Source organism: Chondromyces apiculatus DSM 436 (genome assembly GCF_000601485.1).
Classification (GTDB): Bacteria; Myxococcota_A; Polyangia; order Polyangiales; family Polyangiaceae; genus Chondromyces; species Chondromyces apiculatus.
On sequence record NZ_ASRX01000034.1, the window covers coordinates 1 to 57,671 of the forward strand.

A 57,671-nucleotide genomic window follows, 5' to 3' on the forward strand; every position below is an offset into this window, starting at 1 on the left:
GCCCAGCGCTTCTCCGCCGCCCCCCGCCATGCAGCCCGTCACCCGCCCCCTCCGCAACGATTACGCCTTCGAATGGTCCCTCTCCGACGACGGCACCCACCTGGCCTACATCCGCAATGCCGACAACGGCATCCACGAACTCCACCTCGTCACCGTCGCCTCCGCCTCCGCCTCCGCCTCCGCCACGGACGACGTCCTCCACCGCGGTATCATGCTCTCCCACCCTGCCTTCTCTCGCGACGGCAAGACCCTCTTCCTCACCGAGGGCTACCTCGTCTCTCCCACCGAGCCTGCTGCCACCGACCCCCAGCGCATCACCGCCATCGATCTCGCCACCCGCACCTCTCGCAGGCTTCCCAACCCTGGCGTCACCGAGATCACCTCCCCCCTCGACCTCGGCGACGGCCGCCTCCTCTTCGCTGCCAGCGCCGACTTCTCCATGGCTGGCCGCGACCCTCGCCTGCACACCATGCCCTTCGCTGGCGGCCCCTGGTCCACCCTCGGCCCCTTCACCGTCCCTGCTGGCTACCTCAGCGCCACCCCATCCCCCGACCGCGTTGCCCCCAGGAAGCTCGCCCTCGCCTGGAGCAAGCGCCAGGGCGGCTTCGGCGCCGACTGGTACACCGAGATCAGCATCGCCCCCCTCGACGGCGCCTCTCCGAAACCCCTCACCCCCGACTTCCCCCGCCCCTTCTACACCGCCGCCGCCCCCACCTGGGCCCCTGACGGCCGCCATCTCGCCTTCGTGCTCAACCTCTGCCCTTACGTCGGCTGCGACCTCAACATCCGCAGCGTCGTCCTCGTCGACACCGACGCCCCCCGCCCCAAGCTCGCCTTCCTCGGCCACGGCGGCTCTCCTGTCTTCGCGCCGCCGCCTCCCTGACGCGCGCCCCACCCCTCTGCACGTGACGTGTCCTCGCCAGTTGCCCCGGTCTTGATGCTTGAGGCCGTGCCGCTCGCAACGGGTGGGTTCGGCGCCACGCCTCTCCTGGTCAATGCCTCTTTGATTGCCGTGACGACGTCGAGGAATGCCAGATCTGCATTCGGCCAGAGTGTTATCGCCTTGCCATCCATCGGTACAGCTCGGAGCGCGCCAAACGGAGCCGAATGCCAGTCGCAGGGCCGCAGGATCACAGGAATCACAATGGCTTCTCCTGCTTCGTGACGTTGCATGGCCTGTTTCATCTCAACGTCGTAGCAGTAGTCCGACGCCAGGAAGTCGGGGCTCACCAGCAAGAGAATTACATCGGCACGTTTGAGGTGGGTACTGATCTCGCCATGAAGATCACCTCCAGCGGCGATTCGGCGATCATGCCAGGCTTCGATGAACCCTTGGCGCTTGAGCAGCGCCAGATGCGTCTCAAGCTGGTCGCGCAATGCTTCATCTCGGTGTGAATAGGAAAAGAGCAAGCTCGCCACTCCGGTCCTCCTTCGATAATGAAGTACTGTACAGCGCGCCCTGGACCTGGGCGAGCCAATCCCGAGAAGCTTGTTCTGGTCTATTCGGTCGAGGATGTGGAGCGCTGCTCGGAGCGACGAGCGTCAGTCCCGGAGCGGCTGAAGGACCATGGACCCCTGGAACAAATCCGCCCATCAAGCGTGTTCCGTTCATTCGGTTGTAGCCGTCGCGTGGCCCGCTCTACATCGTGAGTCCCACGCGCCGCCTCCAGTGACAGCTCCAAGTGGCGCGTCGCCCTTGCTGGTCCTCAACGACATCCTGGTTTGCACGATCTGTCCTGGAGTCTTCCCTCCAGATGCTCCGGGGTAATTCTTCGTACATCAAGCTTCGTGCACAGTGCCTCTTCACGTTCGCGTGAGCTGCCTCCCCCCAGCAGCTACGAGCCTTCCCCCAGCAGCTACGAGCCTTCCCCCAGCAGCTACGAGCCTCCCCTCAGCAGCTACGGACCTCCCCTCAGCAGCTACGAGCCTTCCCTCAGCAGCTACGGACCTCCCCTCAGCAGCTACGAGCCTCCCCCCAGCAGCTACGAGCCTCCCCTCAACAGCTACGAGCCTTCCCTCAGCAGCTACGGACCTCCCCTCAGCAGCTACGAGCCTTCCCTCAGCAGCTACGGACCTCCCCTCAGCAGCTACGAGCCTCCCGCCGGAGGCACCGAACTTCCCGCCGGAGGCACCGAGCTTCCCCGCGTAGCTACGAGCTTGCCCCACGTAGCTACGAGCTTCCCCCGCACTCCCCGGCGTGGAGCATCGCCCTCCCGCCCATCTCTCCTCTCCCCCTCATCCCGCCCCTCTGCCGCCTTCTCTCTCCGCCTCCCCGCCTTCCTCACCCCTCTCCCTCCTCTCCCTCTTCCCTCCCGCCCTCTCCTCCTCTCCTTCCCTCCGTCCCCCACCTCCTCGGATGTCCCCTCACACCGCCGCCCCTCCCTCTCCGACGCCGCCCCACCTCGTCCCTCCTTGTCCCCTCTCACCCGCAACCTCGCCAGTAGAGGCGGCATCTTCTATGCAAGGGGTCGCGCCGGTGTGTCCCTTGTGGCACCCACCTTCCTGGTGCCCGGACGTTCCCGCGCCGGTTCTCCCAGGTGCTCCTGCTCAGCCGCCTCGCTGAACCCTCGTGCGTCTTCCTCTCAGCGCCCTCCCCAGCCGCCTCACTGCGCCCGGAACCATCCGCGGTGATACACCGTCGTTCCTCCCGACGACGGTCCTCCTCGGCCGTCCCTCCCGGTCTGCGCTGCGGCAAATTGCCACTGTAAACCGTGTGTCACAGATCAGGATTCGTCTGAGCAGCAACGTAAGTGAAATTCACGACCACTCAATCATGCCATTGGACGGTGTTCCACCGACCATTGCATGCTTGTGCGCGGAACGATTCGGTGTATCATTCGCATCGTGGACATTGTCCACACGGACCGCGACCTACAACCAACGGCAAATAGCAACCGGACTGCGGGTAGCACCCAGCGTCTCATAACCAGTGCGGGGCAAGGACAGAAGCCAGGTTCGGCTTCTCGCGGCTCATACCGTGAATGGCGCACGGCGCGCCAGCCTGCCCCAGCTCCTCGAAGGGATCGAACGACATGAAGCCCCTGTTCTCGTGGAACGTGTCTGCATGGATGGGTCTCGTCTTCCTCGGCGGCGTCGGCTGCGCCAGCATCGATGACGCGGCCATCCGCGTCGAGGCCGGCGCCGACGTCGATCGCCTCGCCGAGGTGGAGCAGAAGAACACCCCCACCCCTTCCACTTCTTCCGCTTACCGCCTCCCCGGCGAGTGGGAGTCGCAGAAGTCCCTCTGGATCGCCTGGCCCACCTACGACAGCACCCAGGACCTCCCCCGCGAGCCTGTTTACCTCGATCTCGTCGAGGCTACCCACGGCCACATCGAGCTCGACGTCGTCGTCGCCACCCACGCCGAGGTCAACTACGTCAAGGATCGCCTCGACGACGAGGGCATCCCCCGCTCTCACCTGCGCTTCCGGGTGATCCCCTCGGTGATGGACATCTGGCTGCGCGACACCGGCCCCATGTTCCTCAAGCGCAAGATCGGCAACACCAACACTTACGCGACCGCCGCCAGCGACTTCGGCTTCAATAGCTGGGGCTACCAGAACCGCACCAGCATCTCCCCCTGGGACTCCAGCGTCCTCGATCGCGACATCGCCACCACCCTCGGCCTCAGCGGCAACGACCTCCGCTCGTCCTCCATGATCAGCGAAGGCGGCGCCATCGAGTCGAACGGCAACGGCACCATGTTCATCACCGAGGCCGTCGCCCTGCAGCGGAACCCCGGCATGACCAAGACCCAGATCGAGAACGTCTACAAGGACCGCCTCGGCATGAAGAAGATCATCTGGCTCAAGCAAGGCGTGCCCGAGGACGACCTCACCTTCTGGCGCAACAAAGGCCTGCCCAGCAACGTTTACACGACCCTCACCGTCGGCGGCCACACCGACGAATTCGTGCGCTTCGTCGACCAGGACACCGTCCTGCTCGCCGAGGTCACCTCTGCCGAGGCCGCGGCCGATCCCATCGCCGCCCTGGCCCGCACCCGCCTCGAAGCCGTGCGCGCCGTCATCGACTCGGCGACCACCTACGAGGGCCAGGACATCGAGATCATCCGCGTCCCCGCCGCCACTCTCCTCTACAAGCAGATGGGCCCTGGCGACTCCACGTACGACTACATCACCAGCCTCACCTTCGACGACGGCAGCACCATCCCCACGGGCGCGCCGGTCAACACGGTCCTCGCCACCAGCTACATGAACTACGTCATCGCCAACGACGTCATCCTCATGCCCGCCTACTGGAAGAGCGGCCGCCCCGCCTCCATCAAGACCAAGGACGACCAGATGGCGGCCAAGCTCAAAGCCGTCTTCCCGACCCGCACCGTGGTCCGCATCAACCCCGAGGCCCTCAACGCCGGCGGCGGTGGCCTGCACTGCATCACCCAGCAGCAGCCCAACTGATCCCACGCGCCTCTCGCCGCCCACCCCTGCGCGCCGTTCTCCTCGCCCCGCCCCCCCCGACGCGTTCTTTCCCGCTGACGCTCCTACCTCTCCCTCCTTCGACTGCAACCGCGCCAGTGCGGGCGCCATCTTCTGCGCCTGCGGCTGCGCCCCTGGCCCCCTCAGGCCTCCCCCTGGTAGTCATCCGAGCCGCGACGTAAGCGACATCATGTCCCTCGGACAGGCCATTCTCGCTTCGTCCATCGACCATAGCGTGCTTGTGCGTGCCACGATTCGGTGTATCATTCGCAAGGTGGACCCCATCCACGTAACCCTCGGCAAAGAAGGCCGCGCGTCGTACCCGGCATCTCTTCACCCGACCCGCGCGTGGCAAGGGTAGAGACCCGGTTCAGCTCCTCGCGCGCAACACCGCGGGTGGCGCACGGCGCGATGGCCATCCCCGGCTTCTCGAAGGGATCGACGCCCCATGAACGCTCTCCTCTCGCTGAACGTGTCGGCGTGGCTCAGCCTCGTCCTCCTGGGCGGCACCGGCCAGGCCCACGTCAACGTCAACGTCACCGTCCCCGGCTCTCCCCCTCCCCCCTCCCTTGAGCAACCCCCCGAACCGGAGGAGCCCACCGCGCCGGAGGAGCCCACCGAGCCCCCCACCGAGCCTGAGGAGTCCACCGCCACCTACCGCTTCCCGGCGGAGTGGGAGCCCCAGAAGTCCCTCTGGATCGCCTGGCCCACCTACGACAGCACCCAGGACCTCTCCCGCGAAGAGGTCTACCTCGAGATCGTCGCCGCCACCGCCGGCCACATCGAGCTCGACGTCGTCGTCGCCACCGAGGACGAGGTCGACTACGTCGAGGACCTCCTCGACACCGAGAGCATCCCCCGCACCCACGTGCGCCTCCGGGTGATCCCCTCGGTGATGGACGTCTGGCTCCGCGACACCGGCCCGATGTTCCTCCAGCGCACCCTCGACGGCGTCACCTCCGCCGCCACCAGCGACTTCGGCTTCAATAGCTGGGGCTACGAGGGCTACACCAGCATCTATCCCTGGGACTCCGACGTCCTCGACAACGACATCGCCACCACCCTCGGCGTCACCGACATCCGCTCCTCCCCCATGATCAGCGAGGGCGGCGCCATCGAGTCGAACGGCAAGGGCACCATGTTCATCACCGAGGCCGTCGCCCTCCAGCGCAACCCCGGCATGACCAAGGCCCAGATCGAGGCCGTCTACGAGGAGCGCCTGGGCATGAAGAAGATCATCTGGCTCGCCGAGGGCGTCCCCGAGGACGACCTCACCTTCTGGCGCAGCAACGGCCTCCCCAGCGACGTCTACACCACGCTCACCGTCGGCGGTCACACCGACGAATTCGTGCGCTTCATCGACGAAGACACCGTCCTCCTCGCCGAGGTCACCCCTGACGAGGCCGAGGATGACCCCATCGCCGCCGAGGCCCGCAGCCGCCTCGAAGCCGTGCGCGCCGTCATCGACGCGGCCACCACCTACGAAGGCCACGACATCGACATCATCCGCGTCCCCGCCGCCACCCTCCTCTACAAGACCATGGGCCCTGGCGACTCCACGTACGACTACATCACCAGCCTCGCCTTCGACGACAGCAGCACCATCGCCACGGACGCCTCGATCACCACCGTCCTCGCGACGAGCTACATGAACTACGTCATCGCCAACGACGTCATCCTCATGCCCGCCTACTGGAAGACGGGCCGCCCCACCTCCATCCTCGACAAGGACGACGAGATGGAGGCCGCGCTCGAAGCCGCCTTCCCGACCCGCACCGTGGTCCGCATCAACCCCGAAGCCCTCAACGCCGGCGGCGGCGGCCTGCACTGCGTCACCCAGCAGCAGCCTTACTGATCCCGCCCCCACGGCGCACCCCTCCTCGGGTCACGCCTCTGTCAGCACCCCCTCATCCCGCGGTCACCCCGCGTCTCCCCCGCGCGCCTTTGCTTCCTGCGCGCCGCCCCCTGACCTATCGTCGCCCTTCCATGACCACCGAACGGGGAAGCTCCGTCACCTACTGGATCGGCAAAACCTGGCTCAAGGCCTTCGGCTGGCGCCTCGAAACCGAGTACCCCGTCACCGACAAGTTCGTCCTCATCGCGGCGCCCCACACCACCGGCTGGGACCTGCCCTTCATGCTCGCCACCTCCTACGCCATGCGCCTCCCCCTCTCGTGGATGGGCAAGCAGGAGCTCTTCCGCCCCCCCTTCGGCTGGGCCCTCCGCGTCCTCGGCGGCATCCCCATCGCCCGCGGCGCCCGCAAGAACCGCGTCGGCTGGGCCGTCGAGCAGTTCGCCCAGAGCCCCCACCTCATCCTCGCCATCCCTGCCGAGGGCACCCGCGGCGCTGTCACCCACTGGAAGAGCGGCTTCTACCGCATCGCCCTCGGCGCCGGCGTCCCCATCGGCCTCGGCTACCTCGACTTCGAGAAGAAGACCTGCGGCATCGGCGGCTTCATCACCCCCACCGGCGACGTCCGCGCCGACATGGACCTCATCCGCGCCTTCTACCGCGACATCCGCGGCAAATACCCCTCCAAGGAGAGCATCCCCCGCCTCCGTGAGGAAGAAGACCCGAGCGCCCTCCCCCTCATCGCCCTCGACCCGGCCTGAGCGTCACCCTCGACCCGGCCCGAGCAGCGCCCTCGACCCGGCCCGATCATCGCTCTCGACCCCGCCTGACCTCTCGCGGCATCCTCTCTGGCCGCATGACCAAGATTACCCTCGAAGAGTCTCAGGCCGAACGTGGCGCCCACCACCGCCTCGCCCTCATGGTGGGCGACTGGGAGGGCACCACCAAGGTCTGGTTCAGGCCCGACGAACTCGCCGACGAGTCGCCGTGCCACGGCACCATCCGCCTTGCCCTCGGCGGGCGCTTCGTGATCCACGAGTACGAAGGCACGCTCCAGGGCAAGCCCATCTCCGGGCTGTACATCCTCGGCGCCCACCTCGACGAGGCCCGCTACCAGCAGGCCTGGATCGACACCTTCCACATGGGCACGGGCATCCTGTTCTCGCTGGGGGACGAGGGGAGCACCTCCGGGGACTTCCGGGTGCTCGGGAGCTACGGTGACGGCGAAGGACACCGCTGGGGCTGGCGCACCGTGGTCACCATCCCCGGTTCCGACCAGTTGATCATCACCCACTACAACATTCCGCCGGAGATCGGGGAAATCAAGGCGGTGGAGACGGTCTACCATCGACGCCCGCGCCCGCAGGGCTGACAATCGCACCCGCGGCTCCGATGTGGGCCGACAGAATCCCCGGCGGGCCCACCGAGGCCTGCCCGGGCCTGGAGAGGGAACGCGATGCCCCAGCTCGACCTGAAGGTTGCCTCCGGAAAGACGCTGCACGTCCGCCGCTTCACGGTCGAGGAGGCCGTCTCCAGCCTCTTCACCGTCGCCGTCTGGGCGCGCTGCGACGAGCCCGACCTCGACCTCGAAGGCATCATCGGACAGGACGCCTCCCTCTCCATCGTGCACGGCGTCGTCCACATCGCCGGCCTCGGCGCCCGCACCTGGACCGGCATCTGCAACCACGTCGAGCAGGCCCACGGCGTCGCCCCGCTCCCCGGCCAGAAGGCCGAGTCGAGCTACTTCCTCCGCATCGCCCCCCGCGCCTGGGTCCTCACCCAGCGCCGCAACCACCGCATCTTCCAGCACCTCTCCATCCCCGACATCCTCGACAAGATCCTCGACGACTGGCAGCTCAAGCGCACCTGGAACGTCGACCGCGGCAGCTACCCCAAGCTCGACTACCGCGTGCAGTACGGCGAGAGCGACTACGCCTTCCTCAGCCGCCTCGCCGAGGAGGCCGGCATCGCCTTCACCTTCCCCGACGACGGCGGCTCCCTCATCACCTTCGGCGACAAGCTCCACCAGGGCCCCAAGCGCGGCGGCCAGCCCCTCATCTACGCCGAGGAGCCCAACCAGGCGGCGGAGAAAGAGTTCGTCACCCACGTCCGCATCTCCCACGAGGTCCGCCCCGGCCTCCACACCATCCGCGACCACGACTTCCGCCGCCCCTCCTACGAGCTCTTCGGACAGTCCGCCGCCGCGCCCTCCCCCGAGGACCGCTACGAGCAGTACCACTACCAGCCCGGTGGCTTCCTCATCGAGACCGCCAAGGCCGACGGCAACACCCCCGTCGCCGACGACAAGAGCATCGCCCGCCACGAAGAGCCCTTCGGCAAGGCCCGCGCCGACCGCGCCATCCTCGGCCGCCGCGCCGGCAAGAAGCAGGTCGCCTTCGACACCAACGTCTCCGACCTCGCCCCCGGCGCCATCTTCAACGTCTCCCAGCACCCGCACCCCGACCTCGGCGAGGCCGCCGACCTCCTCGTGCTCCAGTGCTCCATCTCCGGCACCCCTGGCGACGAGTGGCAGATCTCCGGCCGCGCCGTCTTCGCCGACACCGAGTACCGCCCCCCGCTCACCACCCCCAAGCCCCGCATCAACAACGTCCAGAGCGCGGTCGTCGTCGGCCCTGCCGGCCAGGAGATCCACGTCGACGAGTTCGGGCGCGTCCGCGTCCAGTTCCCCTGGGACCGCGAGCACCTCTTCAACGCGAGCGTCGGCTACGACCGCACCTGCTGGATGCGCGTCAGCCAGGGCTGGGCCGGCACCGGCTACGGCATGATCGTCATCCCCCGCGTCGGCCAGGAGGTCCTCGTCGGCTTCATCGAGGGCGACCCCGACCACCCCATCATCGTCGGCCGCGTCTTCAACGCGACGCAGGGCGTCCCGTACAAGCTCCCCGACCACAAGACCAGGAGCACCTGGAAGAGCGACTCCTCCCTCGGCGGCGGCGGCTTCAACGAGATCATGTTCGAGGACCTCAAGCAGAAGGAGCTCGTCTGGATGCAGGCCCAGAAGAACCTCCGCAAGCTCGTCAAGAACGACGAGGTCATCACCATCGGCCACGACCGCCGCACCTACGTCGTCCGCGACCAGACCGAGACCACCGGCGTCAACCGCCTGGAAGTCACCGGCGTCAACCGCACCGAGATCACCGACAAGGACCGCACCACCTTCGTCGGTACCAACAGCCTGAAGATGGTCCGCGGCGACGAGCACGAGAAGACCGACGGCAACATGATGATCCTGATCGACAAGGACCAGGACATCGTCGTCCGCCAGATGAAGCGCGAGCGCGTCGAGAAGGACGACAACCTCTACGTCGTCGGCGACCGCAACGAGCGCGTCGACGGCAACTTCTCCGTCACCGTCGACAAGAACCACTACGAGAAGATCAGCAAGAACGCCGCCATCGAGGCCGGCCAGCAGATCCACTTCAAGGCCGGCTCCGCCATGGTCATCGAGGCCGCCCAGGACCTCACCCTGAAGGGCCCCGGCGGCTTCGTCCGCATCGACGCGAGCGGCGTCACCATCCGCGGCACCCTGGTCCGCATCAACAGCGGCGGCAGCGCTGGCGACGGCGAGGGCGCGAACCCCATCCTCCCCGAGGAGGCCAAGCTCGCCGTCATCGAGGAGCCCGAGCGCCCCAAGCCCATCGACCTCCGCGTCGACGGCATCGGCCAGTAACCCCGGCGCCGCCCGCGACCCCGCAAGCCACGGAAGACGCACGCAAGACGCCACGGAAGACGCACGCAAGACGCACCGCCGAACCCCGAGGACTGGACCATGCCCCCCGCAGCGCGCATCACGGACATGCACACCTGCCCCAAGGTCGACCCTGGCCCCAAGCCCCACGTCGGCGGCCCGACCATCACGGGCGACCTCACCGTCCTCATCGGCTACAGCCCTGCCGCCCGCGTCGGCGACTCCCTCATCTGCATCGGCCCCCCCGACTCCATCTCGGCCGGCGAGCCCACCGTCAAGATCGGCAACAAGGACGCCGCCCGCCGCGGCGACCCCACGGACCACGGCGGCCGCATCGTCATGGGCTGCATGTCCGTCAACATCGGCTCCTCCCCCCAGGCCGAGACCCTCCGCACCGACGAGCCCTTCTGCGAGGAGTGCGAGCGCCGCAAGCAGGAGCGCGAGGCCGCCCGCAAGAACAGGAGCGCCTGACCCATGCCGCGCGCCTTGAGCACAGCCCACAGGAGCGCCTGACCCATGCGGCGCGCCATCCTCGCCGTCCGCTACGGCCCCCTCGACGGCACCAAGGTCATCCTCGCCCCAGGCGAGAGCGTCCGCGTCGGCAGGAAGCGCGGTGACCTCCTCATCTCCAGCGACATCAAGCTCTCCGGCGCCCACTTCGAGCTGTCGTGGGACGGCAGCCGCTGCCTCCTGCGCGACACCATGAGCACCTCCGGAACCTACCTCGGCGGCCTCCGCGTCAAGGGCGAGAGCGACGTCGAGAACGGCGCCTGGATCCGCGCTGGCGACACCGAGTTCATGGTCCACTTCGAGGCCGCGACGCCGCCCCCCACCGACGACGACGCCTACCTCGACGACGCCGAGCCCGACGAGGTCGAGCCCCTCGCCGCCCTCTGGCTCGAGCAGAACCGCGAGCCCCGCCAGCGCGCCACCGAGGCCCGCTCGGCCTCCATCGCCGCCGCCAGGCGCACCCTCGCCGCGGTCCAGGGCAACCTCTACGCCGTCCTCGACGCCTCCCGCACCGACCGCATCCTCGTCCTCCTCCGCGAGGCCGTCGAGACCTACCGCAGCCTCTACGAAGGCATCCAGGGCGAGTCCATGGAGCACGTCGCCCCCCACCTCGTCGAGCTCCCCCGCGGCTCCCAGCTCCTCGACCGCCTCCTCGACGAAGGCTACGGCCGCCGCTGGGGCATCTTCATCGAGACCCCCCGCCCCTTCAAAGACCTGCGCCGCCACCTGCGCCGCTTCCTCATGACGGCCGACGCCGACACCCGCAAGAAGTACTACTTCCGCTTCTACGACCCCGGCGTCCTCCGCTCCTTCCTCCCCACCGCCACCCCCAAGCAGCGCTCCGAGCTGTTCGCCGACATCACCGCCTTCTTCATGGAAGCCGAGGAGGGCGACCTCCTCCGCGCCTCCGGGGAGCCTGCCTGATGTTCCTCGTCACCCGCGAGCAGCGCCAGAAGACCGGCGACCCCGCCTTCGTCGACCGCGTCATGACCCACTTCCGGCGCTACCACGCCGAGGCCGTCGCCATCCTCCCCGACGACGTCCTCCGCCGCCGCGTCACCCACGGCATCGAGCGAGGCCGCACCTACGGCCTCACCTGGGAATACAGCCTGACCGTCTTCCTCGCCCACATGATGCGCATCCACCCCGAGTTCGACCGTCACCCCGCCATCCAGCGCGAGCTGCACGACCCCGCGCGCGGCGAGCCTGACGAGCGCATCGACGCCCTCGCCACCCACGTCTCCGAACAGGCCTGGGACGAGGCCGCGCAGCAGGGCGACCCCGAGGCTTACTGGAGCGCCATCGGCGCACCCACCCCCCGACAAGGAGCCCCACGATGAGCGCGGCCGAACGGGCGATCGACAACATGACCAAGGCCCAGGCGATGCCCCGCATCGCCCCGAGCGGCACCGCCCAGTGCCCCGTCGGCCGCGTCCGCATCGGCGTCTTCTTCGACGGCACCAACAACAGCATGCAGCGCGACGGCGCCGTCGACCCCCGCAACCCCGGAGACGCCGGCAACGCCGCCACCAACGTGGTCAAGCTCTTCCGCGTCTACAAGACCGAGGGCACCCTCCTCAAGCCCATCTACCACCACGGCGTCGGCACCGACTCCCACGCCCAGGAGGGCCAGGGCTCCAACGACCGCGCCTACGACTGGCGCGGCAACGCCTTCGGCGGCGGCGGCAAGGCCCGCGTCGACTGGGGCATCCAGCAGCTCTCCGACTTCTACAGCAACAACAACAACCACCTCGCGCAAGAGAAGCAGTTCGACACCTACGGCTTCAGCCGCGGCGCCGCCATCGCCCGCGACTTCGTGAACAACGTCCGGAACCGCGGCATCGACAACCTCCAGAAGCGCAACGGCTGGAAGTACCGCTCCGTCGGCGAGGTCGTCATCCGCGAACCCGCCTACGAGCGCCACCAGGGCATCGTCCCCACCTTCGTCGGCGTCTTCGACACCGTCGCCTCCTTCGGCCTCGGCGGCCTCGACATCGGCAACGACCTCGCCGGCTACGACTTCTTCATCGACCACACCTACGTCCAGCGCACCGTCCACATGATCGCCGAGGACGAGATCCGCGGCAATTTCCCCGTCTCCTCGCTCTTCATGGACCCTGGCGACAAGGAGAGCTGGCTCCCCTGGCGCCGCCGGGCCTACCAGGAGCCCCAGACCTACAAGGCGACGATGGTCGAGCTCTTCTACCCCGGCGCCCACAGCGACGTCGGCGGCGGCTACATCATCACCCCCGCCGTCGAGCACGAGCCCGAGCGCGTCGTCTACCGCCCTGGCCCCCGCGGCGTCCGCATGCGCGTCGTCATCCCCGAGGTCCCCTACGAGCCCCCGAAGCAGCCCGAACTCGCCCTCATCCCCCTGCGCGACATGCACAAGGCCAGCGTCCGCGCCGAGGTCCCCCTCTCCGGCCTCACCGTCAACGTCCCCGGCGACCTCGCCGGCTGGTACGGCGAATACGACGGCTACCGCAACGGCCAGCCCTACGCCATTGGCAAGCAGTTCATCCAGTCCTTCGACGGCGACGAGTACCGCCCCATGTATTACGAGCAGCGCGGCAGCTTGCCGGCCATCGTCAACCTCAAGCTCCATTACATCCACGACTCACGCTGGCCGCACGACAAGCTCCTCCGACGAAAGCAGCGCACGGTCCTCTACATGGGCCCTCAGCCGAAAGCGGGGAGCTGACCCATGTCGTTCTTCGACCTCGAATTCAAGGAGCTCGCCAAGAAGGGCATCGAGATCCCCCTCACCGTGTACCGCTTCGCGGTGCACGAGGCGGTCTCCACCCCCTTCTCCCTCTCGCTCTGGGCCCGCTCCGACAGCGCCGCCATCGCCATCGACACCATCGTCGGCCAGCCCGCGAGCTTCCGCCTCACCGCCGGCTACCTCAACGTCAGCGGCAGCGGCAGCCGCGCCTGGAACGGCGTCTGCAGCTACATGGAGCAGACCCGCGCCGAGCGGCAGGACAAGAACATCCTCTCCAGCTACTACCTCCGCATCGTCCCCGCGATGTGGGTGATGGAGCACCAGCGCGATCACCGCATCTACCAGCACCTCTCCATCCCCGACATCGTCGACATCTTCTTCGACGAGTGGAACATCAAGCGCGAGTGGCGCATCGACCGCGGCAGCTACCCCAAGCTCGAATTCAAGGTCCTCTACGGCGAGAGCCACTTCGCCTTCGTCACCCGCCTCCTCGAAGAAGCCGGCATCGCCTACACCTTCCCCGACGAGGCCGGTGGCAACGGCACCGTCCTCCTCAGCGAGGCCCTCCACCGCGGCAGAAAGCGCCCCGGCGCCCCGGTCCCCTACGAAGAGAACCCCACCGAGGCCGCCGAGCGCGAGTTCGTCTCCGAGGTGAGCCTCGTCCGCGACGTCCGCCCCGGCGCCTACACCATCCGCGACTACGACTTCCGCAACCCGAGCTTCGAGCTCCTCGGCGAGTCCGCCAAGGCCAGGGCCCCCGAGGACCGCTACGAGCAGTTCCATTACCTCCCTGGCGGCTTCCTCGTCGAAGGCTCCGCCGGCGGCGGCACCCCCGTCGCCGACGACCGCGGCGTCGCCCGCCACCTCCAGCCCTACGGCCTCGCCCGCGAGACCCGCGCCCTCGAAAGCCTCCGCGCCGACCGCGCCGGCGTCGCCTTCACCAGCAACCTCCACGACCTCCACCCCGGCCTCATCTTTCGCGTCGAGCAGCACCCCCACCCCGACCTCGCCCGCGAGCTGCTCGTCACCGACATCCTCCTCGAAGGCACCGCCGAGGGAGAGTGGGAGTCCCGCGGCCACGCCGTCTTCGCCGACACCCCCTTCCGCCCGCCCCTCATCACCCCGCGCCCCGAGGCGCTCGGCGTCCAGACCGTCACCGTCGTCGGCCCCAAGGGCGTCGGCAAGCTCGACGAGGAGATCCACGTCGACGAGTTCGGCCGCGTTCGCGTCCGGTTCCCCTGGGACCGCTCCGGCAACGACGACGACCTCTGCTCCTGCTGGATGCGCGTCGCCGAGGGCTGGGGCGGCAAGGGCTACGGCTGGCTCAACCTCCCCCGCGTCGGCCAGGAGGTCATCGTCACCTTCCTCGAAGGCGACCCCGACCGCCCCGTGATCATGGGCCGCCTCTACAACGCCACCCACCCCGTCCCTTACAAGCTCCCCGACCACAAGACCGTCAGCACCTGGAAGAGCGACTCCGCCCCCGGCTCCGGCGGCTTCAACGAGATCAAGTTCGACGACGAGAAGAGCGACGAGCTGTTCTACATGCAGGCGGAGAAGAACCTCCGCAAGCTCGTGAAGAACGACGAGATCCTCACCGTCGGCCACGACCGCGACAAGCTCGTCATCGCCGAGGAGCACGAGACCATCGACGGGACCCGCACCCAGGTCACCCTCGCCGAGCGCCACTCCATGATCGGCTCGGTGCACCACCGCCTCATCAAGGGCAACAAGCGCCAGCTCATCCGCCTCGACGAGCACGAGCTGAACGAGAAGAACCGCTGGCTCCTCGTCGAGAAGGACCAGGACCAGGTGATCCGCGGCAACCGCCGCGAGCGCGACGAGTGGGACCTCAACGCCCGCGTCAACGGCGACCGCCGCGAGCGCGTCGGCCGCACCCGCTCCGTGATGATCTACCAGAAGCTCCACGTGAAGGTCGGCAAGACCTTCGCCCGCGCCGCCGGCAAGGAGCTGCACGCCGCGAGCAAGAAGATCACCAGCGAGGCCCCCGACATCACCGCCCGCGGCCCCGGCGGCTTCATCCGCATCGACGCCGCGGGCGTCACCATCTCCGGCCGCAAGGTCGACATCAACGTCAGCGGCTCCCCCGGCCACGGCCACGGCGCCCACCCCAGGGAGCCCGCCGAGGCGATCGAGGCCAAGTCGAAGACCGGCGTCTTCCGCGACACCGACAAGCTCAAGGGCCACGGCGTCGTCGACGCCATCGCCAAGCAGTTCGAGATCAAGGACAAGACCGCCGCCCCCGACAACCTCCGCATGCTCGAGCTGTTCAAGCTCGCCATGGAGAGCGACGTGGGCACCCCCGCCGGCGGCACGCTCCTCTGGTCCGGCGGCGGCGACTACGCCGGCCACGTCGCCGGCGACTACGCCCAGAAGAACTCCACCGCCGCCCAGGCCTTCAGCCGCCTGGAGATGACCCCTGGCGGCGGCGCCCTCGCCAAGACCACCACCGACAACGCCGACGGCTGGGGCGTCGCCAACCCCGCCTGGAGGACCATCTCCCGCCGCCTCGCCCAGCAAGCCAAGGGCGACGTCAACGTCGTCCTCTCCCGCGTCCCCGCCGGCGAGACCGCCATCTTCCGCGAAGAGGTCAAGGTCCTCGCCGCCAACCCCGACGTCACCGCCGTCAACGTCTGGCTCATGCAACCGAGCCCCACCGGCAAGTACACCGACAAGGCAGGCACCACCTACGACCTCGTCCCCGTGAAGATGGAAGACGCCCTGGCCATGCCGCCCCCGCCCGCGCCGCCCGCGCCGTCGCCGCCTCCCCTTCCGCCTCCGCCTCCGCCTTCTTCCCCCTCCGCCACCTCCCCGAAGGTCTCATGAGCATCGAGGACATCCAGAACCCCTCGCAAGACTTCCTGCGCTTCCTCGAAAGCGTGGCGGGCATCGGCCGCGAGTGGCAGGAAGCCGTCGACATCGAGACCCTCCTCCGCCTGGAGAAAGAGGAGCGCCGCGAGGCCGAGAAGCTCCTTATCGAGCGCCTCCAGAAGGACGACTTCCGCGCCCCTCCCGCGCTCGCCGCCGCCGAGACCCGCGGCGCCGTGATGCCCATGAAGCGCCGCCTCCCCGAGGCCAGCGGCCGCATGAAGGTGGCCATGGCCGTCGCGCTCGCGAAGCTCGAAGCCATCCCCAAGGCAGACCCCATCGTGGCCTCCGTCCTCCGAGAGGGCGGCGACATCGACAGCGGCCTGCCCGCCTTGGTCGCCGCCGAACACATGCGCTCCCCCGAGATCCGCGACGCCCTCGCCTGGTCCTGCGTCCACCACCCCGTCTCCGAGGTGCGCTGCAACGCCGGCGCCACGCTGATCTACATGGCGGGCCTCTCCACGAACCCACTCTCCTGGGACTACCGCCCCCTCTACCTGCAGCTCGGCGCCGACGACGAAGCCGATCGACGCCGCGCCTTCGAAGAACTCTGCGCGATCGTCGGGATGTCCCCGGAGGTCGCCGACTGACGCACCCCCGGGCGCCCCTCCGGGGAGCGCCCACACCGCAGCGCACGCGGCGCACGCACGGCACACGCGCACGATGTAGAGGAGAACAGGCGATGTATCGTCTCGGTGGCTCGGTCGGGCAAGGCGGACAGAACGCACACGACGACGTGCTGCTCGTCCAGAAGCAGCTCAACAAGAACGCGCACATCGTCGCGGAGATCGGCCTCGTCCCCGAGACCGGCACCCTCGACCCGCTCACCCAGAGCGCGATCGTCGCCTTCCAGCGCTCCATCGTGCGCCTCTCTTCCCCCGACGGCCGCATCGACCCCCGCGGCCGCACCTGGCGCACCCTCCTCGGCGAGGTCCCCCACGCCGCCACCGTGGCCTTCACCCAGCTCTCCGCCGAGAACGCGAACCTCTACCTCTACGTGAACACCGATCGCGTCTGGGGCTCGCCGAACACCATCACCTCCATCCGCACCCTCGCCGAGGCCCTCAAGGACCCCGCCATCGAGATCGGCGTCGGCGACATCAGCTTCGAGCAAGGCGGCCGCATGGCCCCCCACGGCTCCCACCGCCGCGGCCTCGACGTAGACATCCGCCCCCAGCGCGCCGACGCCACCCGCGGCCCCATCACCATCACCGACCCCAACTACAGCCGCGAGCGGACCCGCCGCGTCGTCGAGGAGCTCCAGAAGGACCCCAACCTGGAGCTCATCCTCTTCAACGACCGTGAGATCTCGGGTGTCCGCTTCTACGAGGGCCACCACAACCACCTGCACATCCGCTTCAAGTCTTAACGCACCCCGCGTGGCTCCGCGGCGAGCGTCACCCGCCCGAGCGCCAGCGCCTTCAACGCCGCCGGGTGCTGCTCGTACTGGTCCTCCTGCTGGTACAGCTCCACCAGCAGGCGCGTGCGGAAGCGCTGGAACAGCGGCAGCTTCCGCGCCAGATCCTCCGGCAGGTACACCGGCGCTGGCCTCGCGCCGCCCGACGACGCGCTGAGCAGGTAGCCGCGGATCGCCACCATCCCCAGCACCTGCCGCCGCTGGTAGTGCCGCCCTTCGAGCAGCGCCCGCTCCACCTGCACGTCCAGGTAGTCCGCGCTGAGCCCCCGCCGCGTCCGCTGGAAAGCCTCCCGGATCCTCCCCGTGTGCCCCTCGAAGAGCTGCGGTGGGCAGAGCAGATCCGGCGACGCCAGGAACTCCCGCGCCTCGCGCACCGTCCCCTTGAACCCCTCGTCGGCGCCCGCCAGCGTCGACCCCACCGCGATCGCCGCCTTCAGCATCTCCCGCTCGTCGAACGGGAACGAGAGATCCCCCGCCACGAGCAGCAGCGACGGCACGAACTTCCCGCCCGACCTCACCGCCGCCTGCAGCTCGTCGCCGAGCTGGTCGACGTCCTGCGACGCCCCGTGCGCCAGGATCTCGAAGATGTCGCGCCGGTCCTCCACCTCGACCGGATCCTTCGTCGGCGCCGGATCGTCGAGCGCCTTGTCCGACGCCTCCTGCTCCATCTCGTCGAGGATCGCCCGCCACACCGGCACCCGGCAGATGCGCGCCACGCTCTCCGGCGCGTACCAGATGAGGTGCAGGATCTCGCGCGCGTCCATCCTCGCCGCGGGCCGCACCGCCGCGGCGCCCTGCATGGCCCCCAGCGTCTGCCGTTCCTCGCGCGGCTTGCCCGCCGCGAGCCCCACCGCGCCCGCCGCCGCCGCCGTGCTCGACGCCGCGTACGTCCACCCGTTCGCCTCTGGCCGCACCGCAGGCTGCGGCGTCGCCGCGGCCACCGCAGCTTCTCCGATGGACCGCCCTGGCGGCTGATCTCCCCGCCCGATGCCCGACGCCCACATGCTGTCGGCAGGGGAGGGGACCGGCGCCGGGACCGGGGGCGGCGGCATCGGCGTCCCTGGAGACGAAGGCATCGGCGCCTGCGACGGCGCCTGCACCGAAGGTGGCCTGCTGGGCATCATCGCCGGCATCGAGCCCGGCATCGAGCCCGGCATCGCGCCTGACATCGCGCCTGACATCGAGCTGGGCATGCCCGCTCCCGACCCTGGCATCGCGCTGGGGATCCCCGGCCCCGAGCCTGGCAGCCCCGACGTCGGTGGAGGCTGCGGCGCCGGCTGCAGCGGCATCGTGGGCTGCTGCAGGGGAGACAGCGCCTGCTGCACCGGCGTCAAGGGCAGCGTGGCCTGCTTCAGCGGAGACACGGCCTGCTTCGGCGGCTCTGGCGGCCTGTTCGAGGGCGCCTTCCAGCCGGGGCTCGACGGTGACGAAGGCCGCGGTGGCGGTACTGCGGGCGTCACCGGCGCCTGCCAGATGCCCGACGCACCGGCAGCCGGCGTCGACGCCGGCAAGAAGGGCAGGGCGGCATCCGAGGCGACGCGGCGCTCCTCGTCGCGCCCCGGCGCGTTGCTGGCAGCCGCGAAGGGCAGCGCCGACTTCAGCTCGCGCGAGCGATCGCCCCCCCCGAAAGGCAGCCCCATCGGCTGACGCGCTCCATCCAGCGTCTCCGGGGCCTCATCGTCGTCGTCGACATCGAGATCTGGCACCAGCGTGTGCGCTACCGGCCTCGGCGGCGGCGGCGGCGGCGGCGTCTTCACGCCCACCCCATTCACGCCCATCCCACCCGCACCTCCGCCCCCTGCGCTTCCCGCGCCTCCCGCGCCTCCCGCGTTTCCCCCACCCCCTGCGCTCCCTCCGCCCCCTGCGCCTCCACTCCCTCCCGCGCTCCCCCCCGCGAGCAGCGTGCCCCGCAGGTCCCCGGGCGGCGCGGCCACGCCGTCCAGCAGGAAGGAAACCCGCCCTGGCTCATCGGGGCGCTCCAGCGCGAGCTGCCCGCCCCAGGTCAGCGTGCAGATCTGCCGATCCGTGTCGATCCACAGCGTGTCGAGGTGCAGCGCGAGCGCGTGGTGCCCCCCGCGCCCCTCCAGCACCGCGCGCGGCCGCAGGCCAGGCAGGCTGGTGACCAGGCGCGGCACGTGCGGGTGCAGGTTCTCCAGCACCAGCCGCGCGTCCTCGGTCAGCCCCGTGACCTGCTGATCGCGCGGCGCCACGTTGAAGAACGTGCGGTCCACGTCCTCGGGCAGCGGCCCCACCGCGATTGCGCGCGCCGGCCAGCTCCCCAGGTGCCGCCCGAGCTTCTCGCGGCGCCCTGGCCACCCGGGCGAGATGGGCCCGAACCCCACGGGCGCGATCTCGCTCGCCGCCCCCATGTACCCCGGCGGCTGCAGGTTGGGGAGCTTGATGCGCCCGTACGCATCGCGCCCCTCCGGCCACACCCCCACCGGGTTCGGGCTGTCGGGCCCCCCTGCGGCGCGCTCGTACGCGAGCGACATCCGCGCGAACCGCTGCCCTTCCAGCAACGTCCCGTCCGCCGCGATGGCCCGGTCGAGGAGCACCTCCATCGCCTTGTCGACCTCGCCCACGATGAGCCGCACCATGAGCGACCGCACCGGCTGCCCCTGGGGCGCGAACGCCGACCCCACGAGCACCACGTCCGTGCGCAGCTTGTGCGGCACCAGATCGCTCGGCGTGTAGAGGCTGCGCGTCGGATCGTCGTCCCAGTAGCTGTCGTCCGCGTGGAGGGGCTCCTGGTCTTGCGCGAGCTGCGCCTCACCCGCCTGGAGGACGAACGTCGCTTTGCAGAGGAACGTGAGCGCCCAGGCCGAGGGCCGGGGCTGCCACACGAGCGACGCGGCAGGCAGCGGACACGAGGAGACGACCTCCATGCCGCGAGGGTAGACCGGCCACCCCCGTCACCGCTAGGCCGCTGCCCGGATCGCGGACCTTCAGTGATCCACGACCCTCGCCGTCCCGCGCGCCCCGACCTCCTCCCGCCAGCACGCGACCAGCGTCCTGACCTGCGCCTGCCGCTCCGCCTCCCGCGCCGCCGCCGGATCACCTCCCCGGTGCTCGGCCACCCCCGCGTGGATCTCGATCGCCTTGCGGCACAGGGAGGGCGGCTCCGCGTCGCAGCGCCGGTCACGCACGTAACGCTTCGTCGCCCACGACAGCGCCTCCACCGCCCACCCGTACACGTCTCCCATCTCCGCCGGGTTCCCCGCGCGCAGCCGCGACGCCACGTTCAGCGACCCGAGCAGCATCAGCGCCGAGTCGCGGATCCCCTCGGCGTCCTCACCCGGCGGCGCGGCGCTGACCTTGATGAACGCGAGGCCGTGGCTCAGCCAGTCGCTCTCGTGGGGCTGGAGCTGCCCGTACCCCACGTACGCCTGGAGCAGCCGCTCCGCGCACTGGAACACCCAGTCATGGAACACCAGCCGGGGCACCATCGGCGACCCGTCGACGTTCACCATGACCGCGCTCAGGAGGCGCAGGCCCGGCCGCGCGATCTCCAGCACCCCCGCGCCAGACGCCTGCTCGTCCCCGCACGACCACGCGAGCCCCTCGGGATCCTGGCTCAGCGCCAGCAACAGCGGCACGCTCATTCGCTCTCCACCCCTTCCTCGTCGCCAGCCCCGTCGCTCGCCCCGTCGCTCGCCTCATCGCCTGCCTCGTCGCTCGCCCCGTCGCTCGCCCCGTCGCTCGCCCCGTCGTCCCTTCCGTCGTCCTGCTCGTCGTCGTCCAGCCGCCGCCCGCGCCCGTCGCGGCTCACCGCGGCCTCTTCCTTCCAGTGAGGCCCTGGCCAGTCGCGCATCTCCGTCGCCGTCCGCACCCAGCCACCCCCGTCGGTGGTGCTGCAGAAGCTCGCGCGCCACGCCCCCGTCGCCCCGTCCCAGACCCGGATCTCCCCGGCCCGATCGGCGCTCACCGCCACCCGTCCATCCGCGGACACCGCGAGCGCCGACACCCACGCCATCTCGTGCGCCGGCAGCGTGGCCACGACCCGCGCCGACGCGAGGTCCACGAGCGTCAGCGTCTCTCCGCACGAGAAGAACGCCCGCCCATCCCCCACGTGCGCGGTCGACGCCTCCGCCACCCCCATCACCCCGGGCAGCCAGCGCTCCACCACCCCATGCGTGACGTCCCACCGGCACAGGAGCCCCTCGGTGGTGCTCTCCTCGCCGTGCACCTCCGACCCTGTGAACCACATCCCCACCGACCCATCGGGCAGGAACAGCACCTGATGGATCTGCCGGTCCACGTGCATCGTGGCCAGCCGCCGCGGCCCCTCCACGGCCCAGAGCGCCATCTCCGTCCCCTGACCCGGGCAGCTCGCCACGAGCACCCGATCCCCCGTGGGCGACAGGCACACCCGCCGGTCCGACCCCGGGGCCCCTGGCACCTTCGCCAGCGTCTCCCCGGTGTCCACGTCGAGCACCTCCACCTCGACGCTCATGAACCCGCCCGAGTTCCATGCCCTCCGCCCGTCGGCGCTCAGGCCCTCCGCGTGCATCTCCCGCCGCGCGCACACGTCGTGGTCCACCGTCGACGTCGCCGGCGCAGCCCACCGCAGCACGTGGTGACCGCACACCGCCACGAGCGACCCCGGGAACGCCAGCGCCTGCACCTGCCCCAGCTCCCCCGGCTCGAACAGCGTCCTCTCCGGTTGCAGCGACGTCCCGTCCAGCATCGACAACCGCTCCGGCACCGCCCCCAGCCGCCAGAGGTGGATCCTCCCCTCGTGGTCCCCCACTGCCAGCAGCTCCCCCGTGGGATCCAGCGCGAGTGCCGCCACCATGAACCCCGACCCCGAGGGCAGCGCGCGCCGCAGCCGCCCGTCCTCCAGGTCCCGCTCCGCCACCCACCGCGCCGCCCCGCTCGTGTAGATCACCGGCGCGCCCGGGGCTGCCACCAGCGCCTGGATCGGATCGTGGAACCGGCGGGTCCACCCCTCCGCCCGCGCCTCGAGCGGCAGGAGCCCCAGCTCGTTCCGGCTCGCCCACAGCATGCCCCCCTCGACCGACACGGCTCGCTCGAACTCCTCCCGCGTCGCCGTCGGCTCGTTGCGCAGCGGAAAGCTGCGCAGCGTCGAGCCCCGCCCATCGCCCGTCAGCAGCGCCTGACCACCCTCGTGGAAGACCACCTGCCGCAGCGCGGGCAGGCGCCCTTGCACCTGGCCATCGATCCCCATCACCAGCGCCTCCATCTCCCGCGGCGCCACCACCGCCACCTCCCCGCCCGGGTGGAGATCCGCGTCGGCGAGGTCCGCCGGCCATGACCGCCCCTCCACCGTCCACGGACCGAACGACGCGAGGACGCGCCCCTCCCCATCGAACACCACCGCGCGCTCGTGCCCCCGCGCCAGCACCCGCTTCCCGCGCAGCGAGAGCCCGTGCACGTCCCTCAGCTCCGGCGCGGACCACACGGTGCGCCGGCGCATCAGCACCGGATCCCACCCGTCCACCCCGTCCGACGTCCCCACGAGCAGCCGCCCCTCCGGCGTGAAGGCCAGCCCCGAGATCATCCTGCCCGTGTCCACCTGCGCCCGCAGCGTCCCTTCCCGCGCGTCCCAGAGCAGCAGCTCCCCGCTCCGCGTTCCCCCCGCGAGACACCGCCCTCCATCCCCCAGCGCGAGCGCGATCACGTCGCTCGACGCCCCCCGCTTCGGCACTGGCGCGCTGTGCGCCTCCACATCGACCAGGAACAGCGCCTGGTTCCCCCGCATCAGCACCTTTCGCCCGTCGGGCGACACCACCCCTGTCCCTTGCAGCGAGCGGCCCTCCACGCGCAGCGCCCGCCGTGGCGTCCCTTCCTCGTCAAGGAGCACCGGCCCCACGAGGAGCCCCGTCGCCACGAACGACGCCACCCCGCGCTCAGGCAGCCTCCGCGCCCGCTCCCCGAACATCCCCAGCCAGGCCTGGTGCTGATCGCTCACCAGGTAGCGCCGCCCATCCCGCGACAGCGCGGCAGAGGTCACGAACGCCGCCTCCGCGGACCCGGCAGGCCACGCCTCCCGCTGGAGCTCTTCCCCCCGTTCCCAGTCCACCAGCACGAGCCCCGCGGGCGACACCACGAGCGCCAGCGACCCTTGCACGTGGAGCGCGTCCCCCTCCAGCGCCATCGTGCGGATCGGCGCCAGGGTCTTCCCGTCCAGCACCTCCAGCCCCCGCGTCCCTTCCGCCTGCGCCCCTGCCGCGGCGAGCGCCCGCGGAGCCGCGGCAAGCGCCCGTGAAAGCCGCAGGAGCACCCCTCCACCGGCTGCTGCGAGGATCCCCCGCCCGGCCCTCTCCGCGATCTCCCGCCCCCGCGCGTCGACGACCACCGTGCGCCCGCGCGCGTCCTCCGTGAACGCGAGCCCCCCCTCGGTCCACGCCATGGACGTGGGGCGCTGAGGCTGCACCTCCAGCACCCGATGATGCCCATCCTTGGGCGTGACCACCCCCGCGCCTTCCTCCGAGAGCGCCGCGAAAGCCTCACCATCCGGCCGGAAGGCCAGCAACCTCTGGTGCCCGCCCGGCGGGAGCGCAAACGTCCGGTAACCCAGGCTCATGTCCCCTCTCCGTTGCCGTGCGCGGCGTCACCCCCGGCGTCGCGCGCGGCGTCCCATGGCTCTGCGTGATGCACATCGAGCCGCAGCGCCTCCGCGCGCCCACACTCCGCCTGCACCGCCACGAGCGCTGCCATCTCTGCGCCCGTCGTTTCCGCGAGCGCTTCCAGGGATGCCTTCGCCACCCCCTCCACGCTGCCGAAGCGGTGGAGCAGCTTCGCGCGCTGGAGCGGACTCAGACGCTCCTCGGGATCCACCCGGAACAGCTTGGCGAGCGGCCCGAGAACGAACGACCGCTCGTGCCGCGGCCGATCGCTCCACGACAGGCAGTGCAGGTGATCCGGACCCACCGCCCACAGCGTCCCGCCATCTCGCGAGAACGCCGCGTGGTGGCAGGGCACCCCGAGCCGCGCCACCCGCCGCCCATCCTCCCGCAGCGACCGCTCCACGAACCCCCGGAACCCCCGCCCATCCAGCACGAACGCGAGCGGCCGCCCATCCCGCACCGTGTGCTCTCCCCCCGCCCTCAGCGTGAACGTCACCCCATCCAGCACGAACGTCGAGACCCCCAGCGAAGGCAGGCTCTTGCCATCGATCAGCAGCGGCAACCTCGCCCCGTCCTCGTCCTGCTCCTCCCGCTCCTCCCGCCCCTCGCGGCCGTCACCCTTGCTGCTGCCGTCGTCGTCGTCGTCGTCGCCGTCGTCCTCACCGATGACGTCGTCGTTCGAGCTGTCGTCGTCGTCCTCGTCGTCGTCGTTCGAGCTGTCGTCGTCGTCGTCGTTCGAGCTGTCGTCGTCGTCCTCGTCGTCGCCGCTGCCGTCGTCGTCGCCGCTGCCGTCGTCGTCCTCGCCGCCCTCCTCCGCCTCTTCACCGAAGACCTCCCCGGTGGTGACGCGGATCCCGTCTTCCAGACGCACGATCCCGCTGCCATCGTCGGGGCGCCAGCCGTACCGACCGTCGGGCGACAGCACGATGTACGGAAAGCCCTCGTCCTCGCTGCCGACGGGCAGGGTATCGGCTGCCTGCCGCAGCGGACCTCCGAACCACACCTCCGGATCCAGCGACCCCGACAGCCACGTCCCGGTGGTCACCTCCAGCGCGCAGAACCCGTCCACGCACTGCACGAGCGCGCACTTCCCGGCCGCATGCTCCACCGACCCGCTGTACCGCCAGTGCCCTCGCACCTGCCCCGCCGCGTCGACCCACACCAGCAGCGCCGGGTATCCCAGCAGCACCCCGTCATCGAGCGCCCACAGCCGCTCCAGCGTGGTGAATGCCTCGGGCGATGGCGGGATCTCCTCCCACTCCCGCGGCGGTGGCGGCGCTCCGATCAGCGCGAACGAGGGACGCGGCAGCTCCGGTGCACTCACCATCCCGCCCCCCGCGACGACGAGCAGGTGCAGCGCCCGCTGGAGCCGCTCTCGCGCGAGCGCATCGTGGGAGGCGTCCCCCACCTCCAGGAGGTTCTTGCTCTCCGCGGCCACCTCCAGCATCCACGCGAGCCGCTGGGTGAGGGGAGCGTCCACCTCGTGGTTCCCCTCCAGCACGCACCGCGGCCGCTCGACGAGCGGCGGCACGGGCACCACCTCCACCAGCGCCTCTGCAGGGTCGCCGATCCCCCGCTCCCGCACGGCCTGCATCAGCGCCTTGGCCCCGGTGTGGCGCAGGTAGTGCGCCGCCTCCCAGGGCTCGTCGAGGAAGCTCTCCGGCATCTGCACCCCCAGCGCCTCCGCGCGCTCCGTCGCCCGGGCTCTCTCCTCTGCGTCCTCTTCCCGGTACCAGGGCCACAGCCGGAGCATCCCCGCCGCGTCCACGAAGAGCTCTCCTTCGAGCAGCGCCGTCGTCGCCGCCGCGCCCCACCCGAGCGCCGTCCCCCAGGCCAGCGTCGCCGTGGGATGCAGCACGGGCTCCGGCAGGCGGAGGTGCTGCCACGCCTCGGGCGACACCGGAGGCCACCTGCCGTGCAGCTCCTCCATGTCCGTCGTGGAGACGGGGGTCTCGCCGTCCTCGCCGAGCAACGCCCGCCGGGCGCGCTGCAGCTCTTCCCGGAAGCAGTCGGGCCTGGGGCGGTAAAATGCGCGGCACAGCGCAGCGCGCGCCGATTCCGGGCGTAGATCCGGCGACTCCATACCATGCGCCTACCCGTGGCCCGGGAGGGCGGCAAGGCGAAGCGCATCGCCTCCCGTGGGATCTGGCGCAACATATCTTTCGCGCCCCAACGACCGCGAAGTAACCGGACCTCGTCGACGAGCCTCCCTCATCCGAGGAGGACCACGACGACTGTTACGCTTCCGCCACAGATCCGTCAGAAGAGCCTAAAGTCAGAGAACCCGAATGAAGAACGACGATGGCGCAACTCCGACACGAACGTCGCGGCTTCGCGCGGCAGCGAGTGCCTTCGTGTGGATCGCGGCGTTGCTTTGGGGCGTCGCCGCCGCGTGCTTTCGCCCGCCTCCTCTGGTGGTCCTCCTGGCCATCCCGACGATCGGCGCTGCGCTTTGGTGGAGTTCTCGGCGTCGAGCGGCAGGAGCCCCGATAGCGGTCATGATCACGCTCGGTGCGCTCGCCATCCTTCGCCCGCATCGCACAGGCGAGGGCTTCGGGCGTCTGTTCGTGGACCAGACCTACCATCATCAGGCGCTTCGCGCGCTGAATCACATCGCGGCCCAGGGGGCGGACGTCTCCGAAGTGCTGGAGACGACGGCGCTGGTTCGAGCGGGTGATGCGCAGGGTTGGTACACCGCGTGGACGGCCCTCGGCGATCGCAACCTCGCCCGCGCGCAGGCCACGAAGGATCCGCAGAGTCGTGGTCAGGCGCTCTTGCGCGCGCATACGTATTACTTGAGGGCTGAGTTCTTCTTGCCTCCTCAGGATCCCAGGCGACCCGACTCGTTCGCGCGGAACACGAAGGCGTTTTACGAAGGCCTCGACACGCTCGGGATCCCGTACGAGAAATTCCCGATCCCCTTCGGCGCGCACCATCTGAACGCCGTTTATTACCCGGCCGTCGCGTCTGCCCATCGTCCGCTCGTCGTGTTCTGCGGCGGTTACGACTCGACGATGGAGGAACTCTATTTTTTCCTCGCCGCGGCGGCGCGCGCGCGTGGATACGCAGTGCTCACGTTCGAAGGTCCGGGGCAGGGCTCCGTGCTGCGGGAGCAAGGGCTCCCCTTCACCCATGAGTGGGAGAAGCCGACGTCGGCGGTGCTGGACACCTTCCTCGACACGCACGCGCGGCCCGACAAGATCGTCCTCGTAGGGCTCAGCCTGGGTGGCTACCTCGCTCCGCGGGCCGCCGCGTTCGACGATCGTTTCGATGGGGTTGTCTCGTACGATGCCTTCTTCGACGTAGGCGCGGTTGCGAGAAAAGATGCCGCGATCGCCTACACTCTCCGCAGTGTCGGACTCGAGAGCTGGGTCGAAGGGCTGGCGGCTCTCAAGTCGGCTGTCGATCCGGGGTTCGGGTGGTCGCTCGCGAATGGGCGCTGGACGCTCGGCAAGTCGAAACCCTTGGACGTCGCCGATACGCTCGCCCAGTACACCCTTGAGAACGTAGCCGTGCGCATCCGGCAGGACGTCCTCATGTTCGCCGGCGTCGACGATCAGTTCATCCCTCTCGAGCAACTCGAGCAATACAAGGGAGCGCTCGTGAACGCGCGGAGCGTTACGGCGAAGGTGTACGACCGCACTTCAGGCGGCGCCGAGCATTCGCAGCTCGGTGCATCCACCCTGTGGCAGGCGGACTTCTTCGACTGGATGGAAGAGAAGTTCGGTCGCTGAACCGACGAGGAGCATCACGCTCGCCCAGCCGTCCTCCGCCCAGCCGTCCTCCGCCCAGCCGTCCTCCGCCCAGCCGTCCTCCGCCCAGCCGTCCTCCGCCCAGCCGTCCTCCGCGCGCGAGCCCTCCAGCACGCCCCGGCTTGCCACCCGCGCCGCGCTGGTCGACGTTCCGGCCCGGAGGAACCACCCATGGATCTCGGACTGCAAGGAAAGCGCGCGCTCGTCACCGGATCGACTGCCGGCATCGGCTTCGCCATCGCCAGACGCCTCGCCGCGGAGGGCGCCCACGTCTGGCTCTCCGGCAGGACCCAGGCCCGCGTCGACGCGGCCATCGCCTCCATCCGGGCCGAGCACCCCGAGGCGCGCCTCGACGGCATTGCCGCCGACGTCGGCGCCCGCGAGGGCATCGAGGCCATGCTCCGCGCCGCCCCCGACCTCGACATCCTCGTCAACAACGCCGCCGTCTTCAACCCGCTCCCCTTCGAGGAGACCAGCGACGAAGAGTGGCTCCGGCACCTCGAAGTCAACCTGATGAGCGGCGTGCGCCTCTCCCGCCATCACTTCCCCCGCATGCTCGCCGCGGGCGAGGGCCGCATCATCTTCATCTCCAGCGAGTCTGCCGTGCAGATCCCCGCGGAGATGATCCATTACGGCGTCACCAAGACCGCCCAGGCCGCCCTGGCCCGCGGCCTCGCCGAGCGCACCGTGGGCACCCGCGTCACCGTGAACACCGTGCTCCCCGGCCCCACCCGCTCCGAGGGCGTCGAGACCTTCCTCGACTCCCTCGCCCAGCAGCAGGGCGTCGACACCGCCGCCGTCGAGCGCGACTTCTTCAACACCGCCCGCCCCTCCTCGCTCCTGCGCCGCTTCGAGACGCCCGACGAGATCGCCGACATCGTGGCCTTCGTCGCCAGCGCCCGCGCCGCCGTCATCAATGGCGCCGCCGTCCGCGCCGACGGCGGCGTCATTCGTAGCGTATTCTGAGGCCGACATGGCCCTCCGCGGCGCCCTCACCACCCCGGGCACCGCGCGCCCCCTGGCCATCCTCGACCTCGGCGGCGGCTCCGTCGCCGCCTTCCACGCCTGACCCTCCGCAGCCGCCCGTCTCGGACCGCCACACGCCGGATCTCTTCCGTCGCCGCCCTGTCGCGCGCCGCATCGCCGCGTGACGCACCACCGCGTGGCGCACACGCCTTGTGCAGACCACACGGCCCGTGATACCAAGAAGGATTTTGCCCGCTCACCATTGCGCGCTCCTCGCCCGCGGACGACGCCGTGCTTGTGGAGAGCGGTGGCGCGGTGGTATCTTGGACTGTTTTGCCATTGCACCATTTCGAGATGAAATGGTTTCGATGTCTGCTGGTGCCTGACCATCGTTGTGTTTTGCGAACCAGGCGTGATAGCAACACCTACATCAATCCAATCGTCGGCAATGGCCGACCCCGCTATCGCCCGACCATCGAGGGTCGGGCAGACGATGGCCTGGCCTGCAGCGGGCGGCCCGGGCACTTTTATGCTTTTTTGATCGGTCTTCCGGAAGGAATGCTTCGATGATCCTCAGAAACACCACGATGGCATTGCTGGTCTCCGCCGTCGGCCTATTCACCGCGTGTACGGACAATGGCGACGAGACGGAGGCCGCGGGCTCGCTCGCCGACGAGGAGCTGGGCGAGGTCGGCCAGCGCCTCACGGGCCCCCAGATCGATGCGGTCGCCCAGAAGGGCGTCACCTGGACCGTCGCCGACACCGTGAGCTGGGTGCAGGCCAACGGCTGCGCTGCCTGCCACCGCGCCGGCGCTCCCCTCTATGGCGCCTCCCTCGCCGCGCACACCGGCTACGACGTCAACACCAGCGCTGCCAATGGCACGGGCTGGCTCGCCCAGTACGTCGCGGTCAGCGAGCAGCAGCCGGATGGCCGCTGGACCCACGGCGGCATCTACGACTTCTCCAAGTCCGGCTACAACATCTTCGGCCTCGCCGGGTACACCAAGTACACCAGCACCGCCTACCTCTCCGACCTCCGCCAGGGCGTCGACTGGGGCATCTCCGCGAGCAACCCCTACACCTTCACCTTCGGCAACGACGGCCTCGCGCACGCCAACACCAGCAGCAAGTACTTCCCCCAGGACCACAACTCCTTCCCGACGGACTCGAACTGGATCATCCCGACGGCGCAGTTCGCCATCGCGGCGCACACCCTCGTGGAGGTCGACTCGGCCCTCACCCCGGCCCAGAAGACCACCTACCAGAACTTCGCCAGCTCGCTCGCGAACTCCCTCGAAGCGCAGTATGTCCGCTCCGGCAATAGCTGGACCACCCTCGACATCGCCTACGCCGCCATCGGCGCCGCCTCCACGGGCCGCACCCCCGTGACCGACCCGGTGCTCGCCCAGATGCGTGACGTCCTCATCGCCCGCCACAACCCTGGCCAGGGCTGGAGCGACGCCGCGCTCGGCGGTCAGAACGTGCTCAGCACCGCCGAGGCCCTCTACGGCCTCTGCCTGATGGGCGTCCGCTCCGACGAGAGCCAGGAGGTCTTCGACGGCATCGACTGGCTCGCCCAGCAGCAGTGCGCCCCCGCCAACAACTACTGCGGCACCGGCAACAACCACCTCGACGGGGGCTGGAACCTGCCCGGCTACGCGGCCGACGTCCCCTCCATCTACAGCTCCATCGCCATGGCCTGCTACGGCACGCTCAACGTCGAGGTGTCGATCAGCCCCCCGAGCGGCATCGTCCAGCCGATCCAGCCCATCGCGCAGACCAGCACCTTCACCATCGACGTCACCAACACCGGCTACGCCGCCAACAACTACACCATCACCCTCGGCGGCACCTGGGCCGGCATCACCAGCCTCACCCAGACGAACAGCGCCTTCTCGCTCAACCCGAACGAGTCGGCCGCCTCGCAGGTGAGCGTGACCTTCGCGCCCAACCAGCCCGGGAGCGTGGTCATCCCGATCACGGCCACCATCGCGTACGCCACCAGCAGCGGCCCTGCGCAGCGGACCGTCACCTACAACGTCAACATCCCCGAGCAGCCGACCATCAACGCCACGCCCACCCAGACCATCATCGTCTCGGGCAACGGCGCCGTGGTCAGCCCTGGCACCCACGCCAACCTCGCGGCCCGCGTGCAGCGCCAGAACGGCCAGCCGGTCACCGACGGCACCGTGACCTTCTACGGCGGCAGCGCGGCCATCGCCACGGTCCAGGCCAACGCGCAGGGCATCTTCGTCTACGACTGGCTCGTCCCCGCCAACGCGCCCCAGGGCTTCCAGTCCTTCTCGGCGAAGTTCGGCGGCTACGCCACCAACGACTTCTCCGTGAACCTCGCCGAGTCGTCCGCGACCGGCAGCTTCACCGTCGGCAACGGCCAGGGCTCCGTCTGCACCTTCGACGTCGACTGCCTGAGCGGCTTCTGCGTCGACGGCGTGTGCTGCAACAGCGCCTGCGGCGGCAACAACGCGAACGACTGCCAGGTCTGTAGCCAGGCCGCCGGCGCCGCCACGAACGGCGTCTGCTCCGTGCGCGCCGCGGGCTCCGTCTGCCGCCCCTCCCTCGACGGCTGCGACGTCGAGGAGGTCTGCAACGGCAGCGCCACCTCCTGCCCCGCCGACGTGGTGCTCCCCCCCGCGCAGTGCGCCTCCGGCTGCGTCACGGTGCAGGACGGCCTCGCCGCTCCCCACAACATCGTCGCCGACAGCTACATCGCCCCCGGCACCCCGAACGACACCAGCGCGGTGAACTACCCCGAGCTGCTCACCGGCAACCGCCCCACCCTCGGTGACACCCGCGCCATCCTCAAGTTCGACCTGAGCTTCATCGGCCACACGAGGACGATCGTCTCCAGCAACCTCACCCTGTTCCAGAAGTACTCCGCCACTCCCAACGCGTCGGTCTCCGTGCGCCAGCTCCTCGCCCCCTGGACCGAGCCCACCGGCGTGTACAACACCATCGGCGCCGCGGGCCTCGGCGGCACGAACCTCGGCACCCTCACGAACCTCGCCGTGGGCCTGTCGAGCGGCTCCCGCTCCGTGAACCTCGCCTCCATCGTGCAGCAGTGGGTCAGCGGCGACGCGGCGAACAACGGCGTCTACCTCGACAGCGCCGCGACCCGCCTGCTCTACAGCTCCTCCGAGGACGCGACCCAGGCCCGGCGCCCCAAGCTCGAAGTCTGCTACTACCCCTTCCCCTGAGTCTTTTGAGTCTCTACGAGGGGACTCGCGTCCCCTCGCCCCGTCGGGAGTGAATCCCGACGGGGCCCCACTCCCCGCGTACCGCTCTCGCCAGCCGCCACGCAGTACCTCTGGGCAGGACGCCTCGCCACGGGTGACGGGGCGCTGTCGCTGGCGTCCTCGCTGCGGCCTCCCCCCTCTGCGGCCTCCCCCCTCCGCTACTTGGCTACCTGGCCGCCTCGATGGCCTCGATCACCAGCCGCCGGTCCGTCGACTCCACGAACGTGAAGGTGACCGTCTCCCCCGCCTTCACCCCTTCGAGCAGCGCGGGCCGCGCCACCTCGAAGTCCATGGTCATCGCCTTCATGTAACCGGGGATGTCCTCGTGGGCGATGGTCGCGTAGGCCGGCGAGGCGTGCACCGCCTTCACCACCCCCCGCACCGTGCGCCGCTCTGCCGTCGGTGAGATGGTCGGCGCTGCCGGCTGGCTGCTCTCCGAAGAACGACCGCACCCCACCGCGGCGGAGAGGGAAGCGAGGGAAGCGAGGGACTGGAGGGACGCCACCAGGAACACCAGAGAGACCACGCGCATCCCCGGAGCGTAGCGGCGCCGGCCGGAAGCGGGAGTGCGGCATGTTCGCGCACCAGCCCGTGGCCGCCACGGTCGAGCCCGGCACGGTCACCTGCCGCGCTGCGCCGTCCAAGGCATGTCCGCGCACGCTGCGTGTTGTACCCTGCGGACGGCAAGGCCGTTCGACCGCACGGAAGCACCTTCATGCCTTACTTGATCGTCCGAGAGCCAGGCCAGGTGGCCGTCTCCCTCCTCCTCCGGGAGGGGTTCTGCGTCGGCCGCCTGGCTCCGAGTGATCTCCTGCTCCCGTACCAGCAGGTCTCGCGCCAGCATGCGTGCTTCGAGCACGACGACGAGGGCGGCTGGGTCGTGCGCGATCTCGGCTCCGCCAACGGCCTGTTCTTCAACGGCATCCGCGCCGACATCGGGCAGCTCAAGGACGGCGACGTCATCCAGATCGGACCGGTGAAGCTCACCTTCACCGAGAGCGAAGGGGCCGAGATCGCCCACGCCCAGCCCCTGCCCACCCCGGATACCCTCGAACCTCCCGGCGCGGACCGGCGCCTCCGGATGCTCTTCGAGGTGACGCGCGCCATCGGCGCCCTCTCCGACCCCGACGAGTTGCTCGGCCGCATGCTCGACGCCATGCTCGATCTGCTCGGCTGCGAGCGCGCCCTGGCGGCGCTGCGCGAGGGCGGTGACGAGGAGCCGCTGCGCCAGGTGCTGCGCACCCGCGAGGGCCGTGCGCCCCAGGGCGAGGTGGTGGTCAGCCGGGCCATCCTTCAGGCCCTCCTCGTGCGCCGCGAGGTGGTGATCATCCGCGACGCCCGCGAGCGCGGCGCCCCGCACACCCTGGTCACCCAGGGCATCCTCTCGGCCATGGGCGCGCCGCTCGAAGCGGGTGGCCACCTCTTCGGCTTCCTCTACGTGGACCACTGCAGCCAGGCCTCCCACTTCGCCCAGGAGGACCTCGACTTCCTCGGCGCCCTCGCGCGCCTCACCGCGGCGGCCCTCCACAGCGCCCAGCAGCACCAGCGCGCCCTCTCCGCCGCCGAGGCCGCGGGCTCCTCGCCCGACAGCCCTCGCGTCGAGCTTCTGGGCGACAGCCCGCCCATGCTCCGGCTCAAGGCCCAGATCCGCAAGTTCGGCGCCTCGGGCAGCACCAACATGCTCATCCGCGGCGAGAGCGGCACCGGCAAGGAGCGCGTCGCCCGCGCGATGCACGCCGCCTCCCCCCGGGCGCAGCGCCCGTTCGTGTCCCTCAACTGCGCCGTCATGCCCGAGACCACCATCGAGGGCGAGCTGTTCGGCTACGTGCAGGGCGCCTTCCCCGGCGCCACCCACGACAAGCGCGGCCGCTTCGCGCTCGCCCACCGGGGCAGCCTCTTCCTCGACGAGATCGGCGATCTGAGCCTTGCAGCCCAGGCCAAGGTGCTGCGGGTGCTGCAGGAGGGCGAGGTCCTGCCCCTCGGCGCCGGCGTGCCCCAGCGCGTCGACGTGCGGGTCTTCGCCGCCACCCAGAGAGACCTGCGCCGCGAGGTCGCCGAGGGCCGGTTCCGCGAGGACCTCTTCTTCCGCCTCAACGTGGGCGACGTGGAGGTGCCGCCGCTCCGCGAGCGCGTCGAGGACATCGCGCACCTCGCCCAGGTCTTCCTCGCCCCCGCCGCCCTGAACCTCGGCAAGCGGCTCGACGGCTTCGCGCCGCAGGCCCTCCAGGCCCTCCAGGCCTACGCCTGGCCCGGCAACGTGCGCGAGCTGCGCAACGAGATCGAGCGCGCCGCCATCCAGGCCGAGGGCCTGCTGGTGGAGCTCGACGACCTGAGCCCCGCCGTCTCCCGGGCCGTGCTCTCCCCGTCGTTCCTGACCGTGCCGGGCATGTCCTTCGCTGCGCGGTTCGCCACCCTCGAACCCATGGAGCGCGCCCTGTGCGAGGACGCCCTCGCCGCCGCCCGCGGCAACGTCGCCGAAGCGGCGCGCCTGCTCGGCATCACCCGCATCATGCTGGTCCGCCGCATCGAGCGCTTCGGCCTCCGCTCCCGCGAGCCGTAGGACGGCGCGCCCTGAGCCAGGGGCTCACCGCCTACCCGGCGCCTCCGGGAGCGCCAGGCAGCACGAAGGCCACGGCGTCGACCTCGTAGAGCACGCCCTCGATGACGAGCCGCGACACCTCCACGGCGGTGCTCGCGGGCGGCGCGGTCGGGTCGAGGAACCTGTCGCGGATGGAGCGCACCTCGGCGAGCTGCGCGTCGACGTCGGTGAGGTAGTGGGTGAGCTTGACGATGTGGGCCAGGTTCGAGCCCGCCGCCTCCAGCGCCGCCGCGAGGTTGGTGAAGGCGCGCGTCACCTGCGCGGCGAACCCGCCAGGTTCCAGGGTGCCGTCGGGGCGCATCCCGATCTGGCCCGAGACGTACACCAGCGCGGCGCCAGGGGGGACGACGACCACCTGCGAGTAGCCCTTCGCCGGCGGCATCGTGGGAGGGTTGAGGGTCCTGAGCGAAACACGTGGGGTCATGCGCCCGATCTTGGCATGAACATGTCCAGGTGGAAGCCGAGGTGACGTAGCGTCATCAACGAAACCACACTGCGTTCTTGCGAGTATCCAGAGAGCAGGATGCGCCAGATGATGGAGAGTGAGCACATCTCGGACTCAGACGTGCAGAACCCCGAAGTTAGCGCGCGCCTGTTCGATGATATGCCCGAAGAAACCAAAGAACCGATGATCCCTCGGCTCAAGCAGTGGCTCCCCTCGACGTCCCCGGCTCTGCGTCCACCCCAGGCCGCAACGCGGCCCTCCAAGCGCTCGCCTCGCCACAGAGGCAAGCGCTGAGCTGCGTTCAGCAGCGCCCGGTCTTGCTCACTGCGGGGCGGGGGTGCCGAAGTGGAGCGTCACGCCTGGACCGAAGGCGAAGGACCCTGAGAGGGTGACCGAGCCATCGCTCGCGATGGTGCCCGTGATCGCGTCGGTGTTCGTGGTCTGGATGTCCACGGGTACGGTGCTGCTGGTGCTGCCCGTCGTGGCCACGGTGATGGCGCCGTCCACGTCCAGGAACAAGGTGTGGTCGCGCAGGACGAAGGCGCCGCTGTCGACCGAGTACTCGCCCGTCGTGGACTGGGGGACGTCGAGGCTCAGAGCGCTCGTGGAGAACGAGGTGTTGCCAGTGCTCGATGCCCAGACCCCGCTCACTGACGCATCGAGATCCAGCGACAGCCCTTCGAGCGCCATGGCGCAGTGGGTCGATCCCGGCGCGCAGTCGTAGGTCGAGTAGCTGATCTGCCCGCTGAACGTGGTGGTGACGTAGGTCGTGCCCATGTCGAGGGTCGCGACCAGCGTCAGCGGCTGGGTGACCGGACCCAGGAGCTGCGGGACCACCGGGCCCGCCGAGCACAGCGAGCCAGCCACGAAGCTGTCGCAGTTGTCGTGGAGGATCCGCGCGGCCTCCGGATCGATCGGGTTCTCTGCGTCGAGCTCCAGTGCGGCGACGTGCTCCGAGCACATCGTCTGGCAGATCTGGTCGTCGCTCAGGCCGAGACCTTCGTACAGGATGTTGTACACCTTGTAGCCACAGTTCGTGTCGGACAGCACGTAAGACGGCGTGTAGTGCCACGCATCGAGTTCCCATGTCTCCAGCCAGTAGGAGATCAGGTACTCGTTGAAGTCGAAGGAGGCGCCGTGCGGGTCCGTGGGCTCTGCCGTCCCGTGGCAGAAAACGTGGGGTAGGTCCTGCTCGGGGGGGATGCTCGGAGGCTCCGCCTCTGGATCGACGCCCTCCATCGCGGGGCACATGTCCTCCGGCGCGTAGGTATAGGAGATGTTCGTGCTGTTCGGGAGCGTGCAGAGGATCGGGTCGTCGGTCTCGGGCCACAGAGCGGCGACCGCCGCGGAGTTCTGGCAGAGGAATGTCGTCTCCTCGATCGTGTAGCCATTCTGTTCACCGGCCTTCATGCACTCCGAGAGGCAGAAGTCGTCGGCCCCTTGCTGCGTCTCGCCGCACAGCGTGCGGTACCCCGGTTCCTGGCTGATGACGTCGTAGTTGCAGAACCGGAGCGGTTCGGGATCGGGGACGCTCCTCGTCGGCTCAGGGAGGGGCGCGGTGCACCAGTAGACGACGCCGCACTCCTGACCGGGTGGGCAGGGCGGCTGCGGGTTACCGGGCGTGGACCCGCCGTCGCTGCTTCCGGGCGACTCTGGAGGGGTGCAGCCAGTGACGAGGGCGAGGCCCATCGAGAGAACGGCGAACGGGAGAGCACTGAGTCGCGTGGAGCGCATGCTGGGCCTCTTCAGGTGGAATGGATGGCGTCGCCCCGCTTCACCCGACGGCGCTCCTTGCACGGGAGCCACCTGGCGGAGGTGAACGGAGGGACGACGAGGGTTCGGTGCGGGTCATGGCAACCCGCGTGCCGCGCTCTCCAGCAGGCACGTCGACAGCGCTCGCGGTACTTTTACGTGCCGCGCCTCGTGGTCTCGCCACCCCTGACACGGCGCCGCGTCAGTGCCGTGTCACGCGCGCATCCCGCTGTCATGCCGACATGACAGCCGCCGCGAGGTCGAGGACCAGTCGGGAGAGGTGGAGGGATATCTCGGGAGAGGTCATTGATCTCTCCGGACAGGTCATCGACCTCTCCGGACAGGTCATTGATCTCTCCGGACAGGTCATCGATCTCTCCGGACAGGTCGCGGACCTCTCGGGAGAGGTGGAGGGATATCTCGGGAGAGGTCATTGATCTCTCCGGACAGGTCATCGATCTCTCCGGACAGGTCGCGGACCTCTCGGGAGAGGTGCAGCGATACCTCCGGACAGGTCATCGATCTCTCCGGACAGGTCGCGGACCTCTCGGGAGAGGTGCAGCGATACCTCCGGACAGGTCGCGGACCTCTCGGGAGAGGTGCAGCGATACCTCGGGAGTGGTCCCCCCATCACTCCCGAGACGGCTCTGCCGTGCGAAATGGGTTGCCAGCACACGCAAAACAGGGGTTTGTAGAGCGCCCATGGGAAATGATTCCGTCTTTCCAGGATGGACGCCCTGGGCCAGGAAGTTGGTTGGCTCACTAGAAGCGGACCGCTCCATGACGGCGCTCGGGGGTCCCTGGACAGCATGAACGGGACTATCCTGGGGTCATGGGGGGCAGGGTGGTTGGACGGGTGACCGATCCAGGGCCGGGTGCGGACACGAGCGACGCCGTGCTGGATGACACGATCCCGGCATCGGGCGCGGTCCAGGCGGGGGGCGGGGCGCCCGTCTCGGGGACGGTGGCACGGTCGTCGGCGCAGTCGTCGGGGTGGCCTCGGGTGCCGCTGTCGCTGCAGGCGCGGTACGAGGACATCCGCCTGCTCGGTGAGGGCGGGGTGGGCGTGGTGTACAGGGCCCACGATCCGCGGCTGCGGCGGGAGGTGGCGCTCAAGCTGCTGAAGTACGGGGACCCGGTGCGGCACCGGCGGCTGCTGAAGGAGGCGCGGGCGCAGGCGCGGGTGCACCACGAGAACGTGTGCCGGGTGTACGACGCGGGTGAGGCGGACGGGGAGCCGTTCATCGTCATGCAGTTCGTGGAAGGGGGTCCGCTCGGGAAGCTGCAGGCGCAGCTCTCGCTCGACGAGAAGGTGCAGATCCTGCGGACGGTGAGCGCGGCGATGCACGCGGCCCACCGGCAAGGGCTGGTGCACCGCGATCTGAAGCCGGGGAACATCCTGGTGGAGGGGGAGCCGGGCGGCGCGCTCAAGCCGTACGTGGTGGACTTCGGGCTGGTGCGGGAGGTGGACAGCGGGTCGGAGACGCAGGGAGGCGGGGGCGCGGGGACGCCGGCGTACATGGCGCCAGAGCAGGTGGCAGGGGGCGCGATCGACGCGCGCACGGACGTGTACGGCCTGGGGGCGACGCTGTACGAGATGATCAGCGGCCGCGCGCCGTACGTGGGGGACGTGCCGTGGAAGATCCTGGCGCAGGTGGCGAGCCGGGAGCCGACGCCGCTGCGGGAGCTGGTGAGCCAGGTGCCGCCAGCGCTGGAGGCGATCACCATGACCTGCCTCGCGCGCGATCCGGCGCAGCGCTACGGGTCGGCGCGGGCGCTGTCCGAGGATCTGCAGCGCTTCCTCGACGGGGAGGAGGTGGGCGCGCGGCAGGTGTCCTCCGTGAGGCGGGTGTGGAGGGGCCTCCGGCAGCACAACGCCTCGTGGGTGGGGGCGCTGGTGGGGATGCTCGGGCTCGCGGCGCTGGCGGGGGCGTGGTGGGTGCGGCGCGGGGGGGAGGTGGACGCGCAGCTCGCGCAGGAGCTGGGCCGGGAGGCGGCGGGGATGGAGCTGCTCATGCGCAGCGCCTACCAGATGCCGCTGCACGACGTGGACCGGGAGCGGGCCATGGTGCGGGAGCGGCTCGCGGGGCTGGAGGCGCGGCTCGCGGAGGCGCGGGAGGCGCGGGGGGCGCGGGGGGCGACGCTGGGGCCGCTGCACTACGCGATCGGGCGGGGGAGGCTCTCGCTCGGGGATCTGGTGGCGGCGGAGGAGCACCTGACGGCGGCGCGCGACGCAGACTACGCGCCCGCGGAGCTGGGGTACGCGCTGGGGATGACGCTCCTCAAGCTGCACCTGCGGCTGCGCAGCGCGGCGGAGCACATCGGCGACGAGGCGGAACGGAAGGCGCGCTACGCGGCGCTGGACGCCCGGTACAAGGAGCCAGGGCTCGCGCTCTTGCGGACGGCGCCGCCAGCCCAGCTCGAGCCGCCCGAGTACGCGGAGGCGCTGCTCGCGCTGCACGAGGAGCGCTTCGAGGAGGCGCGGGTGAAGGCGGTGGAGGCGTTCACGCGGTCGCCGCTGCTGTTCGAGGCGAAGTGGCTGGAGGGGGATGCGCTCGCCTCGCTCGCGCTGCTCGACTGGACGGGGGGGCGCCCCGGCTGGTGGCCCACGATGTCAGCACGGATGGAGCAGGCGCGGGCGGCGTTCGAGGCGGCCGAGGACGTGGCGCGGAGCAGCCCGGAGGTCCTGCGGTCGCTGTGCGCGCTGGAGACGCGGGCGATGTTCGCGGCGCGCTTCCAGGGGGAGTCGTCAGAGCCGGCGTTCGCGCGGGGGCGAGAGGTGTGCGCGCGGGCGGTGCGCGCGGACGGGTCGAGCTCCGAGGCGCGCGTGGCGCGGGCGAACCTGCACGCGCTCTACGTGTACGGGAGGGTCGACGCGCTGCCGCGGGAGGCGCCCCGGCAGGAGGTGCGCGAGGCGGTGCAGTTCGCCGAGGAGGCGGTGGCCGCGCGGCCCGAGGACGTGGAGGCCTGGAAGACCCTGGGGACGGCGCTGCGGGCCGAGATCGCGCTCGGGATGTACGAGGGGCGGGACGTGGGGCCGGCGGTGCGGCGCGCGACCGCGGTGTACGAGGAGGCCATCGCGAAGTTCCCGCGCCACGGTGCGGCGTACGAGTCGCTGGCGACGGTGCTGGGGATGGAGGCGACGCTCTCGGGCGCCCGCGGCGAGGCGGTGCAGCCCGCGGTGGAGAGGGCGATGCGCCTGCTCGACGACGGGCTTTCGCGCAGCGCGAGCGTGGCGATGACCCACCACAAGCGGGCGGCGCTGCTGCTGCAGGAGGCGCGGGCGCTGCTCGACGCGGGCGCGTCGCCGGAGGCGCTGGTGGGGCGCGCGTTCGAGGAGCTCAGGGCGGCCAGGGGGCTGAGCGGGGCGTGGTTCGGCTTGACGGAGGTGGAGGCGGAGGGGCACCTCGTGCTCGCGAGGCACGCGCTCGCGTCGGGCGGGGATCCGCGGGGGGCGCTCGCGCGGGTGATGGAGGGCGCGCGGGAGCTCGGGGAAGGCGCGCAGGGCCGCACGGCGGGGTACGCGCTGGAGGGGGAGGCGGCGCTCGTCGAGGCGGAGTTCCAGGGGCGGCAGGGGCGCGATCCGGGGGAGGCGCTCGCGCGCGGGCGGCAGCGGTTTGCGCAGGCGGCGGAGGCGGCGCCCTGGGTGATGGCGTTCGCGCTGGGGCAGGCGAGGGTGGAGCTGCGCGCGGCGGCGTGGGCCATGGGGCGGCGGCGCTCGGCAGCGGCAGCGCTCGCGGAGGCGCGCGCGCGGATCGAGCCCTGGGTCACGGAGGAGCGCGCGAGCGCGGAGCCGTTTGCGCTGCTGGCGGAGGGGTGCGCGCTCGGCCTTGAAGGGGGGAACGCGGGGGCAGGGGGCGCGGTGCGCGGCGAGGAGGCCGAGGCGCTCCTCGGGCGGGGGCTCGGGCTGGTGGCGCAGGCGCTCGCGCGGAACCCGCGGCAGGCGAGCGCGCTGGCAGTGAAGGGGAGACTGCTCCTCGCAAAGGCGCGGCTCGCGTCCGAGGCCGAGGCGCTCGCGGAGGCGCGCGTGGAGGCGCGCGGCGCGCTCGCGGAGGCCATCCGGCAGAACCCACTCCTCGAACGCGCGCTGGGAGAGGCGCTCGCGGAGGCGCGGGGGGAGCGAGGCGAGGCGCGGGGGGAGCGAGGCATCGCTCGAATGGGTGACAGTGGCCGCTTCGAGGCCATTGCGACATAGAATGGTCAGGGGGGCGGTCGCGCGATCATCCACAGAGAATCCGGTCACGATCCTCCGGGGTCGATGGGCGTGCGCGCGTGCCTCAGAGGTTCTGGTTCGTGATTGTCACCATGAATGGTTGCTGTCATCATCGCGGCCGTGACGAAGGCGACGACAGAATCGGGGAAGACCGACCCGACCGGGACCGAGACCGGGAACGCGACCGAACCTGGGACCGAGGCCAAGGCCGAGGGTGAAAGCGGCGGGCTGGGGCGCCAGATCGGCAAGCTCGCGGCGACGCTCGGGGTGCTCGGGATCGGGGTGTTCCTGGTGGTGCGGGGAGGCGAGTCCAAGCCGCTGGCCGGCACGCCGCCGCGTCTCGTCGACGTGAAGGTGATGAACGAGACGAACCGGGAGATCTGCGGGGAGCCCGCGCGGAACGGGATCCCGGTCGTCATCAGCATGCTGTACAGCGACGACAAGCAGCGCTGGATCGAGGACGCCGCCGAGCGGTTCTCGACAGTGTGCCCCAACATCCAGGTGAAGATCGAGCCCAGGGAGGACCTGGAGGCCGCCGACGTCATCCTGATGGACGAGGCGAGGCCGACGCTGTGGGCGCCCGCGGACGAACTCGCACTGCGCTACCTGGAGCACCACTGGAAGATGCAATCGAACGATGTGCTCTTCCGCATGGAGGAGCAGACCTCGGTGGCGCGGTCGCCGCTCGTCGCGCTGATGTGGGAGGACCGGCTGCGGGTGGTGGAGGCCATCCGGGCCAAGCGGAAGGGCGAGAACGGGCTCTGGGCGGACATGACCTGCACGCTCGTGCCGCGGGAGCCGGAGCCCTTCAACGTGGCCGTGGAAGATCGGGTGCCGGGGCGCTGGATCGACTGGTACGAGCCGCTCATCCCGCCGCCCGCGCCCCCGCCCCCACCGCCGCCGCGGGGAAGGCGCAAGGCGCCGGAGCCGACGCCGCCCGTGGAGGGCGAGCCGGAGTACCGGCCGGCGTTCCCGACGGTGCAGGAGATCCAGAGCTGGGGCCGGGTGAAGTTCGGCCACACCTCGCCCACGCGCTCGGCGTCCGGGCTCGAGGCGCTCTACCTGATGGCCTTCGACTTCGTGCTGCCCCCCGACAAGCGCACGCTCCCGTCCGACGCGGTGAGTGGCAAGGTGCTGCGGGGCGCCGAGGCCGAGAAGCACATCATCTCCGGGGAGCACATGCGTGACGACTTCACGCAGGCCCTGACGGAGCAGGACCAGGAGCTGCGCACGTGGCTGCAGCGGTGCGAGGGCGGCCTGCCCAACCCGCTGTGGTCGGCCCGTTTGCTCACCGAGACCCTCTTCAACGTGGGCGGGGGGCGCTTCGACGGCATCCTCACGTACGAGCACCTCGTCTTTTCGGTGCTCGATCGGATCGACGCGCACGCGAAGGTGATGCGCAACATGCGGGTCATCTACCCGCAGCCCACGATCGTGAACCAGCACCCGATCGTGATGCTGTGGCCCGACAATCCGGACCGGAAGGACGAGCGCGCGGCGGCGCAGCGGTGGATCGACTTCCTGAGGAGCCGGGCCATCCAGGAGAAGGCGATGGAGTTCGGCTTCCGGCCCGCGAGCCCGGACGTGTCGATCCGCGCCTTCGATTCGTACAGCAACCCGTTCGTGCACCTGCGCCGCTACGGGATCTCGTTCCAGGTGCCGCTGGCCGAGCCGCCGCGGCTCGACGGCGCAGCCATCCAGGGGCTGATCGGGCTCTGGGAAGACGCGACAGGCAGGAACTGAGGGGCGGAACCGGGGGCTCCGCTTGCTCTCCGGGGGGAAGGGCGTCAGGTCCGGGGCGACCGCGCTCAAGGCGCCGGGTAGGACTGGGGTGCCGGCCCGCCTCCAGGGGTGTTCCCCTGGCCAGGCTGCTGCGCCGGGCGGGCGCCCGGGTTGGCAAGCTCGGAAGCATTCTTCGGCGGCGCCAGCGCTCCGCCCTGGACCTCCTGCGCCTGGGGCGCCGGGCCCTGCGGCACGACCACAGCGCCGGTGCTGTTCTGCGCGGAGGCGGTGGGGTTGGAGCCCGTGGAAGAGGTGGCGGAGCCGGCCTGGTCAGCGGCGCTCGGATCGGCGGCAGGGTTCGAGCCCGAGGGGTTGCTGGGCGCGTCGACGAGGTTCAGGAGCACGGGGGTGCTGCCCTGGCCTCCGCCGAGGACCACGACCTTGGTGTTCGGTGACTTCGCCAGCTCCAGGGTGGCGTCGACGCCCTTCCAGCGGAGGAGATCGGGCGAGATGCGCGCTGCGATGAGGTTGTAGTCGCGGATGCCCGCGGCCTCGGTGCGCTTCCTCTCGGCTTCCTTCTCCTCGCGCTCGAGCTTGTAGCGGTACTCGAGCATGAGCTGCTCCTGGCGGTACTTGTCGGCGATGGCCGTCTCGACGATGGCCGGGAGCTTGACGTCGAGGAGCTTCAGCTCCTGGATCTGGACGTAGGGGCGCGAGGCGAGGCCGGCGTCGGTGTCCTCGACGCGGCCGAGCTCGGGGACGCGGCCGAGCTCCTGGAGGATGTCGCGGGCGCTCGAGTAGATCTCCTGGGCCGGGCGGCCGCCGAAGACGCGCCGGACGTGGGCCTGGACCTCCGGCTTGACGATGCGCTCGAAGTAGTCGGTGCCGATGTCCTGGTGCAGGAAGCCGAGCATGTCCTGGCGCGGCCGGTAGCGCACCGAGGTCTCGACGCCCAGGTTGAGGCCCTCCTCGCTGAGGACGTCGAACTTCAGCGTCTGCTGCTGGAGGCGGGTCTCGTAGATGGTCAGCTTGTCCCACGGGGGGATGATCTGGAGGCCCTCACCCCAGATCCGATCGGTCACGGTGCCACCCGCGAAGAAGCGGTACATGACCCCATGGTGGCCGGGCTGGATGGTGACGAACATCCGGTTCCACACGAAGCCGAGGATGAGCAGGACGACGAGGAGCGTCGTGTAGGCGACGAACTGCGCGTCCACGAGCCAGGCGGCGAGCCGCCCGCGCCACGTGCGCGGCTTGTCCTCCTCGCCTTCCTTCTGCTTCTCGGTCTCGTTCGTCTGATCTTTGTCGGCCATGGGGTGACTTCTTGCGAGGACGACGCTGCTTGCTGGGGGCGCCGCGGAGGCAAGGCCGGAAGCCCGCAGGGGCTCCGGCGCTCGCCTCGTGTAGCGCCGTCACGCGGTCTGTTCCGCCTTCTTGACGGCCTTCTTGCGCTCGCGCTTGCTGGGCCCGGAGATGAGGGCCACGACGAAGCCGCCGATGGGCGCGAAGATGGTCAGGAGGGGGATCAAGAGGACCGTGATGAGGATCGCCAGCCAGAACCCGATCCGTCGCGTGCTCCCCACCAGTCCCACGGCGAGGACCGTGAGGACGGGGAGGCCATAGGTGAAGAACGGTGTCAGGTCCATCGGGCGGCTCGATCAGGTGGCCTTGGCGGCAGCCGGGGCCGAAGTCGTGACCGTCGTGTGCGTGGCAGTCGTGTGCGCGCCGGCCGCGTGAGCCTGGGCCGCAGTCTCCTTGGCCTTCTCGAACTCCTGCCGGAAGTGCGCGCGCATGGTGTGGGGGTTGAAGTCGAGGAAGGTGCCGCCAGACTCGAAGTGCATCAGGAAGACGCGGCCCGTGGCGTGGGTGAAGGCGCCCGCGAAGATGGGAACGGCGATGACGCCGAGCGCGGTGCCGACGGTGGGCACGGCCTTGGCGAGGCCCGCGCCGATCAGGGCGCCGAGGCCCACGCCGCCGACGCTGGAGAGGAGGGAGTAGACAATCTTCTTCGCGATGGAGGACGAGAAGGGCAGACCGTAGAGGTTCGACAGCTCCTTGAGCATCTTGAGCTGGACGGCCAGGACCGCGGCGACGTCGACGATGGGCAGGGGGATGGCGCCAGCGCCGAGCGACCAGATGAAGTTGCGCTGGATGATCGCTTCGGCACGACCCACGCGGGAGAAGGGATCGGTCGGCTCGGGCTTGGTCTCGGTCTTGACCTCGCGCTTGGTCTCGACCTTCACGCCCTCCTTGGTCTCGGTCTTGATCTCTTCCTTGATCTCAGTCTTCCCGGGCTGCTTGGTCTGCGTGGTCTGCACGGTCTCGGTGGCCATGATGCGTGACTCCTCGGTTCGGGTTGTCGTGACGAACTGCGAATCTTGCGGCTACCCGGTCAGGCGGCGCCCGTCATGAAGGCCTCCGCGCGCGCTCGGAGTCGTCGGACGGGGTGCCAGCTCGGACACGGCCAGTGGCGTCGGCGGCTGTCGTACCACAAGGGCGTCGCGTTCGGGTCGACCTTGAGGTCACAGGGGGACGGGTGAGGCGTCGATCGGTTGATCGATCGTCCAATCGATCGTTTGATCCATTCCGGAGTTCGGTCGGGTCGGAATGTCGGGGCACCTTCCAGAACCGGCGACGGAGGCGAGGTGATGCAGTGGCGGTGAAGGCGGGTGACGAGGGGCGGTGGCGCAGATGAAGGGCGTATCCGGGGAGCCGCTCGTCGTCGCGCTGCCGTCGCTCGGTCTCCGTCTGAGCGTGGCGCTGGAAGGTGTCTCGTCCGAGCACCGTGAAGCGCTCGGCGCGCGCTGGTCGGCAGGGCGCGACGAGGAGGGCCGGGGCGCTGCTGCAGGGACCGAGGTCGCGGTGATCTTGAGGGCATCCTCCGGAGAGGTGGGGTTTCCGGCATCGGCGCTGGTGGCGGCTGCGACACGCTGGGCGGGGCCGCGGCGCGGGGAGCTGCGCGCAAACGGGGTGGAGATGGCGCTGGAGGTGGAGGGAGACGCGCTGCGGGGGGAGGGGACGTTCGATGAGGCGCGGCCGCGGGGATCCGTGGAGGCCGCGGTGCGCGCGCTGATGACGCTGGCGCTGGCGCGACGCGGGGTGCTGGTGCTGCACGCGGCGGCGGTGGCGCACGGGGGAGACGCGGTGGTGCTGCTCGGCGCGTCAGGGGCCGGGAAGACGACGACAGCGCGCCGGCTGGGGCGAGAGGGGCTGCGGCGGCTGTCGGATGATCTGATCGCGATCGAGACGAAGGCGTCGCCGCCGGTGCTGCACCGGTTGCCCTTCGAGCGGGCCGGCAGAGGGCCCTTGCGCGGGGCAGGGGAGGTGGCGCGCTGCCGGGGCGGGGCGCTGGTGCAGAAGGGGGCGGCGTGCGTCCAGGTGCTGGAGCACGGAGATCCGGTGCGGGCGTGGGTGGAGGCGGTGATCGCGCTGGGGCCTCCGCCAGGCGAGGTGGAGGGGCTGCTCAAGGCGGTGGGGCGGCTGTGCGCGGTGCCGCTCGGGGTGCTGGAGGTGCCGGCACAGGGGGCGCTCTCGCCGGAAGTGAGGCGGTGGATCGAGGCGCTGGGCGAGGTGGCGCCGTTCCCTGTGGACGCGTCGGCAGGCGGCCCTCAAGCTCGGGGAGCAGGGGTCATGAGAGAAGAGCGCGGGCAGGCAGGGCGGGGAGCGCGGCAGGTCGAGCGGGCGCCGAACGTGGCCTTCCGCGTGCTGGACGGGGTGGTGGTGCTGGTGGCGCCGTCATCGCCCGCGATCCAGACGCTGAACGAGGTGGGCTCGCTGGTCTGGCAGCTCGCAGACGGGCGGTCGCTCGACGCCATCGTGGACGCAGTGGTGGACGCATTCGAGGTGGAGCACGCGGTGGCGCAGGCCGACGTGGAGCGCTTCGTGGAGGCGCTGGAGGCGCGGGGGATGCTGCGGAGCCGGCCGTCGGCCGCGGGGTGAAGGGCGATGGGGGCGGGCTTCGAGCTGAGCCAGAAGGCGTCCGGGGGGCTGCCGCTGACGGCGCAGATCCTGGTGTCCGACGTGTGCAACCACGCCTGCCAGCACTGCTACCAGGTGCACGGTCAGAAGGGGGAGATGTCCCTCGGCGAGATCGAGGGGGTGCTGGAGGAGCTGCAGCACCTCGGGGTGCTGATCGTGTCGTTCAGCGGGGGCGAGGCGACGCTGCGGCACGATCTGCCAGAGATCCTGCGCGCGGCGCGGCGGCGGGGGTTCGCGATCATCCTGCAGAGCAACGGGTACGCGCTCGGCGACGCGCTGGTGGAGGTGATGGCAGAGGTGGGGGTGTGGCGGGCGCGGATCAGCGTGTACTCGGACGTGGCGGCAGAGCACGACGCAGTGACGCGGGTGCCAGGGTCATTCGCGCGGACGACGGGGGCCATCCACCGGCTCGTGGGCCGGGGGATCGGGGTGGTGATGGTGGTGCCGTTGACCCGGCTCTGCTCGGCGCCAGCGAGCCGGCTGGAGGCGCTGGCGGCGTCGCTGGGGTGCGCGCTGGAGGTGGAGAGCGGGATCACCGCGAAGGAAGACGGGAGCCTGGCGTCGCTCGCGGTGGAGCCGACACGGGAGCAGCTCGAGGGCTACCTGCGCGCAGTAGCAGCACGCGCCGCACGCGGGGAGGCGGTGAGGGGGCGGGAGGAGAAGCTCGGGGAGGCGCCCTGCGGGGCATGTTCGTCGAGCATCACGGTGCACGCAGACGGGTCGGTGCGTCCGTGCACGCACATCCCGCTGGAGCTGGGTCGGCGCAGGGCGACAGGCGAAGGAGACGAGGCGGAGGCGGTGGGCGCTGCGGGCATCGCGGCGGCCGCGCAAGGAGAGGCGTTCCAGTTTCTGTCGCAGGTGAGCTGGGCCGATCTGCACGGGTGCAGGGACTGCGCGCTGCTGTCGTGGTGCAGCCGCTGCCACGGTTCGGCAGCCTTCGAGTCGGGCGATCTGCTGGGGCCGCAGCCGTCTGCCTGCGCGCGGGCCATGATCCGGTACGAGGTGGAGGTGGGGCCGCTCGAGCGGCTGCCCGCCGTGGACGCGGAGGCAGCCCGTCGGGATGCGGGCGTGGGTCCGTTCGAGCAGGTCGGCGAAGGGGGTCTCCGTCCCGCGCGCGATGTGCTGACGGCCGAGGACGAGGCACGCGCCCAGCAGTTTCCATGGGTGCGGCCGAGCCGGGCACGTCTGAAGGAGATGGTGGGGATCATCCCGGCCGAGCGGCTGGTGCGACGTGAGCCGCGCGGGGCAGCCGCAATGATGTACGCTCCCGGGGAGAGGTGGCGCCATGAAGGTCGATGACGTGTCCACTGCGAGCCCCGCCGAGGTCGGGTCTCCTTCGCCCACCGAGGGCTCTTCCAGCAGGGCAGGCGAGAGGAAGCTCCGGAAGCCTTACGCACCCCCAGCCATCGAGATCGGCGGAGGCTTCGCCCCGATCACCCTGGGGACAAAGGCCCCCGTCCTCCCAGGCCAGGGCTGCTAGGTACTGCGTACCCTGGCTCAGGGGCCTCGCGGCCCCTACGCTCCCGATGGTCGCTACCCCCGTGGCTTCGCTCGAACGCCGAGGCGAGGACCAGGGACGAGTCTGGGAAACGAAGTCCTACCCGGTTGCGGGGCTGCGTAGCGGCGTCCATGGGCAGGTCGGCAGGACATCCCCCCGAAGTGCAGCGGTCGATGGCGGCGCTGCTCGCGCTCTGGGATGCGCTGCGGGAGCGGTCAGGGCCGTTCTTCGTGGAGATGCGGGGGGCGAGCATGTGGCCCGCGGCGCCCGAGGGGTCGTTGCTGTCCGTGGTGCCCTGCGCGGCGAGGGCGCTGTCCCCGGGAGAGCTGGTGATGTTCCGGCGGGGCGCGACCGTGGTGACCCATCGGGTGGTGCGGGTGGAGGCCGGGGGTGAGGTGATCTGCTGGGGAGATGCGCTGCTGGAGCGCGACGCGCCGGTGGCCGCAGAGGACGTGCTCGGGCGGGCGACGGTGGTGCGGCGAGGGCCCCTGCTCGTGCCGGCGAGGTCGGTGGTGAGGGCGTCACTGCGGACAGGTTGGGTGGCGGTGCGGCGGGTGGGCGCAGGAGCCGCGCGGCTCGCAGGGCAGGCGAGGGCGGAGCTGCGACGGTGACGGCGGCGGCGACGAAGGCAGCGGCAGCGGCGGCAGTAGGAGCACGGCTCCTGGTGGATACGCGGCTGCGGGAGGCGGCAGGGGAGGTGCTCGGGGCGCTGGCCGAAAGGGGCATCGCGGCCGCACCCATCAAGGGGGTGGTGACGAGCGCGTTGCTCTACGAGGAGCCGCTGGAGCGGCCGTTCGGCGATGTGGACGTGCTGGTGGGGAGGCGAGATCTGGCGGGGGTGGAGGCCATGGCGCGGGAGCGTGGCTACCGGCTGGTGCACGATTCGCGGCAGCTCTTCACGGTGAACGTGGTGGTGCCGCCGGGGTTGCCGGTGGACGTGCGGGCGTCGGTGGGGCCCCCCGGGCTCTGTCGGGTGAGCGCGGAGGCGATGCTGGCGCGCGCCGAGGTGGTGCAGGACGGGCGGGTGACGGCGGCGCCGTTCCGGATGCTCGGAGGGCGCGATCACTTGCTGGTGCTGCTGGTCGACGCGGTGCTCGACAAGCTGGCGCTGCGGGCTGCGCTGCGGCAGCGGGAGCTGGGGCGCGCGATCCGGCGCTGGGCAGGCTCTCCGGAGGGGTTCGCGGAGCACGCGCGGGCGGCAGGGCTCGCAGGGGTGTCGTGGGTCGCGCTGTCCTGGCTGGCGCAGGAGGCGGGGGACGAGGTGGCAGCCGCGATGTGCACGGCGCTGGAGCCGCTGCCGGCGTTGCCGCGGTGGACGGGCAGTCCGGCGCTCGCGGTGTTCCGGCGGGACCCTCACGGGCCCCTGGCGCGGCTCGGGGTGCGGATGCTCGCAGACGCGCCAGGGCGCGGCGTCGCGGCGCTGGCGCTCGGCGCGGTGGGGACGGCGCAGTACCACCTGCGGCACCGGGGGAAGGATCCCTGGGCAGGTGCGCTGTGGCAGGGAGGGGCGGAGCGCTGACCGACGGAGCTGGGCGCTTCAGTTGATGGAGACGGTGAGCTGGAAGTTGCCGAGGCTGTAGCTGGCGTAGCCGTCGACGACGACGAAGTAGAGGGCCCCCGGGGAGACGGTAAAGGTGAGCACCTCCTCGTCGGTGGCGTTGGCGCCGTCGGAGCAGCCGAGATAGGAGGCTGCGGCTGGGTCGCCTGCGTCGCAGGAGCCCTGCCACACGGCGAGCACGCCGTCGAACCCCGAGTTGCCGTCGGGAGGCGGGGGGCCGAGGTTCGGCAGGCGGATGGTCATGGTGCCGCTGGCCTGGGTGAAGAGCGCGAAGACGCGATCCGGCGAGCCTGGCTGCGCGCCGCACGAGGTGTAGTCGTCGGTGTAGCCGGTGGTGTACGAGGAGATGACCACGGGGGTCGTGCCAACCTGGTAGACCTGGCCCGGGCAGGCGTCGGAGCTGTCCGTGGGGACCTCGAACTGGCAGGTGGCGTCGCAGCCATCGCCAGGGTTGGTGTCGCCGAAGTCGCAGTCTTCGAGGGGCGCGTTGATCACGCCGTCGCCGCACAGGGGGGGCGTGAGCTCGGCGGAGAGGACGTAGTCGCCCGCCGTCTGGTCGCGCCCGTCGACCACGATGGTGTAGGCGGTGCCTTCCTCGGCCGCGAAGGAGAAGCTCTCGCCGCCATCGCCCTTGTCGCTGCAGTAGAAGCTCTGGTCGCCGCAGGTCTCCTGCGCGTAGAGGACGCCATTGAGGTCGCCCGCGCTGGCGAGGCTGACGGTGAGGGTGCCCGATGCGAGGGCCGTCAGGGTGTAGTAGGCGTCGGGGCCAGAGCCGGTGCCGGTCCCGCAGTAGGAGGTGTCGTCGTCGGTGAGGCCCAGGGTGGTGCCAGGCAGCGAGACGCCCGCGCCGATGGCGAGCTCGAAGGCGTCGCCGGGACACGCATCGGTGCCGGTGGTGCCGCCAGCACCGCCGACGCCAGCACCGCCCTGTCCGCCGTCGCCGCCGTCGCCGCCGTCGCCGCCGTCACCGCCAGCGCCGCCAGCGCCGCCCTGTCCGCCGTCACCGCCAGCGCCACCCTCGCCAATGACGGAGCCGCCCTGTCCGTTGGGGTCTCCTCCCTGTCCGCCATCACCGCCGCCGCCTCCGGTGTTGATGGGCAGGGTGTTCGTGAGGCAGCCTCCCTGGAGGGATGCCGCCACGAGCGCGATCGTCAGGGGAACGAGGATCCGGTTCTGCATGGCACCTCCGCACAGGTCAGGGCTCGTCGGGCGCAGATCGTCCGTGAGCCGTGGGTCATGGAAGTTTTACATGAAGGTGGTGAGCGAACCAATGCAGCTCGCGGGAGACGCACGATCCTGGCATGGTGAGAGGGGCTCACGCAGGATCCGGCGCGGGTGGATGCGCGCGGTGGACGTGCGTGGGTAGGTGAGGGTCGAGGTTCGTGCGCTACCTCCCTGGTTCGGGCCGATCTCTGGGTGAGGCGATCTCGCTGGCCCCCGTGCTGCTCCAGCGGGCGCGCGAGGAGGGGGTGCCGTGGATGGCGGGGAGCGTGGTGGAGGGGCCGGCCATCCTGCTGGGAGCCGCGCAGCGGGCGGGGCGGGTCGTGGATCTCGGCAGGTGCGCGGCAGCGGGGATCCCCGTGATGCGGCGCGCGACCACCGGGACCGCGGTGTACCTCGGGCAGCGCGGGGTGATGTGGGCGCTGGCCCTGCCGCACGTGGCAGCGCTCGCGCCGGACGCGACGGCGCGGACGCTGCTGAACCGCAACGTGCGGGGGTTTCTGAAGGGGTTCGGGAGGGCAGGGGCCATCGGGCGCTACTTCGGGCGGGAGTGGATCTCGGTGAAGCACCGGCCCGCGGCGGTGCTGGCGGTGGAGACGGCGCCGGACGGGGCCGCGGTGCTGGAGGTGTGGGCGGGGTACGAGGTGCCCGCGGCGTTGCCAGAGGCGGTGCTCGCGCCGGAGGAGCAGGCGGTGGATCGGTGGCTCGGCAAGGCGCCCGCCGCGCTGGTCGAGGTGCTGCCAGCGGGGACGTCGATCGAGGCGCTGCTGCGCGCATGCATGGACGCGGTGGGGGAGGGGGCCCAGGGAGAGAGCGCGGGAGGCGAGCGCGGGGGAGATGCGCTGCGTGCGGTGGAGGAGGCCGTGACCGCGGCAGGGGTGGGGCGGCAGAGGGTGGTGAGCGGGGCGTTCGAGCCGGCAGCTCCAGGGAGTGGTCCGTTCATGATCGAGCGGGCGCCCATTGGCTGGATCGAGGCGGCTGCGCTTCCCGGGGGTGGGGGCGGCGGGGCAGGTGATGGCGCGGCGGGTGGTGGCGCAGTGGAGACTGGCGCAGTGGAGACTGGCGCAGTGGAGACTGGCGCAGTGGAGACTGGCGCAGCAGAAGAGCGTGGCGTTCAGGTCTGGGTCGGGGGCGACATGCTCACCGGGACGTGGGTGCTGGACGCGATCGGGCGCGGTGCAAGGCGTGCAGGTGGCGGGGAGCTGCGGGGCGGTGGGGGAGGGGAACCGGCGCTCCGCGAACCGGAGGCGGTGGTGATGGATGGCGCGACGCTCGACGCGCTGGTCTCGCTGGCGTCGCGGGCGCGCAGCGTGTCCGGACACTGAGCACAAAAGAGAACCGGCACCACCGGATGGTCCGGGGTGCCGGCGCTCCTCGTGCGGGGGGCGCGCTCAGGCGTCCGTGCGGCTGTCCTTCTTGCCCTTCTTCTTCGAGGCCTTGGTGTCCGCGGCCTTGGGGCTTGCGGCCTTGGAGCCGCCGCTCTTGGAGCCGCCCTTTGCGCCGCCACTCTTCGTGGCGACCTTGGCGGGCACGGGGGACGAGATGGGCCGGAGGAGGTCGTCGGCCATCTTGGCGGCGCGCTCGGTCTTCTCCCAGGTGAACTCGTCGCGGCCGAAGTGACCGTAGGCGGCGGTCTTCCGGTAGATGGGCTTGAGCAGGTCGAGCTGCTCGATGATGGCCTTGGGGCGCATGTCGAAGTTGTCCATCACGTACTTCTCGATGATCTGCTCGTCGATGCGGCCCGTGCCGAAGGTGCTGACGTGCACGCCGACAGGCTGGGCGACGCCGATGGCGTACGCGATCTGGACCTCGCAGCGAGAGGCGAGCTTGGCCGCGACGATGTTCTTGGCGACGTAACGCGCGTAGTAGCAGGCGGAGCGATCGACCTTGCTCGGGTCCTTGCCGCTGAAGGCGCCGCCGCCGTGGCGACCCATGCCGCCGTAGGTGTCGACGATGATCTTGCGGCCGGTGAGGCCAGCGTCACCGCAGGGGCCGCCCACGACGAAGCGCCCGGTGGGGTTGATGAAGATCTTGGTCTGCTTGTCGATGAGCTTCGCGGGGATCACCTTGTCGATGATCAGGCTGCGGGCCGCCTCGACGATGGTCTTGTGCTTGACCTCGGGGGCGTGCTGCGTGGAGAGGACGATGGCGCTGACCCGGACGGGGGTGTGGTCCTCGTACTCGACGGTGACCTGGGTCTTGCCGTCGGGGCGGAGCCAGTCGAGCTTCTTGCTGCGGCGCATCTCCGCGAGGCGGCGGGCCATGCGGTGGGCGAAGGTGATGGGGGCCGGCATCAGCTCGGGGGTCTCGTCGGTCGCGAACCCGAACATCAGGCCCTGGTCGCCGGCGCCCATCTCCTTGTGGAGACCCTGGCCCTCGGTGACGCCCTGGGAGATGTCCGGCGACTGCTTCTCGATGGCCGTGAGGACGGCGCAGGTCGCGAAGTCGAAGCCCATGGAAGAGTCGGTGTAGCCGATGTCCTTGATCGTGCTGCGCACGACCTCGGGCATGTCCACCCACGCAGAGGTGGTGATCTCGCCAGCGACGACGGCCATCCCCGTCTTGACCAGCGTCTCGCAGGCGACGCGCGCCGCGGGGTCCTGCGCGAGGATCCCGTCCAGGATGGCGTCGGAGATCTGGTCGCACACCTTGTCAGGGTGTCCTTCGGTGACGGACTCGGAAGTGAACTGGTAGCGGCGCATAGGTTCCTTGACGGAGGAGATACGGGTCGGAGAAATGGAGGTCAACGAATAGTTCGCCCTCCAGGCAAGGTCAACGCGCGAGGGACGCACGATGAACGCCGAGGGGCCTCGGAGGACCACGAGCGGACCACGAGCGGACCACAAACGGACGACGCCAGGGCAGCGGGACCGCCCTGGCGTCGGGACCGGCCGGTCATGTCACGCATGCCGCCGGGATGTCATTGCTGCGGAGGCTCGCCGCGGAGGCCGTGGACTCCGGCTCTCCCGGCGCTCGCCTCCCGCTTACTTCGCGAAGCCTTCGAGCTTGTTCACCAGGTCGGCAGGGAAGGTGCCCTGAGCGAGGCGCTGCCGGACCTGCGTGAAGAGGGTGGTCCACTTGGCGGTCTCGTCGGCCGAGAGATCCACCACCGTCATCTTCGTCTTCAGCCGGTTGTAGGCGGCGTCGTCCTCGTTGCGGATGCGCGCGGTGAGCGCCTTGGCCGCGACGGCGCCCGTGTCGTTCACGATGGTGCGCAGGTCCGCGGGGAGGGCGTCGAGGCGCTTCGAGCCCATGATGACGGCGCCGATCGCGGTGCCGCCCACGTTGGCGCCGATGTGGTCGAGCCGCGAGGCCCACTGGAACTGCTCGGCCGCGAGGGAGGGGGTGATGAGCACGTCGATGGAACCGGTGTTCAGGCCGGGGAGCACCTCGGGGATGTTGAGGGGCACCGGGGTCACGCCGCCGATGGCCTGGTAGAAGGTCGGCTGGATGAGGTCGTCGCGCCACATGTAGGGCTTGCGGCCCTTCATGTTCTCGGGCGTGCGGAGGGCGAAACCCTTGGTCATGGTGCGGTAGAGGCCGACGTCGCCCCAGCCCAGGATCTGGAAGCCTTCCTTCGCGACGCCCTTCTCGAAGTCACCCTTGAGGGCGTCACGGGCAGCGTCGAGCTTCGCCCAGGTCGTGAACAGACCGGGCATCTGCAGCGCGACGATGTCCTTGTGCACCTTGCTGAGGCCCACGGCCGTGACCGCGGCGCCGTCGAGCTGACCAGCCTTCATCTTGCTGATCATGGCGCCCTCGTCGCCCTGCTGGCCGTTGTAGAAGAACTGCAGCTCGAGCTTGCCGCCGCTCTTCTCGCTCACCGCCTTCTCCCAGAGCGAGAACACCTTGCCCCAGGGGCTGCTCTTCGGGGCGAGGGTGCCTATCTTCAGCTTGTCTGCCTTCGCATCGTCGGCGCGCGCCTCCGGCGCGATCCCGACGAGGAGCGTCAACGCTCCCAGGAGCACAACGATCGCTCTACGCATCATCACGCTGACCTCCCATCATTTTTCATAAGTCTCAAGGATCCCCCTATACACTCACTCCCACCGTTCCGGGGAGCCGCAGAGGCCCGTGCAGCCGTGCTTCGCGTGACTTCTCCGTCTTCTCGCGCCGCCGGGCGACATGAGCATCGCGCGGGGCGAAAGGGCCGACGCACGTGCCCGGGGAAATCGTTTCATCCGCTCACAATGTCGCAATGTCAGTCCCGTGCCTCTTTTCTCCCCCCGAAGGGTGAGCCCCCTGGTTTGACGTCGTACGAGGAAACCCAATTCATGTCGCAATGCGGCACGCTTGGCGGCGGTTGGCCGAGTTAGGATGGCGCGGATGAGGGTCGAGGACATCAAAGCGTGCCTGGAGCAGGAGGGCTGGCCGGTCGAGGCGCTCTCCGCGGTGACGCTGCGCAGCGGATTCGAGGGCGCGACGAAGAAGTTCCACCTCTACGCGCACGTCTCTCCTCCCTTCGTGACCTTCGCCGTGCTGCCCTTCGGCAGGCTGCCGGACGACTCCTATGCAGCGGACGACGTGGCGCGTCGGCTGCTGAGGTTGAACCGGGAGCTCAACATGGCGAAGTTCTCTTCTGATGAGGATGGAGACATTCTCCTCAGCGTGGAATACCGCCTGGAGAACCTCGACCCCAGCGAAGTGCGGGACGCAGTCGACGTGCTCTCCTTCTACGCAGACCGGTACTACGCAGAAGTACAGCGGCTCGTCGCGGGCTGACGCAGGCTGTCGCAGGCTGACGCGGGGCTGATGCAAGGAGCGCTGACCGCGGGAGCGTCAGGGCTCGATGCGCTCCTCGCGAGGCGCTTCCGGGGAGCGCTCACGCAGCGCGCCACGGACCACCCGGATGCGCTCGACGCCCGCGCCTCGGGCCACCGTGAGCTCCACGGTCGAGCCGACCTCGCCCCTCAGGCGGGCGCGGAGATCCTTGGCGTTGAGGGTGCGCACGTAGACGCCATCGATCATGAGGATCTCGTCGCCCGGCAGGAGCCCTGCGCGTTCGGCGGCGAGACCTTCGGGCACATCGCGGATGTAGACCGCCTGGGTCTCGGTGTCCCGCCCGAGCACGGCGCCCACCGAGCCGATCTGGGCGCCGCCGCAGCCCGTGAGCGCGACGAGCAGGGTCGCAAGGAGAAAGGGGGAGCGCGTCACGAGAGCGCAGGATAGCGCGCACCATGTGCCGTCGGACTCGCTGTGGGGCTCATGATGAAAAGGGTGGTCGGTGGTCATGCAATTGTCAGGATCGAGCCTGGAGAGTGCGCAGGTGATTACGCAGTTCGCAGAATGTGCGCCTTTCGTTTCGCATTGCGAGCATGATTCCGGCACGGTTGCGTGCGCTTCAATCTAGTTGGTGTTTGAAAGGGGCTGGCCTAGAGTCCTCGCCGAACCGGACGTGCCATCGTCACGGACGCCCAGGCTTCTTCCCATGGTCGCAGCCCCCTTCGATAGCCCTTCGAGCGTCCCGGCACCCGCCAGCGGCGCGCCCCGAGGCTGGAGGCAGTGGGTCGAGGATCCGCTGGGGGTGCTGTACCGGGAACCAGTCGCCCGATGGCTCGCGCAGCGCCTTGTCTCCACAGGGGTGATGCCCGACCACCTGACCTTCGTGTCGGCGCTCCTCGGGGCCACGTCGGGGCTGCTGGTGAGCCGCGTCGACGAGCGCTTCCTCGTCGCAGCGGGGCTGGCCTTCGAGCTGCGCACAATTGTGGGGCGCGCGCGCGTCGCGCTGGACGAGGCGCGGCAGCAGGAGGGCGCGCCACCCGCCTTGACGGCTGATCTCGCGCGCGCGAAGGGCGAGGCGGGAGCGTGGGTCGGGGTCGTGCTCCTTTATCTGGGGCTGTTCTGCCACGTGCAGATTCAGCCTCCTGCGCCCGGGCTGTGGAGCAGCCATCTGTCCGCCGGGGGGGTGCTGGCGCTCTCGCTGCTCTTCGTGGTGGGGCGCGCCGTGGTCGCGGGGCACTACCGGTCGAAGGCCAGCGCGGTGCAGGCAGAAGGGCACGACGCAGAGGCTGAAGCGCTGCGCCGGAAGGCGCTGGTGCTGGGTCCGGTGTCGCCAGGGCTCGACGTGGTGGTGCTGAGCCTTCTCGTGGGTCAGCTCTGGGCAGGGCAGCTCCTCTCCGTGGTCGTGGGGGCCGTGTGGATGTCAGGGGCGCTGCTGCCCACCGGCTGGTTCATGCAGGGCGGCCCGCAGCAGATGAAGCTGACGGGGGCTCAACCCGCAGGGTGGGGCGCCGAGGCCAGCTCGGCGAAGGCCAGCACCGAGGAGGCCAGCGTGGCGAAGGCCAGCATGGCGAAGACCAGCGTGACGAAGACCAGCGTGGCGAAGACCAACGTCGCGGTGGCCAGCGTCGCGAAAGCCGATCCAGCGCGCTGATCTCGGTGAGAGGCGCGGTGCGCGTCGGTCGATGAGGGGCGAGCATCGCCTCCGCCGGTGGGGGATGCGATGCGCGTCCGCTGGTGAGCAGGGGATGGAGGAGGGTCAGGCGTTGTCGCCGACCCAGCGGAGCTTGATCAACCCCGGGCCGCGGCGGACCACGGCCTGACAGGCGAGACGATCGCTCTTGGGTGCGCCGAGGAGCGAGAGCATGT

45 protein-coding genes and 1 pseudogene (1 of these 46 running past the window's edge) are annotated in these 57,671 nt (G+C 70.3%); 29 read left to right on the top strand and 17 right to left on the bottom strand.

Annotated features, from left to right (window positions below; genetic code table 11):
* Positions 1-883, top strand: an 883-nt coding sequence (locus CAP_RS50750) for a TolB family protein (RefSeq protein ID WP_231511608.1), incomplete at its 5' end; no start/stop codon positions are given.
* Positions 884-1,131: 248 nt separating this feature from the next.
* On the opposite strand, the pseudogene CAP_RS55810 reads toward CAP_RS50750, so the two are convergent.
* Positions 1,132-1,419, bottom strand: a pseudogene (locus CAP_RS55810) (toll/interleukin-1 receptor domain-containing protein); the annotation flags it as partial.
* A gap of 384 nt (positions 1,420-1,803) precedes the next feature.
* On the bottom strand, positions 1,804-2,166 hold the full coding sequence (locus CAP_RS50755; RefSeq protein ID WP_156041027.1) for a pseudouridine synthase: 363 nt from the start codon (positions 2,164-2,166) through the stop codon (positions 1,804-1,806).
* Positions 2,167-3,032: 866 nt separating this feature from the next.
* Between CAP_RS50755 and CAP_RS21815 the strand changes: the two genes are divergently transcribed.
* From CAP_RS21815 to CAP_RS21870, 12 genes are all read left to right on the top strand, one after another.
* Complete coding sequence (locus CAP_RS21815; protein ID WP_197041300.1) at positions 3,033-4,418, top strand: agmatine deiminase family protein; 1,386 nt, start codon at positions 3,033-3,035, stop codon at positions 4,416-4,418.
* A gap of 466 nt (positions 4,419-4,884) precedes the next feature.
* Positions 4,885-6,291, top strand: a complete 1,407-nt coding sequence (locus CAP_RS21820; RefSeq protein ID WP_052375635.1) for an agmatine deiminase family protein — start codon at positions 4,885-4,887, stop codon at positions 6,289-6,291.
* A 131-nt stretch (positions 6,292-6,422) separates the two neighbouring features.
* The gene (locus CAP_RS21825) at positions 6,423-7,049 is read left to right on the top strand and encodes a 1-acyl-sn-glycerol-3-phosphate acyltransferase (RefSeq protein ID WP_044244201.1); all 627 of its coding nucleotides are present in this window, start codon (positions 6,423-6,425) and stop codon (positions 7,047-7,049) included.
* A gap of 95 nt (positions 7,050-7,144) precedes the next feature.
* On the top strand, positions 7,145-7,660 hold the full coding sequence (locus CAP_RS21830) for a DUF1579 domain-containing protein (protein ID WP_044244203.1): 516 nt from the start codon (positions 7,145-7,147) through the stop codon (positions 7,658-7,660).
* Positions 7,661-7,744: 84 nt separating this feature from the next.
* The gene (locus tag CAP_RS21835; RefSeq protein ID WP_044244207.1) at positions 7,745-9,979 is read left to right on the top strand and encodes a type VI secretion system Vgr family protein; all 2,235 of its coding nucleotides are present in this window, start codon (positions 7,745-7,747) and stop codon (positions 9,977-9,979) included.
* Between the two features lie 99 nt (positions 9,980-10,078).
* Complete coding sequence (locus CAP_RS21840) at positions 10,079-10,468, top strand: PAAR domain-containing protein (protein ID WP_044244210.1); 390 nt, start codon at positions 10,079-10,081, stop codon at positions 10,466-10,468.
* 45 nt (positions 10,469-10,513) lie between these two features.
* Positions 10,514-11,431 carry a DUF4123 domain-containing protein gene (locus tag CAP_RS45225; RefSeq protein WP_052375636.1) on the top strand — a complete coding sequence of 306 codons (918 nt, stop codon included), beginning with the start codon at positions 10,514-10,516 and terminating at the stop codon, positions 11,429-11,431.
* Complete coding sequence (locus CAP_RS21850; protein ID WP_044244213.1) at positions 11,431-11,847, top strand: hypothetical protein; 417 nt, start codon at positions 11,431-11,433, stop codon at positions 11,845-11,847. The genes CAP_RS45225 and CAP_RS21850 overlap by 1 nt, the downstream gene beginning before the upstream one ends.
* The gene (locus tag CAP_RS21855; RefSeq protein WP_044244215.1) at positions 11,844-13,208 is read left to right on the top strand and encodes a T6SS phospholipase effector Tle1-like catalytic domain-containing protein; all 1,365 of its coding nucleotides are present in this window, start codon (positions 11,844-11,846) and stop codon (positions 13,206-13,208) included. The genes CAP_RS21850 and CAP_RS21855 overlap by 4 nt, the downstream gene beginning before the upstream one ends.
* A gap of 3 nt (positions 13,209-13,211) precedes the next feature.
* On the top strand, positions 13,212-16,076 hold the full coding sequence (gene tssI, locus CAP_RS21860) for a type VI secretion system tip protein TssI/VgrG (protein WP_052375637.1): 2,865 nt from the start codon (positions 13,212-13,214) through the stop codon (positions 16,074-16,076).
* Positions 16,073-16,708, top strand: a complete 636-nt coding sequence (locus CAP_RS21865; protein ID WP_044244218.1) for a hypothetical protein — start codon at positions 16,073-16,075, stop codon at positions 16,706-16,708. The genes tssI and CAP_RS21865 overlap by 4 nt, the downstream gene beginning before the upstream one ends.
* A gap of 92 nt (positions 16,709-16,800) precedes the next feature.
* The gene (locus CAP_RS21870) at positions 16,801-17,487 is read left to right on the top strand and encodes a penicillin-insensitive murein endopeptidase (RefSeq protein WP_044244220.1); all 687 of its coding nucleotides are present in this window, start codon (positions 16,801-16,803) and stop codon (positions 17,485-17,487) included.
* Here CAP_RS21870 and CAP_RS21875 read toward each other — a convergent pair.
* From CAP_RS21875 to CAP_RS45230, 4 genes are read right to left on the bottom strand one after another with little or no spacing between them, the layout of a single operon-like run.
* Complete coding sequence (locus CAP_RS21875; protein WP_044244223.1) at positions 17,484-20,420, bottom strand: DUF2169 family type VI secretion system accessory protein; 2,937 nt, start codon at positions 20,418-20,420, stop codon at positions 17,484-17,486. The genes CAP_RS21870 and CAP_RS21875 overlap by 4 nt on opposite strands.
* Before the next feature lie 60 nt (positions 20,421-20,480).
* Positions 20,481-21,137: a hypothetical protein gene (locus tag CAP_RS21880; protein ID WP_044244226.1), complete on the bottom strand. Its 657-nt coding sequence runs from the start codon at positions 21,135-21,137 to the stop codon at positions 20,481-20,483.
* Complete coding sequence (locus CAP_RS21885) at positions 21,134-24,082, bottom strand: WD40 repeat domain-containing protein (RefSeq protein WP_044244228.1); 2,949 nt, start codon at positions 24,080-24,082, stop codon at positions 21,134-21,136. Before CAP_RS21885 ends, CAP_RS21880 begins: the two co-directional genes overlap by 4 nt.
* Entirely contained in the window at positions 24,079-26,208 is a 2,130-nt protein-coding gene (locus tag CAP_RS45230) for a hypothetical protein (RefSeq protein ID WP_156041028.1), read from the bottom strand. Before CAP_RS45230 ends, CAP_RS21885 begins: the two co-directional genes overlap by 4 nt.
* Before the next feature lie 205 nt (positions 26,209-26,413).
* On the opposite strand from CAP_RS45230, the gene CAP_RS21895 reads away from it, so the two are divergent.
* The 4 genes from CAP_RS21895 (at position 26,414) to CAP_RS21905 (ending at position 32,058) form a co-directional block, all read left to right on the top strand.
* Positions 26,414-27,859, top strand: coding sequence for an alpha/beta hydrolase family protein (locus CAP_RS21895; protein WP_197041301.1), 1,446 nt, complete (start codon positions 26,414-26,416; stop codon positions 27,857-27,859).
* A gap of 189 nt (positions 27,860-28,048) precedes the next feature.
* Positions 28,049-28,843: an SDR family NAD(P)-dependent oxidoreductase gene (locus tag CAP_RS21900; RefSeq protein WP_044244231.1), complete on the top strand. Its 795-nt coding sequence runs from the start codon at positions 28,049-28,051 to the stop codon at positions 28,841-28,843.
* A gap of 7 nt (positions 28,844-28,850) precedes the next feature.
* The gene (locus tag CAP_RS53835) at positions 28,851-28,946 is read left to right on the top strand and encodes a diol dehydratase reactivase ATPase-like domain-containing protein (RefSeq protein WP_269324519.1); all 96 of its coding nucleotides are present in this window, start codon (positions 28,851-28,853) and stop codon (positions 28,944-28,946) included.
* Positions 28,947-29,409: 463 nt separating this feature from the next.
* Positions 29,410-32,058 carry a DNRLRE domain-containing protein gene (locus tag CAP_RS21905; protein ID WP_044244234.1) on the top strand — a complete coding sequence of 883 codons (2,649 nt, stop codon included), beginning with the start codon at positions 29,410-29,412 and terminating at the stop codon, positions 32,056-32,058.
* 205 nt (positions 32,059-32,263) lie between these two features.
* On the opposite strand, the gene CAP_RS21910 is transcribed toward CAP_RS21905, so the two are convergent.
* Positions 32,264-32,629, bottom strand: coding sequence for a copper-binding protein (locus tag CAP_RS21910; protein ID WP_044244237.1), 366 nt, complete (start codon positions 32,627-32,629; stop codon positions 32,264-32,266).
* 183 nt (positions 32,630-32,812) lie between these two features.
* Here CAP_RS21910 and CAP_RS21915 point away from each other — a divergent pair, with 183 nt between their 5' ends.
* A complete protein-coding gene (locus tag CAP_RS21915) occupies positions 32,813-34,657 on the top strand; it encodes a sigma-54-dependent Fis family transcriptional regulator (RefSeq protein ID WP_052375639.1) in 1,845 nt (614 codons plus the stop codon).
* 31 nt (positions 34,658-34,688) lie between these two features.
* On the opposite strand, the gene CAP_RS21920 is transcribed toward CAP_RS21915, so the two are convergent.
* Positions 34,689-35,078 carry a RidA family protein gene (locus tag CAP_RS21920; protein ID WP_231511609.1) on the bottom strand — a complete coding sequence of 130 codons (390 nt, stop codon included), beginning with the start codon at positions 35,076-35,078 and terminating at the stop codon, positions 34,689-34,691.
* 384 nt (positions 35,079-35,462) lie between these two features.
* The gene (locus CAP_RS21925; RefSeq protein WP_044244241.1) at positions 35,463-36,875 is read right to left on the bottom strand and encodes a hypothetical protein; all 1,413 of its coding nucleotides are present in this window, start codon (positions 36,873-36,875) and stop codon (positions 35,463-35,465) included.
* A 260-nt stretch (positions 36,876-37,135) separates the two neighbouring features.
* On the opposite strand from CAP_RS21925, the gene CAP_RS21930 reads away from it, so the two are divergent.
* From CAP_RS21930 to CAP_RS21940, 3 genes are all read left to right on the top strand, one after another.
* Entirely contained in the window at positions 37,136-37,330 is a 195-nt protein-coding gene (locus CAP_RS21930; RefSeq protein ID WP_044244244.1) for a hypothetical protein, read from the top strand.
* Between the two features lie 395 nt (positions 37,331-37,725).
* A complete protein-coding gene (locus CAP_RS21935) occupies positions 37,726-41,088 on the top strand; it encodes a serine/threonine-protein kinase (protein WP_081865137.1) in 3,363 nt (1,120 codons plus the stop codon).
* A 114-nt stretch (positions 41,089-41,202) separates the two neighbouring features.
* Positions 41,203-42,849, top strand: a complete 1,647-nt coding sequence (locus tag CAP_RS21940) for a type 2 periplasmic-binding domain-containing protein (RefSeq protein ID WP_044244245.1) — start codon at positions 41,203-41,205, stop codon at positions 42,847-42,849.
* A gap of 65 nt (positions 42,850-42,914) precedes the next feature.
* Here CAP_RS21940 and CAP_RS21945 read toward each other — a convergent pair whose 3' ends face one another.
* The 3 genes from CAP_RS21945 to CAP_RS21955 all read right to left on the bottom strand — a co-directional run bounded on the left by CAP_RS21945 (position 42,915) and on the right by CAP_RS21955 (position 45,161).
* The gene (locus tag CAP_RS21945) at positions 42,915-44,141 is read right to left on the bottom strand and encodes a prohibitin family protein (RefSeq protein ID WP_052375641.1); all 1,227 of its coding nucleotides are present in this window, start codon (positions 44,139-44,141) and stop codon (positions 42,915-42,917) included.
* Positions 44,142-44,240: 99 nt separating this feature from the next.
* Complete coding sequence (locus CAP_RS21950; RefSeq protein ID WP_044244247.1) at positions 44,241-44,474, bottom strand: hypothetical protein; 234 nt, start codon at positions 44,472-44,474, stop codon at positions 44,241-44,243.
* A 12-nt stretch (positions 44,475-44,486) separates the two neighbouring features.
* On the bottom strand, positions 44,487-45,161 hold the full coding sequence (locus tag CAP_RS21955) for a YcjF family protein (RefSeq protein ID WP_052375642.1): 675 nt from the start codon (positions 45,159-45,161) through the stop codon (positions 44,487-44,489).
* A gap of 358 nt (positions 45,162-45,519) precedes the next feature.
* On the opposite strand from CAP_RS21955, the gene CAP_RS21960 reads away from it, so the two are divergent.
* The 5 genes from CAP_RS21960 (at position 45,520) to CAP_RS21980 (ending at position 49,823) form a co-directional block, all read left to right on the top strand.
* The gene (locus CAP_RS21960) at positions 45,520-46,767 is read left to right on the top strand and encodes a PqqD family protein (protein WP_156041029.1); all 1,248 of its coding nucleotides are present in this window, start codon (positions 45,520-45,522) and stop codon (positions 46,765-46,767) included.
* Positions 46,768-46,773: 6 nt separating this feature from the next.
* Positions 46,774-48,105 carry a radical SAM protein gene (locus CAP_RS21965; protein ID WP_044244252.1) on the top strand — a complete coding sequence of 444 codons (1,332 nt, stop codon included), beginning with the start codon at positions 46,774-46,776 and terminating at the stop codon, positions 48,103-48,105.
* Complete coding sequence (locus CAP_RS52470; RefSeq protein ID WP_044244253.1) at positions 48,092-48,286, top strand: hypothetical protein; 195 nt, start codon at positions 48,092-48,094, stop codon at positions 48,284-48,286. Before CAP_RS21965 ends, CAP_RS52470 begins: the two co-directional genes overlap by 14 nt.
* A 149-nt stretch (positions 48,287-48,435) precedes the next feature.
* A complete protein-coding gene (locus tag CAP_RS52475; RefSeq protein WP_197041302.1) occupies positions 48,436-48,915 on the top strand; it encodes a hypothetical protein in 480 nt (159 codons plus the stop codon).
* Entirely contained in the window at positions 48,912-49,823 is a 912-nt protein-coding gene (locus CAP_RS21980) for a nucleotidyltransferase family protein (RefSeq protein ID WP_044244257.1), read from the top strand. The genes CAP_RS52475 and CAP_RS21980 overlap by 4 nt, the downstream gene beginning before the upstream one ends.
* Positions 49,824-49,841: 18 nt before the next feature.
* Here the strand turns inward: CAP_RS21980 and CAP_RS50760 are convergent, their stop codons facing one another.
* Positions 49,842-51,041 carry a hypothetical protein gene (locus CAP_RS50760; RefSeq protein WP_052375643.1) on the bottom strand — a complete coding sequence of 400 codons (1,200 nt, stop codon included), beginning with the start codon at positions 51,039-51,041 and terminating at the stop codon, positions 49,842-49,844.
* A 203-nt stretch (positions 51,042-51,244) separates the two neighbouring features.
* On the opposite strand from CAP_RS50760, the gene CAP_RS55050 reads away from it, so the two are divergent.
* Complete coding sequence (locus CAP_RS55050; protein ID WP_052375644.1) at positions 51,245-52,408, top strand: lipoyl protein ligase domain-containing protein; 1,164 nt, start codon at positions 51,245-51,247, stop codon at positions 52,406-52,408.
* A 66-nt stretch (positions 52,409-52,474) separates the two neighbouring features.
* Here CAP_RS55050 and metK read toward each other — a convergent pair whose 3' ends face one another.
* Complete coding sequence (gene metK / locus CAP_RS21995; RefSeq protein ID WP_044244260.1) at positions 52,475-53,785, bottom strand: methionine adenosyltransferase; 1,311 nt, start codon at positions 53,783-53,785, stop codon at positions 52,475-52,477.
* Positions 53,786-54,067: 282 nt separating this feature from the next.
* Positions 54,068-55,072, bottom strand: coding sequence for a TRAP transporter substrate-binding protein DctP (gene dctP, locus CAP_RS22000; protein ID WP_081865139.1), 1,005 nt, complete (start codon positions 55,070-55,072; stop codon positions 54,068-54,070).
* A 337-nt stretch (positions 55,073-55,409) separates the two neighbouring features.
* On the opposite strand from dctP, the gene CAP_RS22005 reads away from it, so the two are divergent.
* Positions 55,410-55,805, top strand: a complete 396-nt coding sequence (locus CAP_RS22005; protein ID WP_231511612.1) for a T3SS (YopN, CesT) and YbjN peptide-binding chaperone 1 — start codon at positions 55,410-55,412, stop codon at positions 55,803-55,805.
* 57 nt (positions 55,806-55,862) lie between these two features.
* Here CAP_RS22005 and CAP_RS22010 read toward each other — a convergent pair whose 3' ends face one another.
* On the bottom strand, positions 55,863-56,237 hold the full coding sequence (locus CAP_RS22010) for a PDZ domain-containing protein (RefSeq protein WP_231511613.1): 375 nt from the start codon (positions 56,235-56,237) through the stop codon (positions 55,863-55,865).
* A 274-nt stretch (positions 56,238-56,511) separates the two neighbouring features.
* Between CAP_RS22010 and CAP_RS22015 the strand changes: the two genes are divergently transcribed.
* On the top strand, positions 56,512-57,456 hold the full coding sequence (locus CAP_RS22015) for a hypothetical protein (protein WP_044244268.1): 945 nt from the start codon (positions 56,512-56,514) through the stop codon (positions 57,454-57,456).
* A gap of 105 nt (positions 57,457-57,561) precedes the next feature.
* On the opposite strand, the gene CAP_RS22020 is transcribed toward CAP_RS22015, so the two are convergent.
* Positions 57,562-57,671 carry the 3' end of a 2Fe-2S iron-sulfur cluster-binding protein gene (locus CAP_RS22020; RefSeq protein WP_044244270.1) on the bottom strand. It continues 196 nt past the right edge of the window, so only the last 110 of its 306 coding nucleotides appear in the window; its start codon lies off the right edge, out of view — the gene reads right to left on this strand; its stop codon occupies positions 57,562-57,564.

Coding starts and splice junctions, on each gene's coding strand:
- CAP_RS21880 (WP_044244226.1), bottom strand. CDS start 21,137: ATGAGCGTGCCGCTGTTGCTGGCGCTGAGCCAGGATCCCGAGGGGCTC.
- CAP_RS21835 (WP_044244207.1), top strand. CDS start 7,745: ATGCCCCAGCTCGACCTGAAGGTTGCCTCCGGAAAGACGCTGCACGTC.
- CAP_RS21905 (WP_044244234.1), top strand. CDS start 29,410: ATGATCCTCAGAAACACCACGATGGCATTGCTGGTCTCCGCCGTCGGC.
- CAP_RS50760 (WP_052375643.1), bottom strand. CDS start 51,041: ATGCAGAACCGGATCCTCGTTCCCCTGACGATCGCGCTCGTGGCGGCA.
- CAP_RS21870 (WP_044244220.1), top strand. CDS start 16,801: ATGTATCGTCTCGGTGGCTCGGTCGGGCAAGGCGGACAGAACGCACAC.
- CAP_RS21925 (WP_044244241.1), bottom strand. CDS start 36,875: ATGCGCTCCACGCGACTCAGTGCTCTCCCGTTCGCCGTTCTCTCGATG.
- CAP_RS21830 (WP_044244203.1), top strand. CDS start 7,145: ATGACCAAGATTACCCTCGAAGAGTCTCAGGCCGAACGTGGCGCCCAC.
- CAP_RS21885 (WP_044244228.1), bottom strand. CDS start 24,082: ATGAGCCTGGGTTACCGGACGTTTGCGCTCCCGCCGGGCGGGCACCAG.
- CAP_RS21900 (WP_044244231.1), top strand. CDS start 28,049: ATGGATCTCGGACTGCAAGGAAAGCGCGCGCTCGTCACCGGATCGACT.
- CAP_RS52475 (WP_197041302.1), top strand. CDS start 48,436: ATGGGCAGGTCGGCAGGACATCCCCCCGAAGTGCAGCGGTCGATGGCG.
- CAP_RS21875 (WP_044244223.1), bottom strand. CDS start 20,420: ATGGAGGTCGTCTCCTCGTGTCCGCTGCCTGCCGCGTCGCTCGTGTGG.
- metK (WP_044244260.1), bottom strand. CDS start 53,785: ATGCGCCGCTACCAGTTCACTTCCGAGTCCGTCACCGAAGGACACCCT.
- CAP_RS21865 (WP_044244218.1), top strand. CDS start 16,073: ATGAGCATCGAGGACATCCAGAACCCCTCGCAAGACTTCCTGCGCTTC.
- CAP_RS21915 (WP_052375639.1), top strand. CDS start 32,813: ATGCCTTACTTGATCGTCCGAGAGCCAGGCCAGGTGGCCGTCTCCCTC.
- CAP_RS21920 (WP_231511609.1), bottom strand. CDS start 35,078: ATGCCGCCGGCGAAGGGCTACTCGCAGGTGGTCGTCGTCCCCCCTGGC.
- CAP_RS21930 (WP_044244244.1), top strand. CDS start 37,136: ATGACAGCCGCCGCGAGGTCGAGGACCAGTCGGGAGAGGTGGAGGGAT.
- tssI (WP_052375637.1), top strand. CDS start 13,212: ATGTCGTTCTTCGACCTCGAATTCAAGGAGCTCGCCAAGAAGGGCATC.
- CAP_RS21945 (WP_052375641.1), bottom strand. CDS start 44,141: ATGGCCGACAAAGATCAGACGAACGAGACCGAGAAGCAGAAGGAAGGC.
- CAP_RS21825 (WP_044244201.1), top strand. CDS start 6,423: ATGACCACCGAACGGGGAAGCTCCGTCACCTACTGGATCGGCAAAACC.
- CAP_RS21850 (WP_044244213.1), top strand. CDS start 11,431: ATGTTCCTCGTCACCCGCGAGCAGCGCCAGAAGACCGGCGACCCCGCC.
- CAP_RS21820 (WP_052375635.1), top strand. CDS start 4,885: ATGAACGCTCTCCTCTCGCTGAACGTGTCGGCGTGGCTCAGCCTCGTC.
- CAP_RS52470 (WP_044244253.1), top strand. CDS start 48,092: ATGAAGGTCGATGACGTGTCCACTGCGAGCCCCGCCGAGGTCGGGTCT.
- CAP_RS21960 (WP_156041029.1), top strand. CDS start 45,520: ATGAAGGGCGTATCCGGGGAGCCGCTCGTCGTCGCGCTGCCGTCGCTC.
- CAP_RS53835 (WP_269324519.1), top strand. CDS start 28,851: ATGGCCCTCCGCGGCGCCCTCACCACCCCGGGCACCGCGCGCCCCCTG.
- CAP_RS21940 (WP_044244245.1), top strand. CDS start 41,203: ATGGTTGCTGTCATCATCGCGGCCGTGACGAAGGCGACGACAGAATCG.
- CAP_RS21815 (WP_197041300.1), top strand. CDS start 3,033: ATGAAGCCCCTGTTCTCGTGGAACGTGTCTGCATGGATGGGTCTCGTC.
- CAP_RS22005 (WP_231511612.1), top strand. CDS start 55,410: ATGAGGGTCGAGGACATCAAAGCGTGCCTGGAGCAGGAGGGCTGGCCG.
- CAP_RS21965 (WP_044244252.1), top strand. CDS start 46,774: ATGGGGGCGGGCTTCGAGCTGAGCCAGAAGGCGTCCGGGGGGCTGCCG.
- CAP_RS22015 (WP_044244268.1), top strand. CDS start 56,512: ATGGTCGCAGCCCCCTTCGATAGCCCTTCGAGCGTCCCGGCACCCGCC.
- CAP_RS21935 (WP_081865137.1), top strand. CDS start 37,726: ATGGGGGGCAGGGTGGTTGGACGGGTGACCGATCCAGGGCCGGGTGCG.
- CAP_RS21910 (WP_044244237.1), bottom strand. CDS start 32,629: ATGCGCGTGGTCTCTCTGGTGTTCCTGGTGGCGTCCCTCCAGTCCCTC.
- CAP_RS45230 (WP_156041028.1), bottom strand. CDS start 26,208: ATGGAGTCGCCGGATCTACGCCCGGAATCGGCGCGCGCTGCGCTGTGC.
- CAP_RS21855 (WP_044244215.1), top strand. CDS start 11,844: ATGAGCGCGGCCGAACGGGCGATCGACAACATGACCAAGGCCCAGGCG.
- CAP_RS21950 (WP_044244247.1), bottom strand. CDS start 44,474: ATGGACCTGACACCGTTCTTCACCTATGGCCTCCCCGTCCTCACGGTC.
- CAP_RS21840 (WP_044244210.1), top strand. CDS start 10,079: ATGCCCCCCGCAGCGCGCATCACGGACATGCACACCTGCCCCAAGGTC.
- dctP (WP_081865139.1), bottom strand. CDS start 55,072: ATGATGCGTAGAGCGATCGTTGTGCTCCTGGGAGCGTTGACGCTCCTC.
- CAP_RS45225 (WP_052375636.1), top strand. CDS start 10,514: ATGCGGCGCGCCATCCTCGCCGTCCGCTACGGCCCCCTCGACGGCACC.
- CAP_RS21955 (WP_052375642.1), bottom strand. CDS start 45,161: ATGGCCACCGAGACCGTGCAGACCACGCAGACCAAGCAGCCCGGGAAG.
- CAP_RS21895 (WP_197041301.1), top strand. CDS start 26,414: ATGAAGAACGACGATGGCGCAACTCCGACACGAACGTCGCGGCTTCGC.